Source organism: Xanthomonas sp. DAR 35659, assembly GCF_041242975.1.
Classification (GTDB): domain Bacteria; phylum Pseudomonadota; class Gammaproteobacteria; order Xanthomonadales; family Xanthomonadaceae; genus Xanthomonas_A; species Xanthomonas_A medicagonis.
Window position 1 is genome coordinate 284,592 of sequence record NZ_CP162488.1, and the last position, 56,685, is coordinate 341,276.

The following is a 56,685-nucleotide window of genomic DNA, read 5'->3' on the forward strand; positions in this document are numbered from 1 at the left end:
GGCCTGGCGCGACGACGAACGCGCCACCCTGGTCGAGGTGCAGGCCGCGTGGCGGGCCAAGCCGCCCGCGTGGCCTTGAGTCAGCGGCGCCGGTAGCGCTGCGATGCCGTCGATGGGGGTTCGTCGCGTCTGTCGCGGTTGAAGCCGCTCCTGCAGGGAGCGTGACGTGGGGTGTGGAGCGTCCGCCGCGACGCCGACGTGCCTTGCCGCGCGCGCGTCACCGACGCGGCCCGGCCGCACAGCGCATGCGATGATGCCTGCGTTTCCGCCAGACCCGTTGTATCGATGGCTTTCGACGCGTTCGCCCTGATGCTGGCCATGTTGTTGCTCGGCAAGCTGTTCGCGCAGCTGCGCGCGCTGCCGGCCAACACGCCCGAGGCGCTCAACGGCCTGGTGCTGTACCTGTGCCTGCCGGCCTCGGTGCTGATCTACGTGCCGCGCCTGCAGCTGGACCTCGCCCTGCTCGGGCTGATGCTGACCCCGTGGCTGCTGGCCGGCGCCAGTGTGCTCGCGGCGCTGGCCCTGCGCCGACGGTTGCGCCTGCGCCGCGACCAGTACGCGGCGCTGGTGCTGTGCGTGGCGCTGAGCAATTCCAGCTTCATCGGTTATCCGATGGTGCGCGCGCTGCTCGGCGAGGCGGCGCTGCCGTATGCGGTGGTCTACGACCAGTTCGGCACCTTCCTGCTGCTGTCCAGCGTCGGGCTGTACGTGCTGGCGCGCTACAGCGGCGAAGCCCCGCCGTCGCCGCGTCAGACGCTGCTGCGCATGGCGCGCTTCCCGCCGCTGTGGGCGCTGGTGTTCGCGCTGACGCTGATGCCGGCGCAGCCGCCGGCGTGGATCGCCTCGGGCCTGCAGCGCCTGGCCGATGCGATGCTGCCGCTGGTGATGCTGGCGGTGGGCTTCTCGCTCCAGCTGCGGCTGCCGCGCGACGAGCTCAAGCCGCTCGCCGCCGGCCTGCTGCTGAAGCTGCTGCTGTTGCCGGCGCTGGCCTGGCCGTTGTCGTGGGCGCTGGGCCTGCGCGGCCAGATGCTGCAGGCCAACGTGCTCGAATCGGCGATGCCGACGATGATCACCGCGGCGATGCTGGCGATCTCGCACCGCCTGGCGCCTCGGCTGGCGGCGGCGCTGGTCGGCTACGGCATCGTGCTGTCGCTGGCCACGCTGCCGGTGTGGGCGTGGTTGTTGCGGACGACGCTGGGGTAGCGCGGCGCATCGCCGTGGGCGTGCCGCCGCCGCGCGCCGTCACCGGCGCCGGCAGGCGTTGGAAGCGTTGACGCCGCGGTCGGGCGCGTTCCTCGCTCAGTCCGCCGGCACCGTGCGTTCGCGCGCCCACGCGCGCAGCGCCTGCACCTGTTCGGCCATCATCACCGACAGCGGCCGCGTGTTGCGCACCTCCTGCATCAGCAGCTCGGTGTCCAGCGGGCGGTTCTCGGCGTGCGCGGCGTACAGGCCGGAGACGATGGCCTGCTCGATCTCGGCGCCGGAAAAGCCGTCCGCGGCCGCGGCCAGCGCCGGCAAGGCGAAGTCCTCCTCGCGCAGCTTGCGCCGCGCCAGGTGCAGTCGCAGCAACTCCACCCGGGTGTTGGCGTCGGGCAGGTCGACGAAGAAGATCTCGTCGAAGCGGCCCTTGCGCAGCAGTTCCGCCGGCAGCTCGTGCACCTGGTTGGCGGTGGCGACGATGAACACGCCGCCGGCGCCGGCCTGGGCGCCGCGCTCGGCCATCCAGGTCAGCAGATAGCCGAGCACGCGCCGCGACACGCCGCCGTCCTCGCCACCGCTGGCCAGGCCCTTCTCGATCTCGTCGATCCACAGCACGCAGGGCGCCAGTTGTTCGGCGGCGGCCAGCGCGGTGCGCAGGTTCTTCTCGGTCTCGCCGTGGTACTTGTCGTACAGCGAACCGAAGTCCAGGCGCAGCAGCGGCACGCCGAAGCCGGCGGCGGTGGCCTTGGCCAGCATCGACTTGCCGCAGCCCTGCACGCCCAGCAGCAGCACGCCCTTGGGCGGATCCAGCCCCGGCGGGGCATTGCCGGCGAACACCGCGCGGCGCTGCTCGATCCAGCGCTTGAGCCGGCGAGCGCCAGCCACGTCGGCGAAGCGGGTGGCGTCGTACTCGTAGTGCAGGTGGCCACTGCGGTTGAGCAGTTCGAACTTGAGCCGCGCCAACTGTGGCAGGTCGGCGGCGTTGAGCGCGCCGTCGGCGTAGATCAGCTGGCGGGCGATGCGCCGCGCATCGATCAGGCTCAGGCCCTGCAGGTTGCGCACCACCTGCTTGACCGCCTCGCCCTCCACCTCGACCCGGCGCCCGCCGAACTCGCGCGCGTAACCGGCCGCTTCCTCCTGCACCATCTTCAGCAAGGCGTTGGCGTCGGGCAGGCGCGGGTTGAAGCGGGTGGACAGCGCTTCCAGTTCCGGCGGCAGCTCGACCTTGGCGCCGATCAGCACCAGTACGTGCGGCTGGCAATGGCGGCGCTCGACGATGTCGCGCAGCAGGCGCTGGTGGCTGGCGTAGCCCAGGTAGGGCACCACGTCCAGCAGCAGGTAGATGCCGCGCTGGTCGGCCTGCTTGATCGCCTGCAGCACCGCGCTGGCGTCCGGCGGGCCGGACGGCTCGTCCTCGCGGTCCAGGTCGATGCGGCGTAGGCCCTCGGTGATCGACCAGCGGTGCAGGGCGCGCCAGACCTGCATCAGCGCCTGCCGGAACAGCGCCACGATGCGCGCCTCTTCCTGGGTCTCGATGACGATCAGCGGCGTGTTGGCGCGGATCAGCGCGGTCAGGTCCTGCAGCTCGCTCATGGGCGGTCCGTTGCCGTGGGGCCGCCACGATAGCAAGCGCCGGCCGGCTTGCCACGCCTTGACTACCGGCCAACGGGGGGCCGGTGTACGCTGCGGCCTCTTCCCCGGAAGCGAGGCGCGCATGAAGACGATCCTGGTGGCCGGCTCCAAGGGCGGGGTGGGCAAGACCACCGTCGCCACGCACCTGGCCGCGTACTACGCGCTGGCCGGCAAGCGCACGGTCATCGCCGATGCCGATCCGCAGGGGTCCTCCACGCGCTGGGCCGAACGCCGCGCCGGCCTGGACAGCGCGGTGCTGCCGATCGACGCCAGCCGCAAGCGCACCTGGCGCGCAGCCCTGCCCGACGACGCGCAGCGGGTGATCGTCGATGCCGCCGCCGGCGCCATGGCCGAGGATCTGGCCCCATTCCTGGACGAGGCCGACGCGGTGGTGGTGCCGGTGATGCCCTCGGCGCTGGACATCGAGGCCACCGTCGGCTTCCTCAACACCCTGGCCAAGGTGCCGCGGGTGCACCAGCGCAAGCTGCCTGTCGGGCTGGTGCTGAACCGCACCAAGCCCTGGACCAATGCCACCCAGCAGGCGCTGCAGATGCTGGGCGAATGGCCCTACCCGGTGGTGGCGCAACTGCGCGACAGCCAGGCCTACGTGGTGCTGGTGGGGCTGGGCCGCAGCCTGTTCGACTACCACTCCGCCCAGGTCCGCGATCACCAGCAGGACTGGGAACCTCTGCTCAAGTGGCTCAAGAAGGCCTGACCGATGACGATCGTGTTGCGAGAAGTGATCCTGCTGCGCCATGCCCACGCCGAGCCGGCCGATACCGGCCAGGCCGACTTCGACCGGCCGCTGTCCCCGCACGGCCTGGCCGAGGCCGAGGCGGCCGGGCGCTGGCTGGTGGAGCAGCGGCTGGTGCCCGACCGCGTGCTGTGCTCGCCGGCGCGGCGCGCGCGCGAGACCCTGGAAGCGGTGCTGGGCCTGACCGGCTATGCCGAGCAGCGCCTGGAGCCGCGGGTCTACGAGGCCACCTCCGGGACCTTGGCCGCGCTGCTGGACGAGCATCGCGACGTCGAGCGCCTGCTGCTGGTCGGCCACAACCCCGGTCTGGAGCAACTGGCGGCGCTGATGCACAGCGGCCAGTCCGGCGACTACCGCGGCATGCCCACCGCCAGCGTGGCGGTGCTGACCGTGCCGCAGGAGGCGGCGATCGAACCGGGCGTGGCCCGGCTGACCGCGTTCTGGTGGCCCTGAACGCACCGCGCCGGCGCCCGCGTCCGGCGCTGTGCATGGCGCTGCTGTCGGCATGGCTGCTGCCGCTGTGCGGCAGCGCGCAGGCGCCGCCGCTGGCGCCCGGACAACATCTGTTCGATCCGGCGCAGTCGCGTTTCGGCTTCGAGATCCGCACCCGTTTCGGACAGCGCATCGAAGGCTTCTTCCCGCGCTACGAGGGCACCGTGCAGGTGCTGCCCGACGGCCGCCACCAGGTGCGCCTGCGCCTGTTCACCGCCTACGTGGAAATCCCCGGCAAGCCGCGCTACACCGGCTGGATGCGCGGCGAGGACTTCTTCGACGCGCCGCGCTACCCCACCGTGTCCTTCGACTCGCAGCCGATCGCCCCGCAGGTGATCGACAAGGGTGGCCCGGTGCCCGGCACCCTGACCATTCGCGGCGTCAGCCACCCCGAGGTGCTGACCGTCATGCCGGCCGCATGCAGCCGCCCAGGCTATGATTGCGATGTCATCAGCCGCGGTACGGTATTGCGTGGACGTTACGGAATGGACAAGTGGGATCTGGCCTTGAGCGACCGGGTCACGTTCGTGCTGCGCGCGAGGTTGACGGAAGCGGGCGCTCCGTGACCGTCCTGCTGAGGGTTCTGGTGCTGGCGGCGCTGCTGCTCGGCAGCGGTTGCGCGAGCCTGTCGCAGGCCCAGCACGGCCGCGCCGTGGCGATCGCCGAGGCCGCGCGCGACAGCCGCGTCGACTGCGCCCACGCCGACCATTGCGCGCTGGCCTCGCCGTTGCGCGGGCTGGCCGGCAAGGCCTTCGCCGCGTCCACCGACGCCGACCCGCACCATTACGCGACGATCCTGGACCATGGCGAGGAAGCGCTGGTGGCGCGGATCAACCTGATCCGCAGCGCCAGCCGCAGCATCGACCTGCAGACCTACATCTTCGACAAGGACGACAGCGCGCGGCTGGTGATGGACGAACTGCTGGCCGCGGCGCGGCGCGGGGTCCAGGTGCGGGTGCTGATCGACCAGCTCTCGGCGATCTCCGACCTGCAGATCCTCGGCGCCCTGGCCGGCGCGCACCAGAATTTCTCGCTGCGCATCTACAACCCCACCTTCGGCCTGGCCAAGCCCAACTACCTGCACTACGCCGCCAGCGTGCTGTGCTGCTTCCGCCGCTTCAACCAGCGCATGCACAACAAGTTGCTGGTGATCGACGATGCGATCGGCGTGGTCGGCGGGCGCAACTACCAGGACGACTATTACGACTGGGACGCCGAATACAACTTCCGCGACCGCGACGTGCTGGTTGCCGGCCCGGTGGCGCGGTCGATGGCCGCCAACTTCGACGCCTACTGGGCGGCGCGGCGCAGCGTGCCGGTGGCGCGGCTCAACGACGTCGGCAAGCTGCTGCTGCGCGACGGCGTGCCGGCGATGCCGCCGGCGCAGTTCCTGCGCCCGGAGCGCGTCCAGCGGGTCAGCGAGGAAGCCGCCGACCCGGCCTTCGTCGCCGATGCGTTCGTGCTGCCGGCGCTGCCGGTGCGGCATGTGGACTACGTCGCCGACCTGCCGCAGAAGCATCGCCGCGAGCACGGCCCCAAGGCGATCTCGACCGCGCCCAAGCTGGACAAGCTGATCGCCGGCGCCAAGCAGGAAATCATCCTGCAGACGCCGTACCTGGTGCTGTCGGACCCGGCGCAGGAGATCTTCCGCGACCTGCGCAAGCGCGCGCAGCCGCCCAAGGTGATCGTGGCCACCAACAGCCTGGCCGCCACCGACAACCCGGTGGTGTATGCGCTGTCGTACAAGTACAAGCGCCGCAACCTGCGCGAGCTGGGCTTCGACATCTACGAGTACAAGCCGTTCCCGCTGGACGCGCCGGTGAACTACGCCAACCTGCTGCCGGCACCGCCGCTGCAGGGCGAGGTGCCGGGAGACGGGAGCGAGACCCGCGACGCCGCCGGGGGCGGGCGCAACGGGCTGCTGGGCGGCAGCGCCGCCGGGCGCAGTTCGCTGCTCGGCAGCGGCAGCGGCGGGCCGTCCGGCAACCGCGCCGACGGCAGCGAGGTCGAACGCCGCGTGCTGCGCACCGAGACCCGTCCGTCCTACCTCAGCCGGCGCATCGCCAACCGGCCGCTGCCGGTGACCCGCGACGGCGCGCGCATGGGCCTGCATGCCAAGTCGCTGGTGGTGGACCGCCGCGTCGGCGTGATCGGCACCCACAACTTCGATCCGCGCAGCGAGACCTACAACACCGAAGGTGCGGTGATCGTCGACGATCCGGCGTTCGCGCAGGCGCTGGCGGCCAGCATCGGCCGCGACATCGAGCCGGAGAACTCCTGGGTGGTGGCGCCGCGGGTCAAGCCGCCGGTGCTGTCGGGCCTGAACTACAGCATGGGCAAGGTCTCCGAGGCGCTGCCGGTGCTGGATTTCTGGCCCTGGCGCTACGCCACCGACTACGACTTCCAGCCCGGCCCGGACTGCCCGGCGCCGCTGACCCGGCGCGATCCGGGCTTCCACCGCTGCTACGCCGCGGTCGGCGACTTCCCCGAGGTCAACGTCGGGCCGAAGTGGCTGCTGGTGCGGATGCTGACGGCGTTCGGCTCCGGGTTGGTGCCGATTCTTTGAGGGGCGGGGATTCGGGATTGGGGATTGAGGATTCGTAAAAGCGGATCCCTGCGACCGGAGGCCTCGTCCTGGCGCGATAATGTCGGCGCCGGGGATGCCGCTCTTGCGAATCCCCAATCCCCAATCCCCAATCCCGAATCCCGAATCCCGAATCCCGGCCCTCCAATGTCCTTCCGCGACCCCGTCGATCTCGATGCTCTCAACGCCGCCTCCCGCGACACCCTGATCGCGCATCTGGGCATCGTCTTCACCGAGGCCGGGCCGGACTGGCTGCGCGCGACCATGCCGGTCGATGCGCGCACGCTGCAGCCGTACGGGCTGCTGCACGGCGGCGCCTCGGTGGTGCTGGCCGAGACCCTGGGCAGCAGCGCCGGCAACCTGTGCGCGGAACCGGGCCGGATCTGCGTGGGGCTGGAGATCAACGCCAACCATCTGCGCGCCGCGCGCAGCGGCACGGTCACCGGCACCGCGCGGCCGCTGCACGTGGGTCGCGCCACCCAGGTCTGGGAGATCCGTATCGAGGACGCGGCCGGCAAGCCGGTGTGCGTGTCGCGGCTGACGCTGGCGGTGATCGACCGGACCTAGGGATCGTCCCGATCCACGCACGCCGCGCGCCGCGCCGGCACGCGACCCCGTGGCGAACGCACGCCGCTCGATGAATCGCCGATATGCCCAGGACGGTGCGTTGCCGCGGCCGCGCCGCAAACCGTCTTCATGCTGACACAATAGCCAGCTTCTCCCCCGGCTTCCGGTACCCTTGTCCGAATGAGCGAGTTCTCCCCACCCGCCACGCGCCGACACGGTGGGGCGCTGCGCTGGGTTCGTTACGGCTACCGTGTGCCGCTGCTGGCCTTGCATGTGCTGTTTTCGCTGCCGTTCCTGCTGGTGTGCATGGCGCTGTCGCCCGGCCGCGCCGGCACCGAATCCTTCGGCGACCGCGTGGTCTGCTGGTGGTCGACCTGGCTGTTGCGCATCTTCGGCTTGCGCGTGCGCCGCATCGGCACGCCGCTGCCCAACCCGGTCCTGTTCGTCGCCAATCACGTCAGCTGGATCGACATCGTGATGCTGCACAGCCAGCGCATGATGGGCTTCGTCGCCAAGCGCGAGATCGCCGGCTGGCCGCTGGTCGGCTGGCTGGCCGCGCGCGGGCAGACCATCTTCCACCAGCGCGGCAGCACCGAATCGCTGGGCGGGGTGCTGCAGGCGATGCTGGAACGGCTGCGCTCCGGGCGCTCGGTCGGCGTGTTCCCGGAAGGCCGTACCCGCGGCGGCCACGACGTCGGCCCGTTCCACGCGCGGATCTTCCAGGCCGCGGTGGAGGCCGAGGTGGCGGTGCAGCCGGTGGCGCTGCGCTACGGCGCTGGCGGATCGGCGCAGACCGTCGTCGCGTTCGGCCCGCACGAGAGCTTCTTCGCCAACTTCCTGCGCCTGCTCGGCGAGCCCGGCGCGGTGGCCGAAGTGCATTTCCTGGAGCCGATCCGGCTGCAGGACGTGGAAGGGCGCCGGCGCATCGCCGAGATCTCGCGCGCGCGCATCATCGCGGCGATGGCGCAGCGCTGACCATGCGGCATCGCGGCCCGGACGATTTGACGCATTGCTCCAATCACCTGGCGCAAGCTCGCGAGCGATGATGAACGCCGCCGATTATTCCCCCCCGCGGTGGCTGCGCAACCCGCACCTACAATCGGTGCTGGGTTCCAGCGTGTTGCGCGTGCGCCGCGGCGAACAGCTGCTCGCCGCCAGCGGGGCGACCACCACCTCGCACATCCTCGATGGCGGCGACGGCGTGCGCCTGCAGGGCTGGCTGAGCGTGCCGGCCGGGGCCGAGCCGCGTGGGACCGTGCTGCTGTTGCACGGCTGGGAGGGCAGCGCCGACTCCAGCTACATGCGCCTGACCGCCGCGCAGATGCTGGCGCGCGGTTACCAGGTGTTCCGGCTCAACTTCCGCGACCACGGCGGCACCCACCACCTCAACGTCGACCTGTTCCATTCCGATCGCCTGGACGAGGTGGTCAACGCCGCCGGCGACCTGTGGCGGCGCTTCCCGGCCCCGACCCTGCTGGCCGCCGGTTATTCGCTCGGCGGCAACTTCGCGCTGCGCCTGGCCATGCGCGCGCCGGCCGCCGGCCTGCCGCTGCGCCACGTGGCCGCGGTGTGTCCGTTGCTGGATCCGGCCACCACCATGCAGCGGATCGAGAACGGCCCGCAGTTCTACGACTGGTACTTCCGCCGCAAGTGGCGCGAATCGCTGCTGCGCAAGCGCGAACTGTTCCCCGACCGGCACGGCTACGACGACGCCACCCTGGCTCTGGACATGCGCGAACTGATGGGCTGGCTGGCGCAGCGGCACGCCGGCTTCGCCAGCCTGGAAGCCTACTTCGACAGCTATTCGATCGCCGGCGACCGCCTGCTGGGCCTGACCGTGCCGGCCGACATCCTGATGGCCGAGGACGACCCGGTGATCCCGCTGGACGATTTCCGCAGCTGGCGCCTGCCGCCGCCGGCACGGCTGGAGATCGCGCGCTGGGGCGGGCATTGCGGCTTCATCGAGAACGCGCGCGGCGACGGCTTCGCCGAGCGCTGGGTGGCCGAGCGCCTCACCGAAGGCCTGACGGACTGATCCTGACGGACTGCCGGGCACGCCGGCCAGGCGATGCCCCTGGCCCGGCGCTGGGCCGTGCCCGATTGCGCTGCGCTCCCGCTGGCGCGCCGCGTCCCATACCGGCAGGCCCGGTCGGCGCCGGCCCGGGCGGCGAGAGCGTCCCGCTACAATGCCGGTTTGCCCCGAGCCGGACCCTCCATGCAAGAGCACATTCTCGACGCCCTGCGCCGCCAGGCCAATGCCGATGCCCTGCGCATCGCCCAGGACTGGGTGGCCGACGCCGCCGACGACGCGCAGGCGCACCGGTGGCTGGCGCTGGCGCAGCAGCAGAACGGTGACGCCGCCGCCGCGCTGGCCAGCATCGACCAGGCCATCGCGCTGGCGCCGGAAGACGCCGGCCTGCACCTGCTGCGCGCCGGCATGCTGCTCGGCGCCAACGACCTGGCCCAGGCCGAGGACGCCCTAGCGCGCACCGCCGCGCTGGATCCGAACCAGTTCCTGGCCTACGTGATGCGCGCGCACCTGGCGCTGGGCCGCGGCGATCTGGACGAAGTGGAGCGGCTCAGCCGCACCGCCGCGCGGCTGGATCCGGAGCATCCGCAACTGCTGGGCCTGGACGGCATGCTGGCGCTGCGCCGCGGCGACGCCGATCGCGCGCTGGCGCTGCTGTCGCAGGCCAGCAAGGCGCTGCCCGACGATCCGCGGCTGCTGTACGCGCTGGGCTTCGCCTACCTGGAGAAGCAGCACCTGGCCTTCGCCGAGACCGCGTTCCGCCGCGTCGCCGCGCTGACCTCCGGCACCAGTGCGCTGATGGCGCTGGTCGCGCAGTTGGCGCATCGCCAGGGCCGCCTCGACGACGCGATCGCGGCGCTGGACACGGTGCTGGCCGATCCGGTCAGCGACACCGCCGGCATGCGGCGCCTGGCCGGCGAATACGCGCTGCAGGCCGGGCGCCCGGACGTCGCGCTGGAGCACCTGCGGCGCGCGCTGGGCGTGGCCCCGGCCGACCGCCGCACCCTGCACGCGGCGCTGATCGCCTGGCAGCGGCTGGGCGCGGTCGACGACGCCCGCGCCACCCTGGAGGCGGCGTTGGCCACCACGTCCGACGCGCACGAACTGTGGCTGGCGCGGCTGGCGCTGGAGCCGATCGGCGGCGCCGAGGCGCGCGCGCTGATCGCGCGCTGGCAGGCGGCGATGCCCGAGCACGTGCCGGCGCTGGAGGCGCAGTTGCGGGTACACGACATGGCCGACGAACGCGATCAGGCCGAAACGGTGGCGCGGCGCATCGTGGCGCTGGAGCCGGGTCGCCTCAGCGGCGAGGAACGCATCGTCGAGGCACTGCTGGAGCGCGGCGCGCACGACGCGGCGATCGACCACGTGCGCGGGCTGATGCTGCGCCTGCCCGAGAACGAACAGACCCGCGTGCGGCCCTGGCTGGCGGCGGTGCAGGATGCCGCCGGGCGCCCGCACGAGGCGCTGGCGACCTGGCTGACCTTCCAGCAGGAGCAGTTGCCGCACCTGCTGCCGCTGCCGCCGCTGGGCCAGGCGCCGGCGCAGTGGCCGCCGCTGGGCGAGATCGACCCGCAGGCGCGCGCGCGGCCGCTGTTCGTGTGGGGCGCGCCGGGCAGCGGCGTGGAGCGGCTGATCGCGGTGCTGGGCGCCTCCAGCCAGGTGCTGCGCAGCGACCGCTTCGGCACCCAGCCGCCCACCGACGGCTTCCAGCGCTATCGCACCATCGCGCAGCTGGACGGCGGCGAACTCGACGGCGCGGCGCTGCTCGCCGAGTGGCGCGCGCAATTGCCGGCGCGCGGCATCGACGACGGCAACATCGTCGATTGGCTGCTGTGGTGGGACAACGCGCTGCTGCGCGCGCTGCGCCCGCACCTGCCGGAAGGCCGGTTGCTGATCGCCCTGCGCGACCCGCGCGACATGTTGCTGGACTGGCTCGCCAACGGCGCGCCGGCGCCGCTGGGGCTGGCCTCGCCGGAGGCCGGCGCGCAGTGGCTGGCGGCGCTGCTGGCGCAGGTCGCCGACCTGCACGAGCAGGACCTGTATCCGCACCGGTTGTTGCGCCTGGACGGGATCGAGGCCGACCCGGCGGCGGTGGCCGCGGCGCTGGAGCAGGCGTTCGGGGTTCCGTTCCCGACCGTGCCCACGCTCGGCCCGCCGCGCCTGCCGGCCGGTCACTGGCGCGCCTACGCGGCGCCGCTGGCGGCCGCGTTCGCCCTGCTCACGCCGGTCGCCGTGCGGCTTGGCTACGCTGAAACCTGATCCCCCAAGGAGCATTCCGCATGCGTCTTCGCAGTGACAGCATCCAGCCCGGCAAGCCGATCCCCGCGACCTACGCGATGGGCCAGGCCGACGGCTTCGCCGCCAACCGCAACCCGCACCTGGCTTGGGACGCGGTGCCGGCCGGCACCGCGTCGTTCGTGCTGCTGTGCATCGACCCGGACGTGCCGACCGTGGCCGAGATGGTCGGCCGCGACGACGTGCAGATCCCGGTCGAGCAGCCGCGCACCAATTTCGTGCATTGGGCTGCCGTTGAGATTCCGGCCGACGTGCGCGCCATCGCCGAGGGCAGCGCCAGTGATGGCGTGGTCGCCAAGGGCAAGCGCCAGCCGCCCGGCCTGCCCGGCGCGCGGCAGGGGTTGAACAGCTACACCGACTGGTTCGCCGGCGACGCCCAGATGGGCGGCGACTACTACGGTTACGACGGCCCGTATCCGCCGGCCAACGACCTGCGCCTGCACCGCTACTTCTTCCGCCTGTTCGCGCTGGACGTGGCCACGCTGGACCTGCCGGCCCGCTTCACCGCCGCCGACGCGCTGCGCGCGATGCAGGGCCATGTGCTGGGCGAGGCCAGCCTGTACGGCACGTACAGCCTGAATCCCAAGCTCGCCTAAGCCGGCCTAAGCCCCTCTCCCATCGGGAGAGGGGTTGGGGTGAGGGTAAGGCGCGAAAGCGTCTCGCGGAGTGTGGGCGCACGAGACTGCGCCCGTACCCTCATCCGCCCCTACGGGGCACCTTCTCCCGAAGGGAGAAGGAAGAGCCGCTAGCCCCTCTCCCACCGGGAGAGGGGTTGGGGTGAGGGTCCGGCGCGAAAGCGTCTCGCGGAGTGTGGGCGCACGAGGCTGCGCCCGTACCCTCATCCGCCCCTGCGGGGCACCTTCTCCCGAGGGGAGAAGGAACAGCCGCTAGCCCCTCTCCCACCGGGAGAGGGGTTGGGGTGAGGGTCCGGCGCGAAAGCGACGCGCGGAGTGTGGGCGCACAAGGCTTCGCCCGTCCCCTAATCCGGCGCTGCGCGCCACCTTCTCCCGCTCTGGGAGAAGGTGGCGCCTCACGCCCCCGGCAGCAACAGCAGCAGTGCCACGCCCAGCACGATGCGATACACCGCGAATGCAGTGAAGCGGTGCGACTTGATGTAGCCCAGCAGCCACTTCACCACGACGAAGCCGGTCACCACCGCGGCGGCGAAGGCGATGGCGACATCGCCCCAGTCCTCGCTGCCCAGCGCGCCGTCCTTGTACAGCTCCAGGAACGAGTAGCCGCTGGCCGCGAACATGGTCGGGATGCCGACCATGAACGCGAAGTCGGCCGCCGCCGAGCGCTTGCTCAGGCCCAGCAGCATCGCCAGGAAGATCGTCGCCGCCGAGCGCGAGGTGCCGGGGAACACGCCGGCCACCACCTGCGCCAGGCCCACCGCGATCGCGACCTTCCAGGTCACCGTGTCGCGCTCCGGCAGGCGCGCGGCGAAATGCTCGGCCACCAGCATCCATATGCCGCCGATCACCAGCGCCCAGGCCACCGGATGCACCGTGTCCGGCAACTGCCAGCCGGCCTTGCGCACCACCAGGCCGACCACCGCGGTGACCAGGAACGCGGCGCCCAGCTTCATCACGTAGTCGCGATTGGCGCGGTCGCCCAGGCCGGTGGCCAGCGTCCACAGCCGCTGCCGGAACACCAGGGTGGTGGCCAGGATCGCGCCGGCCTGGATCACGATGTTGAAGAAGTCCGAGCGGCGGCCGAGCCATTGCTCGGCGATCAGCAGGTGGCCGGTGCTGGAAATCGGCAGGAATTCGGTCAGGCCTTCGATGATGCCCAGCAGCAGGGCGGAAAACATGTCGCTCATGGGGGAGGAGGACTCGTGGGGGAGGGAGAGCCGGGAAAGGATAGAGCATTGTTTTGCGCACCATTTAAGTGCGCAGAATCAGAACTGCACCGATGTGGTGCGACGCGGCCGCCCTGTTGGCGTGCGTCCTTCACCAGAATCAAGGACTTGTGAATACATCACAGTTGGCATGCCGATTGCTGTCATGCCAGCCAAGTCATTCACCAACCCGAGGTTGCATCGATGTCTGCGGAAACTATTGAGAAGCTGGTCAAGGACAACAAGGTCGAGTTCGTCGACCTGCGGTTCGTCGATATGCGCGGCGTGCAGCAGCACGTGACCTTCCCGGTCAGCATCATCGAGCCGGCGCTGTTCGAGGAAGGCAAGATGTTCGACGGCAGCTCGATCGCCGGCTGGAAGGGCATCAACGAGTCCGACATGGTCCTGCTGCCCGACGCCGACACCGCCTTCATCGACCCGTTCATGGCCGATCCGACCCTGGTGCTGACCTGCGACATCCTCGACCCGGCCACCATGCAGAGCTACGACCGCGACCCGCGCGGCGTCGCCAAGCGCGCCGAGGCCTACCTCAAGTCCAGCGGCATCGCCGACCAGGCGTTCTTCGGCCCGGAGCCGGAATTCTTCATCTTCGACGGCGTGCGCTTCGGCAACGAGATGGGCCACACCTTCTTCAAGATCGATTCGGAAGAAGCGGCCTGGAGCAGCGGCAGCAAGATCGAAGGCGGCAACAGCGGCTACCGTCCGGCGGTCAAGGGCGGCTACTTCCCGGTGCCGCCGACCGATTCGCTGCAGGACCTGCGCGCGGAGATGTGCAAGACCCTGGAGCAGGTCGGCATCGAGGTCGAAGTGCACCACCACGAGGTGGCCACCGCCGGCCAGTGCGAGATCGGCACCAAGTTCAACTCGCTGGTGAAGAAGGCCGACGAACTGATGATGATGAAGTACATCATCAAGAACGTGGCCTACCGCAACGGCAAGACCGCGACCTTCATGCCCAAGCCGATCGTCGGCGACAACGGCTCGGGCATGCACGTGCACCAGTCGCTGGCCAAGGGCGGCACCAACCTGTTCTCCGGCGACGGCTACGGCGGCCTGTCGCAGCTGGCGCTGTGGTACATCGGCGGCATCTTCAAGCACGCCAAGGCGATCAACGCCTTCACCAACTCCGGCACCAACAGCTACAAGCGCCTGGTCCCGGGCTTCGAGGCGCCGGTGATGCTGGCCTACTCGGCGCGCAACCGCTCGGCCTCGTGCCGCATTCCGTGGGTCTCCAACCCGAAGGCGCGCCGCATCGAGATCCGCTTCCCCGATCCGCTGCAGTCCGGCTACCTGACCTTCGCCGCGCTGATGATGGCCGGCCTGGACGGCATCAAGAACCAGATCGACCCGGGCGCGCCCAGCGACAAGGATCTGTACGACCTGCCGCCGGAAGAGGAGAAGAAGATCCCGCAGGTGTGCTCCAGCCTCGACCAGGCGCTGGAAGCGCTCGACGCCGACCGCGAGTTCCTCAAGGCCGGCGGCGTGTTCAGCGACGACTTCATCGACGGCTACATCGCGCTGAAGATGCAGGAAGTGACCAAGTTCCGCGCCGCAACGCACCCGCTGGAATACCAGCTGTACTACGCGAACTGAGTTCCACGCGCGGCGGTGGCGAAGGTTTCCCCTCCCTCCTTCGTCATCGCCGCCACCTACTCGGCTGGGGAGCCGGGCGGGTGGTTCGCGCCCGAATCGATCGCAACAGTTGGTTGTGTCCAGGGGATGCACCACGAAAGACCGCGCTTGCGTGCCGTGGGCCACGCTCCCTCCCACGTCGCCGTCGCCGACGCACCGCGTGTGCGCCGCGCCACGGCGTGATCCGCGGCACGCACCGCGCAGCAGGACGGCGCCGCCGGGCGGCGCCGACGCCATGCAAACTGCCGGCACGCGTTCGCCAGCCGGTTCCTTCCACCAACGGGGTATGCGCATGAAACTGATCACCGCCATCATCCGGCCGTTCAAGCTCGACGAGGTCCGCGAGGCCTTGTCGCAGGCGGGCGTGTCCGGCATCACCGTCACCGAGGTCAAGGGCTTCGGTCGGCAGAAGGGCCACACCGAGCTGTACCGCGGCGCGGAGTACGTCGTCGATTTCCTGCCCAAGATCAAGATCGAGACCGTGGTGACCGACGAACGCCTGGACGCCGTGGTCGAGGCGATCCAGACCGCGGCCGGGACCGGCAAGATCGGCGACGGCAAGATCTTCGTCACCGCGATCGAGCAGGTCATCCGGATCCGTACCGGCGAAATCGGCGCAGATGCGCTCTAACCCCACTCTGGAGCCCTTCATGAAGACAGGTCTGTTCTCCGGGTGGAAGGCCCGGTTCTACGCGGTGTGCATGCTGATGCTGGTCAGCGCGATGGCGGCGGGCGTGCCGGTCACGGCGTTCGCCCAGGCCGAGGTGACGCCGGCACCGACGCCGGACGTGGTCACCGAACAATTGACCCCGCCGGCGGCGCCGGCCGCCGCCGCCGCGCCCGCCGCCGCCGCGCCGGTGGTGGAGAAGGGCGACGTCGCCTGGATGCTGACCTCCACCGTGCTGGTGCTGCTGATGGTGGTGCCGGGCCTGGCGCTGTTCTACGGCGGCATGGTCCGCGCCAAGAACGTGCTGTCGGTGCTGATCCAGGTCGCGGTGGTGTTCTCGCTGATCGCGGTGCTGTGGGTGGTCTACGGCTACAGCCTGGCCTTCTCCGGCGAAGGCCCGTGGGTGGGCAACCTGGACAAGGCGTTGCTGAAAGGCGTGACGATCGAGAGCCTGGCGGCGACCTTCACCAAGGGCGTGAGCCTGCCCGAGTACGTGTTCGTCGGCTTCCAGCTGACCTTCGCCGGCATCACCGGCGCGCTGATCGTCGGCGCCTTCGCCGAGCGCGTGAAGTTCGGCGCGGTGCTGCTGTTCACGGTGATCTGGTTCACCTTCGGCTACCTGCCGCTGGCGCACATGGTCTGGGCCACTGGCGGCTACCTGTTCGACAAGGGCGCGCTGGACTTCGCCGGTGGCACCGTGGTGCACATCAATGCCGGTATCGCCGGCCTGGTCGGCGCCTACTTCGTCGGCAAGCGCACCGGGTTCGGCCGCGAGGCGATCAAGCCGCACAACGTGACCCTGACCTTCGTCGGCGCCTCGCTGCTGTGGGTGGGCTGGTTCGGCTTCAACGCCGGCTCCAACCTGGAAGCCAACGCCGGCGCGGCGCTGGCCTTCCTCAACACGCTGCTGGCCACCGCCGCCGCGATCCTGGGCTGGTCGCTGACCGAGAAGATCATCAAGGGCAAGTCCTCGGCGCTGGGCGTGGCCTCGGGCATGGTCGCCGGCCTGGTCGGCATCACCCCGGCCTGCGGCACCGTCGGGCCGTTCGGCGCGATCGCCATCGGCTTGGCCGCCGGCGTGCTGTGCGTGTGGGGCGTCACCGGACTCAAGCGCCTGCTCGGGGCCGACGACAGCCTGGACGTGTTCGGCGTGCACGGCCTGGGCGGCATCATCGGCGCGATCCTGACCGGCGTGTTCTCCGCCGCGTCGCTGGGCGGGCAGAAGGGCGGCGACTACAGCATCGGCCACCAGGTGCTGATCCAGGCCGAAGGCGTGCTGATCACCCTGGTGTGGATCGGCGTGGTCTCGGTGGTCGGCTTCCTGGTCGCCAAGCTGGTGTTCGGCCTGCGCGTGCCGGAAGAAGCCGAGCGCGAAGGCCTGGACATCACCTCGCACGGCGAATCGGCCTACGAGTCCTGAGCAAGACCGGCCCGCGACCGCAGGTCGCGGGCCGTTGCGGCAATCCCGCCCGCGACCGGCCGCGCCGATCCTGGCGGCCTGAGGCCATCGCCGGCGCTCCCTGGGGCGGAACGACGGCAGTTTTTCAGCGATCGAGGTATTCCTGCGTGGCCGCCAGCCTCGCCCGACCCCAACTTCTTCCTTGCTCCGTCGTCGGCGCCGCGTGCGCACCGGTGACGATGGCAGCGGTGGCAGCAATCGCCCGCGATGCCGGCCAGTGCCGGCCAGCGCGCGCCACCCCGCTTTGCACTACATTGGTGCAATGCCCATGACCTCACCTTCGCCCTCGCTCCACGCCCTCGGCACCCCGGTGGCCTGGGCCGACGCCGACGGTCGCCTGCTCGGCGTCAATCCGGCCTTCGCGCGCTGGCTCGGGGTCAGCGCGCGGCGCCTGCTCGACCAGCCGCTGGCCTCGCTGGAGGTGCAGGGCGATGCGCTGGCGCGGTTCCTGCGCAACCACGAGCGCGACGTGCTGCGCCTGCACCGCATGGCGCTGGCCGTGCCCGGCGAGCCGCCGCGCTTCGCCGAAGGCTGGCTGGCGCGGATGGACGACGGTGGCTGGCTGCTGGAAGCGCATCCGGTCGACGAGTTTCCCACCCTGGACCCGGCGCAGGCGCTGCCCAACGCGCTGGGCGCGGCGCTCAAGGGCCTGGCCCACGAACTGCGCAATCCGCTGGCCGGACTCAAGGGCGCCGCGCAGTTGTTGGCGCGGCGGGCGCAGCACCGCGACGAGGACGAGCGCGAACTGATCGAGCTGATCGGCGCGGAGATCGAGCGGCTCAACAGCCTGCTCGACCAGTTGCTGTCGCCGGCGCCGGCGCGGCCGCACGCCATGCTCAACATCCACGCGGTGCTGGAGCGGGTGCTGCGCCTGGCCGAGAACGAAGGCGGCTGGTCGGTGCGCCTGCAGCGCGACTACGACCCGAGCATCCCCGAATTCCTCGGCGATGCCGACCGCCTCACCCAGGCGGCATGGAACCTGGTGCGCAACGCGATCCAGGCCGGCGCCGCGCAGATCACCCTGCGCACCCGCGTCGAGCACGGCCAGCGCATCCGCGACCGCGTGCACGCGCGCGGCGTGCGCCTGGAAATCGTCGACGATGGCCGCGGCGTGCCGGAGGAACTGGCCGAGCACCTGTTCCTGCCGCTGGTCAGCGGCCGCGCCGAGGGCAGCGGGCTGGGCCTGGCGCTGGCCCAGCAGGTGGCGCGCGAACATGCCGGTTCGCTGAGCTTCCGCTCCCGCCCCGGGCATACCGTCTTCACCCTGTTGCTGCCGCAGGCCGCAGCGGATCCCGACTAGGAGCATCGCGATGACCCAATCCCCGCACGGAGCGCAACGCATCTGGGTGGTCGACGACGACCGGTCGGTCCGCTTCGTGCTGTCCACCGCGCTGCGCGACGCCGGCTACAGCGTGGATGGCTTCGACAGCGCCGCCGCGGCGCTGCAGGCGCTGGCGCAGCGGCCCTCGCCGGATCTGCTGTTCACCGACGTGCGCATGCCCGGCGACGACGGCCTGGTGCTGCTGGACAAGCTCAAGGCCGCGCATCCGCAGTTGCCGGTGATCGTGATGTCCGCCTACACCGACGTGGCCAGCACCGCCGGCGCGTTCCGCGGCGGCGCGCACGAATTCCTGTCCAAACCGTTCGACCTGGACGATGCGGTGGCGCTGGCCGCGCGCGCGCTGCCCGACGCCGGTGCCGATGCCGGTGCGGAGGCGGCAGCGCCGGCGCCCAGCCAGGGCAGCGCCGAATTGATCGGCGACACCCCGGCGATGCGCGCGCTGTTCCGCGCCATCGGCCGGCTGGCGCAGGCGCCGCTGTCGGTGCTGATCAACGGCGAGACCGGCACCGGCAAGGAACTGGTCGCGCATGCGCTGCACAACGAATCGCCGCGCGCGCGCAAGCCCTTCGTCGCGCTCAACACCGCCGCGATCCCTGCCGAACTGCTGGAGAGCGAATTGTTCGGCCACGAGGCCGGCGCCTTCACCGGCGCCCAGCGCCGCCACATCGGCCGCTTCGAGCAGGCCGACGGCGGCACCCTGTTCCTCGACGAAATCGGCGACATGCCGTTGCCGTTGCAGACCCGGCTGCTGCGCGTGCTGGCCGAGAACGAATTCTTCCGCGTCGGCGGGCGCGAGCTGATCCGGGTCGACGTGCGGGTGATCGCCGCCACCCATCAGGACCTGGAGGCGCTGGTCGAACAGGGCCGCTTCCGCGCCGACCTGCTGCACCGGCTGGACGTGGTGCGCTTGCAGTTGCCGCCGCTGCGCGAGCGCCGCGCCGACGTGCCGCAACTGGCCGAGAACTTCCTGGCGATGGCCGCGCGCAAGCTCGACACCCCGCCCAAGCGGCTGGCGCCGGCGGCGCTGGACGCGCTGCGCGGCTACGCCTGGCCGGGCAACGTGCGCGAACTGGAGAACGTGTGCTGGCGCCTGGCGGCGCTGGCGCCGGCCGAAATCATCGACGCGCACGACGTGGACGCGGCCTTGCTGCGTGGCAGCCGTCGCGAGCGCGTGGGCGAGGGCGGCGAATGGGACGCGCAACTGTCGGCCTGGGCGCAGCAGCGCCTGGCCGAGGGCGCCGAAGGCCTGCACGCCGAAGCCCGCGAGCGCTTCGACAAGGCCCTGCTGGAAGTGGCGCTGCGCTTCACCCAGGGCCGCCGCGCCGAAGCCGCCGCGCGCCTGGGCGTGGGCCGCAACACGGTGACGCGCAAGCTGGGGCCCGGTCGGCGCCGGCGTTGAAGGCCCGCTTGCAGCGGGCCTTGGGAGTCGGGAATCGGGAATGGGGAATCGGAACAGCGGTCCGGCGCAGGTGAGCGATTAGTGCCGCGCACGACCTCACCTGCATTCCGTAACGCGCGCCGCGGATAGCTTTTTGCGATTCCCGATTCCCGATTCCCGATTCCCGACTCCCGGCATTCAAGGCCGCAACGCCAAGAACACCGTGCTCCACAGTTGCGCGGCATTGGATTCGTCCGCGTCGCCGTGGTCCTGGCCGAACGCGCGCACCGCGTAACGGCCGTCGCGGTAGGTCCACGACCATAGCTCCGAGGTGCGCACCTCGCGCGCCGCGTCGATCGCCGTCCACAGCCGCTGACGCGCCGCCAGCAGGCGCGCGCGGGTCGCCGCGGGCAGGTCGCTGCGTCGCAGCTGACGCTCCAGGCCGGCGGCCAGCACCGCCTGCTGCCACGACCACACCACGGTGCCGTGGTACGCATCGGCGCCGAACTGCGCCTGCAGCGCCGGCGCATACGCGGGATTGGCCACCAGCAGCCCGACATCGGTCATCAGCCCGGCCGGGAACGGCCGCAGCTGCGCGTCGACCAACGCATTCAGCGCGTCCGCGGACGGGTCCAGGAACAGCAGCGCGAATCCGCCATCGGAATGCAGCACCGGCAGCGGCTGTCCGGCGGCGTCCAGCGCCAGGGCGGCGAAGCGCAGCGGCGTGCGCGGCAGCGCGGCCAGCGCCGGCGCCGGATCCACGCCGGTCGCGGCCGCGTACGCGGCGACCGCGGCACGCGCCTGTTGCGGCGTGCGCGCGACCGCGAACAGTGCCGGCGCATGCCGCTGCCAGCGTTCGGCGAACCCGGCCGCGCGCTGCAGACGCTGCGCCTGTGCCGGATCCAGATACGGCTGTAGCAGGCCCTGCGCCTGCAGCCGCGCGATCGCCTGCAGCGCCGCCGGCACGAACACCGCATTGACGTCGTAGGCATAGCGGCCGCCGCCCAGCCCGTGCTCGCTGTCGCGCCACTGTCCGGCGCTGTGGCCCGGCTGCAGGGCGATCAGGCGATCCCAGCGCGGCGTCTGCGCGAACGCGGCGCTGCGCTCCACCACCCAGGCCAGGTTGCGCGCCAGCGCGGCGCCGTAGCGCTCGCCGTCGGGGGTGGTGCGGGCCAGGAACGCGGCGGCGCGTGCGCGCCCGTCGGCGCTGTCCAGCAGCCAGGCCGCCATCACCGGCGCGAGCATGAAGTCGTCGTCGACCATGCCGTAGTCGTAGATCGGCGTGGCGTCGTCGCGGCCGTCGCGCCGGCGATGGCGCAGCACCGCGAATTCGCCGATGTCCTCCTCGTGCGCGACTTGGCCGTCGCGGTCCAGCCGCGCCAGCACCGCGCCGAGCCCGGCCTCCACCGCGTCCGGCGCCAGTGCCGGCAGCAGCAGGCGCAGCGACATCAGCGTGTCGCGACCGAAGTAGGTGTCGAAGCGCCAGGAACCGGCCAGCAGCTTCTCGCGGTAGCTGAGGAAGGCCAGCGCCTGGCGGCTGCGCGGATCGCCGCCGGCGGCCGGCGCGAACAGCTGCGCCGTGTCCAGCGGGGTCAGCGGCGGCTCGCCGGTCAGCGCGCTGAAGCGCACCCGCAGCGGCCTGTCCGCAGGCGCGTGCAGCACGATCGGTTGGCCGGCGCGGGCCTCGATGCGGCCGTCGAGCACCTTCAGGTCCAGCGCGTAGCCGGCCGCGCCGTCGAGCCGGTCGCGTGCCCAGCGCAAGCGCTGGCCGTCGCGCACCGGCGCGGCGGCCACCGCGTCCGGGCGCTTGCCCAGCGCTTGGAAGTCGCGCAGCACGCGCACGCTGCCGAGCACCGCCTCGCGCACCGTCAACGTGGCCGCGTCGCTGCTGGCCTCCAGCGCCACGCCGCGCAAGGTGCGTCCGTGCGCGTCGGTACGAACCAACTCGTGCGGTTCGCCCTGGGCCTGCCACTGCACCGGCGCGGCGCTGGCCGCGAACCACAGCCCGGCGCCGCTGTTGCCGGCCGGGAACGCCGCCAGCAGCCGCGGCTGCGTGCCGGAGGTCAGCAGCACGTGCGCGGCGACCGGCCCGTGCCGGTAGAAGTAATTGGCGTTGCGGCCTTCGCGGATCTGGAAGCGCAGGATCTCGCCGCTGCCGCTGTCGGCCTGCGTGGTGGCTGGCGCCTGCGCGGCGAGGGCAGGGCCGCACAGCGCCATCGACAGCGCCAGCGCGACGCCGGCGCTGCGGCGGAAAAGAACGGGCATGGCGGGGGGCCCTCGCTCAGAAGTCGTAGGTCAGGCTCAGCAGCAGGTTGCGGCCCAGGATCGGCCGCGCGTAGAAAGCGCCGGACGCGCCGCTGTTCTCGGCGAAGCCCGAGCGCGGATTGCCTTCGGTCAAGCCCACCTCGTCGGTCAGGTTGTCCAGGTTCGCCTGCAGCTGCCACTTCGGCGTGAGCCGGTACGTCACCCCCGCGCTCCACACGCCGTAGCTGGGCAGCTCCAGGCTGTTGGCGATGTCCGAATACATCTTGTCCAGGTAGTGGTAGGACAGGTAGATCTCGCCGCGTCCGTCGGGCAGCAGCAGGCTCGGGGTCACGGTGACGTTGACCGGCGGCGTGCGCTCGGGCTTGTTGCCGTCGAACAGCCGCGCGAAACCGGTGCCCTGGTCGTCGTTGACCTGGACCTCGGAGCGTTGCACCACGCCGGTGGCCTGCAGCTGGAAGTAGCGCGCCGGCTTCCACAGCACGTCGAACTCCACGCCGTTGGAGACGATGTCCGAGTAGAAGCGCACCTCGGTCGCCGCGCCCGGCGGCAGGCGCGAGAACAGGAAATCCTTGTAGGTGGTGCGGAAGCCGGTCAGCGAGGCGGTCAGCACGCGGCTCTGGTAGCGCAGGCCGACCTCGCCGAAGTCGATCTTGACCGGATCGAAGCGGCCGTTGGCCTGGAAGCCGCGCGCATAGCGCGCATACAGCGCGAAGTTGTCGGTCAGCAGGTAGGTGCCGCCCAGGGTCGCGGCGGTCTCGGTGAAGCCGCCATCGTAGTGCCGGTAGTTGCCGGTGAACGCGCCGCCGCCGAACTGCGCCAGGTAGTTGTTGGCGATGATGGTGTCGACGTCGTTGCCGTTGGCGTCGAACGCGCCGGCGATCGGCTGCATCGGCGTGGAGATGCCTTCGTAGAAATCGATGTCGTAGCGCTCCACGCGCACGCCGCCGTCGATGCGCAGGCGCTCGGTGGCCTGGAACTCGTCGTTGAGGTACAGCGAGAACGAATCGGCGCTGTAATGGTTGTTGCTGTCGCCCCAGTTGCTGTAGTTGAGCAGGCCGTTCTCGGTCAATGAGCCGACCGCGTTGCCGGCGGCGTCGAGCGCGACGATGTCCATGCGGTCGGGCCGGTTGCGCACCTCGCTGACGAAGGTCGAGGCGCCGATGTTGGAATCGCGCACCCGGCTGTGGAAATACAGCAGGCCGGCGGTGAAGCTGTTGCGCTCGTCGTGCCAGGTCAGGCTGGCGTCGTTGACGAATTCTTCCACGTCGCGGCGGTTGTCGCCGGTGATGCTGTGGGTGACCAGGCCGTTGCCGTTGAGCGCGTTCAGCGCATCGGCGCCGGCGATCACCTCGCCGTTGCGGACCCGGCGCAACCCGGCGGTCACCGCGCCCTGCGCGGCGAAGCGGTCCAGCAGCACGCCGATGTCGCCGAAGTTGGCGCGGTCCAGGCGATAGGTCGCCGGCACCAGCGAGGCGTTGTCGGAACTGAACACCGAATTGAAATCGCTCTTGAAGTCGGTGTAGCGGCCCTTGGAGCGGAACGTCAGGCCATCGTTGATGTCGTATTCGACGTGATAGCCGGGCGCCACCGCGGTGACATGCACGCCGTCGCGCAGGTCGTGGCGCTGCCAGCTACGCCCGGAGGCCGGCGCGGTGCGCACGTCCATCACCGCATTGTCGCGGCTGAGCATGGTGCCGGTGCTGGCATCCAGGCCGGGCACGCCGCGCGGATCGCCCGGGTCCTGCAGCGGGATCGGCAACTGGAAGGTGTTGTGGTCGTCGACCAACTTGAGGCTGAAGCCGAATTCGCCGCGCTCGAACATGCGCCCGATCGCGGCGCGGAAGATGCCGCCGTGGTCGCCGGTGAAGCCCGGGTCGCGCACCCCGTCGGCGCGGCGGTAGAAGCCGCCGACGCTGTACTGCCAGTTGGCGTCGATCGGCCCGCCCTGCCACAGGTCGATGCGGCGCGTGCCGAAGTAGGAGGTGGTCAGGCGCAGCGTGCCTTCCGGCTCGGCGCCGGGCTTGCGGGTCAGGAAGTTGACCGTGGCGCCGGCGCCGTTGGCGGTGAGGATGCCGGAGGTGCCGCCGCGCACCGCCTCCATGCGGTCGATGCTCACCTCCTGCTTGAGGATCGTGTCGGCCAGCGCATTGGTGTAGAACACCGGCAGCCCGTCCTCGGACAGCTGCACGAATTGCTGGCTGCCGCCGGGCATGCCGCGCACCGAGAAGTTGTTGGAGATCTCGCCGCCGGAGGCTTCCACGAACATGCCCGGGATCAGCTCCAGCGCCTGCGCGGTGCTGCGCGGCGCCTTGCGTTCCAGCGCCTGCTGGTCGGCCACGGTGATCGCCGAGGACGACTGCAGCACGGTGCGGTGCGCGGCGGTGGTCCCGGTGACGATCACCGCGTCCAGCGTCTGCGCGCCGCCGCTGGCCGGCGCCGCCTCGATCACCAGCACCCCGTTGCCGGCCGCGCGCGCGCTCAGCCCGGTCCCGGCCAGCAGCAGGTCCAGCCCTTCCTGCGCGCCGTAGCTGCCGCTGAGCGCGCTGCTGCGCTTGCCGGCGACCACCGCGCGGTCGTACGCCAGCTGTTGCTGGGAAACGCGGCCGAAGGCGGCCAGCGCGCCGGGCAGGTCCTGCGCGGGAATGTCGAAGGCGATGCGGGCGGCGGTCGGCGCCGGCGGCGATTGCGCCAGCGCCAGCGCCGGGGCGCTCAGCGACAGGGCCAGGCCGAACTGCAGGCAGGCACGCACGGCCTGGGAAAGCGGACGGGGACGCGACGATGGCGACATGACGGGCTCTCTCTCCTCATGGCAGGGACGGCGCCGCCGGCAAGGCGACGCGCTCGCTAGGAAGAACACGCACCAGTGGGGAAAACACACACTTGGGGCTGGGAATCGGGAATGGGGAATCGGAACAGCGGAAGGCGCGCGCGGTCGGCGGCAGCGCGTGCCTGGAATACGCTCTTGCGATTCCCGATTCCCGATTCCCGATTCCCGATTCCCGGCCCTCAACGCGCCTCGAGCACGATCGCCCCGGCGTCGCCGCTGCGTGCGCGCAGCGGCAGCACCGCGGTCACGCCGGAGACGAAGGCGGCGCTGTCCCCGGCCTTGAACATGCCGCTGACCCGCAGCTGCCCGGTGCTGCGGTCGGCCAGTCGCAGCTGCACCGGGCTGTAGCGGTTCACCCGCGCCACCGCGACCGCCAGCGGCTCGTCGTCGAACAGCAGCAGGCCGCTGCGCCAGGCCTGTTCCTGCGCCGGATCCACCCGCACCACGCGCGGCTGCGCGGCTCCCGGCGCGGCCGAGGTCCAGGCCTGGCCGGCGGCCAGCCGCTGCGGCGGCGCGGAGGCTTTGGCCGTGGCTACGCCGCGGTCCTGGTTTTCGATGCGCACGCTGCCTTCGTACAGCACCACCCGCACCTGCTCGCTGACCCGTTCGACGCTGAACGCGGTGCCGGTGGCGACCACGCGGCTGGCGCCGGCGTCGACCACGAATGGCCGCTCGCGCTGCTTGGCCACGCTGAACGCGGCGCGCCCGCGGCGCAGCCGCACTTCGCGCAGGCGGCCGCTGTAGCGCACCTCCACCTGGCTGTCGGCGTCCAGCGTCAGCGCCGAGCCATCGTCCAGCACCACCTGGCGCTGCTGCGCCAGCCCGGTGCGGTACACCGTCGGCGCCAACAGCCACCAGCTGCCGATCGCCGCCAGCGCCAGCGCCGCGGCCGCCGCCCAGGCCAGCGCCGGCCGCCGCGCGCGCTGCAGGTCGGTGCGCGCGGCGCGGCGCAGCGCCTGCACGCGCGGATGCGCGGCGGCGGCGCCGGTCATGTCCCAGGCGCGCTGCGCCCGCGCGAGCAGGCGCGCATGCGCGGGATCCTCCTGCAGCCAGCGCTGCAAGGCCTGCCGCTGCGCCGGCGACAGCTCGCCGCCGGCCAGCAGCAGGCACCAGCGCGCGGCGTCCTCGGCGCCGGCCTGCGCGCGGCTCACGGCGCACGCTCCATCAACTCCGCCAGTTCGGTCATGGCGCGCAACAGATGCTTCTGCACCGCGCTGACCGAGATGCCGTAACGGCTGGCGATCTGCGCCTGGCTCATGTTCTCCAAGCGGAACTGCAGGAAGATCGCGCGGGTGCGCGGCGCCAGCCGCTCCAGCGCATCGGCGACCTCGCCCAGCGCCTGGCGCCCGGCCAGCACCCGCGGCGGATCCAGCGTCTCCACCGCATGCTCGGCCGTCGCGCCTTGCCGCTGCCGATGCAGGCTGCGCACCTTCTCGCGGCGGGCGCGGTCGCGCAGCAGGTTGGTCGCGCTGCGGAACAGGTAGCCGTCGTCGCAGACCGCGCCGGGCGATGCGGCCAGATTGGCGAAGACCTGATGGGTCAGGTCTTCCGCCTCGCTGGGGTCGGCCACGCGATGGCGGAAGAACGACAGCAGCGCCGGCCGGCAGCGCTGGTACAGCGCGCTCAGCGCGCCGCCAGGCCATGCGGTCGTCGCCAGCGCGGGGCGGAGTTTGCGGGTCGCCATCGCGCCGGGACTATAGGTGCGGCGGCGCCGGCAGGCGTGACACAGTGCAGCAAAACGGCGTCCGCCGCGCGCCGGTTAGACTTGCGCGCGGCCGTAGCCTTCATGAGCTTTGAACGGCCATCCTTCTAGTTTCCGCTGCACAAGGAGCCAAAATGCCGATGCGTCACCGCTTGCATGCCATCGTAGGAAGCGCGTTGCTGGTGCTGGCCGGCTGCAGCAGCACGCCGCCGGCACCGCCCGCGCCGCCACCATCGAAGGCGCCGCCGCTGCCGCTCAGCGGCACCGTGCAGCAGGCGCAGGCCGTGCTGGCGCCGGCCTCCGGCAGCCTGGTCAGCGGCAAGCTGTCGCTGGTGGCCGCGCCCGGCGGGGTGCGCATCACCGGCATCCTCGGCGGCCTGCAGCCCAGCCGCGCGTTCGCCTTCCATGTCCACGAGCGCGGCGATTGCAGCGCGGCCGATGCCAGCAGCGCCGGCGGCCACTTCAATCCGCTTGGCGCGCCGCATGGCCGCGCCAACAGCGGCCCGCACCACGCCGGTGACATGGACAACCTCACCGCCACCGCCGACGGCACCGCGCAGGTCGACGTACTGCTGCACGGCGTGGTGCTCGGCGGTGGCGCGGCCAACGACATCGTCGGCCGCGCGCTGGTCGCGCATGCCGATCCCGACGACTACCGCAGCCAGCCGGCCGGCAACGCCGGCGCGCGCGTGGCCTGCGGCGTGATCCGCGCGCTGCGCTGACCGCTCATCCGCCCGGGTCTGCCCGGGCGTCCGTCCGCATTCCGCGGACCCAGCAAGGAGAACCTTCATGCGTACGCTTCCCACCGTGTTGTTCCTGGCCACCACGCTCGCGCTCGGTGCCTGCAAGCGCGAAGAACCCGCCGCGGACGCCTCCACCGCTGCCCCGGCGCCCGCCGCCGAGCCGGCTCCGGCGGCCGAACCGGCACCTGCGCCGGCCGCCTCCACCGCCGCCAGCGCCGCATTGAGCCCGACCCAGGGCAATCAGGTCGCCGGCGAGGTCAAGTTCAACGTGGTCGGCGGCGCGGTGCACGTCACCGGCACCATCACCGGGCTCAAGCCCAACAGCGAGCACGGCTTCCACATCCACGAATTCGGCGATTGCAGCGCGCCCGACGGCAGCAGCGCCGGCGGCCACTTCAACCCGGCCAAGACCGACCACGGCCAGGTCGGCGCCGATCCGCACCATGGCGGCGACATGCCCAACCTCAAGGCCGACGCCGAGGGCAAGGCCACGATCGACGCGCCGGTGTCCAACAACGTCAACATCGGCAAGGGCGATGGTTTCGACATCCTCAACCACGCGGTGATCGTCCATGCCGACCCGGACGACTACAAGACCCAGCCCACCGGCAACGCCGGCGGCCGCCTGGCCTGCGGCGTGATCAAGGGCGACGCGGCGGCAGCGCCGGCACAGTAAGACGGCGCGATCCCAGCGCCGAATCGCGATCGCGCAATGCAAACCGGCGCCCGGTCTCCGGGCGCCGGCCTCCCCGCCAGGCGCGGCACCGATACCGATGCGCACGCTGCAGCCAAGAAGTCGGCGAAGTGCCGCTGCAGCGGAGCGGTCGCACGCTGCGACCGCTCGCCAGTCTCAGGTGGTTCCTGATTTGGCCAGGTGCTGGCGGACGTGCATCAGTGCGAAGCCCAAGAGGTTGTCGCCCTGCCATTGCGCGGGGTCGGCTGCCCGCGGGTCGTCCGCCGCCAATTCAATCCCCCAAATCCGGTCGACCGGGCTGGCCTCGACCAAGACCCGTTCCTGAGTCGCGAGCAGGAACGTTCTCAGCACATCGTGCTGGCCGAATTTGCCGAGGTTTCCCTCGACGACCAACTGCATGCGTGCTCTGCGCCAGGTCTGCTCGTCGAAACCGCGGATCTGGCGACCAATCGCTTTCGCTTCGCCGGGATGAGATGCCGCAAGAATGCGTGCACAGGCGTCGTGATCGCCGAACAGGCGCGCCTTGCCGGCCATCATGTAGTGCTCGGCGGTCGGATAGGAGACCGCATCGAGCACGAAGGGCGCTTCGAACCATTGGCTGAAGCAGCTTCGGTCGATTTCGCCCGGCCGCTTTGGCGTGTGTCCCCAGAAGTACACGAATTTGAGGTGTTCGCCAGCGAGCAGGCGGGCACGCAACGCCGACACCGTCAAAAGATCGCGCATCTCAGCGTCGCTCAGGCGGCTGCCAGCGCCTGTTTGGCGTCCTGCCCGCTCTCACAGTGCACGTACAGCACCGGCAGGCCGTGCGCTTCCAGCACCGCGGCCAGTTGCCGCTGGCGGGCCAGGTACTGCTCGTAGACCCGCTGCAGGCGGTCGCAGTCCTGGCGGTCGTGCGCGTAGTGCGCGCACCAACTGGCCGGATCGAACAGCGCCATGCGCACCTCGCCGCCGCGGTAGCGCAGCAGCGGCTCGGGCGCGGTGGCCAGCCACTCCTCCTGCTCCGGCGCCAGCAGGGCGGTCTCGATCAGCGGCCATAGCGCCGCCAGGCCCTGGTTGTCGTACTGCATCGACATCATCGCGGCCAGGTCGTTGCCGGTCAGGTAGCGCGCGTGTTCGATCTGGGCGCCGAAGGCCTGCTGCGCCAGCAAGGCGGTGTCCGGCTGCGCCATGCCCTGCGCCAGCAGCACGTCCTCCAGCGCGTCGGCCACCGGCTGCAGCAGGTCCGCCGGCCCGCTGAGCAGGAACGGCACCACCCGCAGCGCGCCGCCGAGCAGGCCGGTATCGGCCTGGAACGGCAACGGCACGGTGCCGTCGGCGTCGCTGCCGAAAGCCAGCAGCCGCGGGCCGTCGGCGCGTCCGGGGGCGCGGACGCCGAGTTCCTCCAGGCGCCGGTGGATCGGCCAGCCCGGACGCAGCACCTCGGCCGGGTCGAAATGCGCGCCGGCCAGGCTCAGCTCCAGCTCGCGCACCGCCGGCACCAGCTGCGCCAGATCGCGGCCGACCTTCTCGGCCAGCTCGGCGGCCTGCGCGTGCGGCAGCGCGGCGTGGGCCGGGGCGCGCCCGGCGGACAGTTCCAGGGCGATCACCCCGCGGGCGTGGCTGTTGGCGACGGCTTGGTTCATGGAGATTGGCGGTTGGCCCGTGGCGGGCGCGTAGCTACACTCGCTTCATTATGCCTGCGCTAACGTGCAGGCCATGTCCCCGACTCCCCTCGCGCGAGGTAATCCCATGCCAGCAGCCCGTCCCGTCGCCATCCTCGGCGGCGTCCGCATTCCGTTTTGCCGGCAGAACACGGCGTACGCGGATGTCGGGAACCTCGGCATGTCGGTGCGCACGCTGGGCGCGCTGGTCGAGCGCTATGGCCTGCACGGCCAGCAGCTGGGCGAGGTGGCGATGGGCGCGGTGATCAAGCACTCCAGCGACTGGAACCTGGGCCGCGAGGCCGCGCTGTCCTCCGGGCTGTCGCCGCTGACCCCCGGCATCACCCTGCAGCGCGCCTGCGGCACCAGCCTGGACAGCATCATCACCGTGGCCAACAAGATCGCGCTGGGGCAGATCGACTCGGGCATCGGCGGCGGTTCGGACACCACCTCCGAGGTGCCGATCGTCTACGGCAAGAAGCTGCGCGCGCGGCTGCTGGCCGCCAACCGCGCCAAGAGCACCGGCGACAAGCTGCGCGCGCTGACCCGCGGCTTCAAGTTCGCCGAGCTCAAGCCCGAGTTCCCCGGCGTGGCCGAGCCGCGCACCGGCAAGAGCATGGGCGACCACTGCGAGGACATGGCCAAGCAGTGGAACATCGGCCGTGATTCGCAGGACGCCTGGGCGGTGTCCTCGCACCACAAGCTGGCCGCCGCCTACGAGCGCGGCTTCTTCGCCGACCTGATCGCGCCGTTCCGCGGCGTGGAGCGCGACAACATCCTGCGCGCGGACACCTCGCTGGAGAAGCTGGCCACGCTGAAGCCGGCGTTCGACAAGACCAGCGGCCGCGGCACCCTGACCGCGGCCAACTCCACCCCGCTGACCGATGGCGCCGCGGCGGTGTTGCTGGCCTCGGAGGAGTGGGCGCAGGCGCACGGCCACGCGCCGATGGCCTACCTGCGCGATGCGCAGGTGGCGGCGGTGGACTTCGTGCACGGCGAAGGCCTGCTGATGGCGCCGACCATCGCCGTGCCGGAGATGCTCAAGCGCCACGGCCTGCGCCTGCAGGACTTCGATATCTACGAGATCCACGAGGCCTTCGCCGCGCAGGTGCTGTGCACCCTGCGCGCCTGGGAGAGCGAGGACTACTGCCGCACCCGATTGGGCCTGGACACGCCGCTGGGCCAGATCGATCCGGCCAAGATCAATCCGCTGGGCTCGTCGCTGGCCACCGGCCATCCGTTCGCCGCCACCGGCGCGCGCATCGTCGCCACCGTCGCCAAGCAGCTGCAGGAGCGCGGCGGCGGCCGCGCGCTGATCTCGATCTGCACCGCCGGCGGCATGGGCGTGGTGGCGATCGTCGAGCGCTGAGCGCGGCGTTGCCGGTGCGCCGGAAGTCGGCACGCTGCGCCTGCCCGATCAGGTGAGTGATCCGCGCGGCGCCGACATGCCCGCGTAGCGTTGCGCTGCCTTGGTAGCTGCGCAAACAGGCCGCGCTCACGGGGGTAGGCTCTCGCCGGACATGGTGCTTGTCGCGGCATCGCCCTCGTCGAGGTGCGAGTGTACTCGGCCGTGTCGTTGCGGCCGGGGGGTGAAAAGGCCGCCCGCGCTTAGCGTTTCGCCGCCGCCGCGCTACCATGCGCGCCGGCTCTCCCGCATGACGCGGGCGGGGATCGCGCAGGGGGCGCATGCCATGCAACAGGACGCTTTCAACCCGTATCAGGCACCGGACACGGCCATCGAGGCCGCCGATATGCCGCCATTGCCCGGCCAGACGTTGTGGCGCGACGGCGAGGAATTGCTGTGTCTGCGCGACACGCCGTTCCCGCCGCATTGCGTGAAGTGCGGGGCGGCAGTGCGCAGCGATGAAATGAAGTCGCGCACCTTCTACTGGCATGCGCCGGGGTGGTATGCGCTGATCCTGGTGAGCATCCTGGTCTACGCGATCGCCGCGTTGATCGCGCGCAAGCGCAGCAGCCACCTGCTCGGGTTGTGCGAAACGCACCGGCGCCGGCGCACAGGCTTCATCCTGCTCACGCTCGGCGGATTCCTTGCCGGCCCGTTGCTGGGCATCGCGATCGGCGACGACCTCGGCTGGATCGTGGGGACGCTGGTGTTTCTGGTGATGCTGATCTGGGGCATGTTCGGCGCGCGCATCCTGGTGCCGCGGCGCATGGACGAGCGCTACGCGCGCTACAAGGGCGTGGCGCCGGCGTTCCTGGCGCGCCTGCCGGTGCTGCCGCGCGGCATGCGGCCCTGAGCCGACCGCCGCGGCGCCGCGCCTGAGCCACGATCGGCGCGCGCCGCCGCGGAACACACACCAGCTCGCGCGGGTTCCGAAGCCGCCGTGCGAGGTGGCGATCTGATCTCGCCTGCGCCCGACCTGCATGGTCGGACGCGGTGTGTCATGGCTACACCGGCGAGGCAGCACCGACCGCCGCCAGCGCGTGTCTGGGCCGTGTGGCGTGCCAGTGCCGCGCCGCCGCCTCGTCAATCCTGCAGGCGCGGGAACCCGTGCTCGTCGCGATGCTCAGCCAGGCCCGGCTCCGGTTCCGGCGCGAGCGGAACCACCGTGGACGCACTCGCGGGCAACGACTGCGCGGGCTCGCCGCGCTGCACGCGCAAGGCATTGGCGTAGCAGCGCTGCGCCATGGCGGTGTCGCCGGCGTCGGCATAGCCATCGCCGAACGCCTCCCAGGCCTCGGCGCCGGCGTCCAGCGCCAGCGCGCGGTGCAGGAACTCCTCGGCCTGCGGCCACTGCTGTTGCTGGCGCGCCAGTCGCGCCAGGGTCAGCAGCAGCCCGGGGCTGTCCGGATGGCTCTGCAGCCAGCGCTGCGCGCTGGCGCGGCGCGAATCGTACTTCTCCACCGGCAGGCGTCCGTACAGCGCGGCCAGGCCTTCGTCCCAGCGCGTCTCCAGCGCCTGTTCGACGCTGCGCAACGCGGCATCGTCCCAGTGCAGCGCGGCGGCGCGGGTCGCGTAGGCGGCGACCACCGGCGGTTCGCTGCGTAGCGACTTGGGCAGGCTTTCCCAGCGCGCGGCCAGTTCGTTGGCGTCGGCCGCTTCCTGCAGCGAGGCCGCGGCCAGGCGCGTTTCCAGCGGGCCGATCGCCTCCAGCGGCAGCGCCTGCTGCTGGCGGATCGCGCCGAGCTGCCCATAGGCCTCGCCGGCACGGCCGATGCTGGCCAGCGCTTCGGTGCGCAGCAGCAGCCCGCGTGGCGGCAGGGGTTGCGCCGCCGCCACGTCCAGCGCGTTGATCGCATCGACCGGACGCTGCTGGGCCAGGTGGCGCTCGGCCTGCAGCAGCGCGTGCGCGCCCGCGTCGCGTTCGGCCAGCCGCTGCAGGTAGGCGGTGGCCGCCTGCGCGTCGGCGCGCGCATCGGCCGCGCGCACCGCCGCGACCAGGGCGATGGCGCTGACTTCCGGATCTTCGGCGGCGGCATTCAATTGCTTGTCGGCGCGCGTCCACTGGCCGTTGTGCAGCGCGGTCAGGCCTTCGATCAGGCGCGCGCGCGACTGCTTGCGACGATGCCGGCCCCAGGCGCGGAACGGAAAACTGAGCAGCTTCCACAGCAGCAGCAGCGCCAGGAACGCGATCACCAGCAACAGCAGCGCCTGCGGCAGCGGCGAGATGTAGTCGTTGCCGCCGGCGCGCACGATGACCTCGCCGAGGTCGCCCAGCCGGTCCTGCGCCAGCCATTGCGCACCGATCACGCCTAGCGCGATCACCACCAGCAACACGATCAGGGAACGTAGCGATTTCATGGTTGGCTCCTTGCGTCACGCATGCTGCGCAACTGCTGCAGGGTGGTGCCCAGTTCGGGAATGGTCGGGCGCAGGGCGGCGTCGCGCAGGGTCTGCAGGGTCGCGCGGCGTTGCCGCAACGGCGCCGAATCGGGCCACAGGCGTTGCAGCCAGGTGCCGGCACGGGCCAGAGCGCTGCGGTAGCCGCGCGCATCGCCGCGTTCCAGTGCCGCACGTGCCAGGCTCAGATCCAGCTGCAGCGCGTCGCGTGCGGCGATCCGGTCCGATTGCGCGGCCAGCACGCCGCCCTGCGCGGGACGGATCTTGACCAGCGGCGACAGCAGCCGCTGCCACAGCGGCGCCTGCGCCGGCTCGGGCAACTGCGTCGGCAGCGCGTCGAGGCTGTCAGCGAAGGCGTCCAGTTGCGCCGCCAGCCGTGCCTGCGGGCCATCGCCGAGCGCGTCCAGCGCGGTGCGCTCCTGCAGCAGCACCTGGCGCAGGTTGAGATAGCGCGGATCGTCCACGCCTTCCAGCACGCCGCTGGCCAGCGCGTAGGCACGGCGCGCGCCCTGGGTGTCGCCGGCCACCTGCAGGCGCTGCTGGCCCTGGCTCAGCAGCAACTCCACTTCGTCCAGGCGCAGCGCCTGCGCGCCATGGCGATTGGAGTCGGCGAGCTTGGCCACGTTGTCCTCGAGCAGGGCGCTGCGCTGGCTCAGGCCGAGCATCTCGTCACGCAGCACGCGGTTGGTGCTGGCCGCGTCCTGCACCCGCTGCACCGTGGCGCGCTGGTCGCGGCGCAGCGTTTCCAGGTTGTCCTGCAGTGCCTGCAGTTGCAGCTGGACCTCCGATTGCTCGGCCAGCGCGCGCGCGTTGCGCGCCTGCCACCACGTCCAGCCGCGCCAGCCGGCCACCGCCAGCGCGGCCAGCATGGCCAGCACCAGCAGCAGCCAGATCCAGCGCGTGGAGCGGCGGGGCGTGGACGGGATGTCGGTCATCGTCAGCGATCCTTGTCGGTCTGCGTCCCGTCGCGATATGGGCGACGGCCGGACGCGCGGCACCGCGGGAGCATGGCGTGAGCGGCACTGCGCCCGCAAGCCATGCGCCGGCCCGCGTTCAGCGAGGTCGCGAGCGCGTTACGGCCGCTGCGGCGGCCGCGGCCAACTGCTGTGCCAGTGGGCCCTGTGCGCTGCTGATTTTGGCGAAGCCCAGTTCCGCCGCCAGCGCGGCCAGCCGCGCGCTGGCGGCGACCAGCGGCCGCGCGCGCCACGCCGCGACCACGTCGTCGGGAAGCTGCGGCACCACCAGCCGCAAGGCTTCGCCGCTGCTCAGCGCCAACACGCCGGGCGGCGCACGGCGCACCCGCGCGATGCAGGCGGCGGACAGCGGCACCGGCAGCCGGCGGTAGACGTCGGCGCGCTGCAGCGGGGTGCCGCGCGCCTGCAGTTGCGCGGCGATCAGGCCACGGCCGCCGGGCGCGGTGACCAGGCCCACGGGGTCGTCGCTGGCGGCCAGTTGCGGCAGCGCGAGCAGGCCGTCGCTGTCCATCCGCGCCGGCGTGGCGACCTCGGCGATGCCGTGGCGGTGGAGCGCGCGCGCCGTACCGACGCCCACCGCCAGCCAGCACTGCCCTGGCGCCGCCTGCAGCGGTTGCAGCGCGGCGGCGGCGCGCACCGCGGCGGGACTGCTGAAGATCACCCGCGGCGCGGCCAGCGCCAGCGCCAGCGCGCTGCGCGCGGCGTCGTCGGTGCAGGCCTGCAGGCGCCACGGCGAGACCGCCAGCAGGCGCGCGCCGACCCGCGCCGCGGCGCGCCGCAACGGCGCGTGTTCGCCCTGCGGGCGCAGCGAGATCAGGGTCCAGGCGTCGGTTGCATCTGCGCTCATGCCAGGCATTATGCGAGCCCCCACTGGCAGTACCAATGGCACCATGGCCGCCGATTCCTCCTTCGACGCGTTCCTGCAGCAGCTGCAGCGCCAGTTCGACGCGATGCCGCCGGTGGCGGCGCTGCAGGTCGCGCTGCACGGCTATGCCGCGCAGCGGCTGCACCTGACCGCGCCGCTGGCGGCCAACATCAACGACAAGGGCAACGCCTTCGGCGGCAGCCTCGGCTCGGTGATGACCCTGGCCGGCTGGGCGCTGGTCAACTGCGAACTGCAGCGCGCCGGCTTGCAGGCCGACGTCTACGTCGCCGACAGCCAGGTGCGTTACCTGGCGCCGCTGTACGCCGACCTGCACGCGCAGGCCAGCGCCGCCGCGGACGCCGACTGGGACGCGTTCGTGCAGACCTTCCGGCAACGTGGACGCGCCCGCATCGGCATCCAGGCGCAGGTCGGCCCGGCCGACGGTACCGCCGCGGCGACCCTCAGCGGGCGCTTCGTCGCCATCGCGAAAGGGTAGGATGCGCGCACCGCTCGCGCCGCCCCGGGGATCCGCCATGCACTCCAAGTTCCGCGCCTTGGCGCTGCTGCTGACGCTGGGCCTGGCCGGCACCGCCGTGGCCGGCAGCCGCGGCCAGCAGAACAAGCTCGACGATCTGCAGACCGCCTACGGCGCGGCGATCCGCTGGAGCGAATTCGACTCGGCGTGGGAGGTGGTGGACCCCGCCTACAGGCAGGCGCACCCGCTGACCGACCTGGAGCGGGAGCGCTACCGCCAGGTGCAGGTGTCCTCCTACAAGATCGGCCGGGTCGGCGTGCTGGACGGCGACGTGGTGCGCGACATCGAACTGGGCGTGATCAACCGCAATACCCAGGCCGAGCGCATCGTCCGCTACCGCGAGCGCTGGCGCTGGGACGCGCAGGCCAAGACCTGGTGGCTGCTGGACGGCCTGCCGGACCTGTGGAACGGCCAGTAGCGCCGCCGGCCAGCTGTGCGACAATCGGCGCCCGCTTCCAGCCCCCGATTCCCGTGAACTTCGAAGAACTGCTGGCCTTCGCCGGCCGCAACCCGATGCTGGCCCTGGCCCTGGTGGGCCTCACCATCGCCCTGATCGTCACCGAGGTGGCGCGCCTGTTCCGCGGCTACAAGAGCCTGCGGCCGGCCGAACTGACCCGCCTGATCAACGCCGGCAACGCGGTGCTGGTCGACCTGTCGGCCACCGCCGATTTCGAGAAGGGCCATATCGCCGGCAGCCGCAACGCCACCGCCAGCCAGTTCGGCCCCGAGCACAAGCTGGTCGCCAATGCCAAGGCGCAGCCGGTGGTGCTGGTGTGCCGCAGCGGCACCACCGCCGACGGCGCCGCCAAGCAACTGAAGAAGGCCGGCTTCGAGCAGGTCTACGTGCTGGAGGGCGGCATCGCCGCCTGGCAGCAGGCCGAGCTGCCGCTGGTCAAGGGCCGCTGAGCCATCCCGCCCGGCCGGCCGCCGAGTGCCGCGGCCGGCGTGTGATAATCCCGCTTCTTTCTGTTACCTGAATCCACCGGAGTCAAGAAATGTCCGACGTCACCAACAACGGCGCCGCGGCGCCGGCCGAAGCCGCGGCTGGCCCCGCTTTCACCATCGAGAAGATCTACGTCAAGGACGTGTCCTTCGAGTCGCCCAACGCGCCGGCGGTGTTCAACGACAACGTGCAGCCGGAGCTGCAGCTCAACCTCAACCAGCGCGTGCAGCGCCTGAACGAGCAGGCCTTCGAAGTGGTGCTCGCGGTCACCCTGACCTGCGCCGCCGCCGGCAAGACCGCCTACGTGGCCGAAGTGCAGCAGGCCGGCGTGTTCGGCCTGGTCGGCCTCGACCCGCAGGCGGTGGACGTGCTGCTCGGCACGCAGTGCCCGAACATCCTGTTCCCGTACGTGCGCGCGCTGGTCAGCGACCTGATCCAGGCCGGCGGCTTCCCGCCGTTCTTCCTGCAGCCGATCAACTTCGAAGCGCTGTACGCCGAAACCCTACGCCAGCGTGCGCAGCAGGACGAGACCCAGTCGCTGGCCGACTCGGAGCCGGCCGGCAACGCCTGAGCGCGTTCGCCGTTGCGCATGGGCGATAACGCCGCCAAGAAGATCGCCGTCCTCGGTGCCGGTTCCTGGGGCACCGCGCTGGCCGCGCTCGTCGCCCGGCACGGTTTCCCGACCGTGCTGTGGGGGCGCGACGCCGCCGTCGCCGAGGCGATCCAGCAACGCCACGAGAACCCGCGCTACCTGCCGCAGATCCCGCTGCCGGCGGCGCTGCAGGCCACCACCGACCTGGCGGCGGCCGTCGACGGTGCCGACTGGATCCTGGTGGTGGTGCCGTCGCACGCGTTCACCGAGACCTTGCGCCAATTGGCGCCGCTGCGTCCGGCGCAGGCCGGCGTGGCCTGGGCGACCAAGGGCTTCGAGCCCGGGTCCGGACGCTTCCTGCACGAAGTAGCGCAGGAGATCCTGGGCGAGGGCGTGCCGCTGGCGGTGGTCACCGGGCCCTCGTTCGCCAAGGAAGTCGCGCTGGACCTGCCGACCGCGGTGACCGTGCACGGCGATGCCGCGTTCGCGCAGCAGGTCGCCGACGCGATGCACGGCCCGACCTTCCGCGCCTACACCGGCGACGACATGGTCGGCGCCGAGCTGGGCGGGGCGATGAAGAACGTGCTGGCGGTGGCCACCGGCGTGGCCGACGGCATGGAGCTGGGCCTGAATGCCCGCGCCGGCCTGATCACCCGCGGCCTCAACGAGATGCTGCGGCTGGCCGCGGCGATCGGCGCCAAGCCGGAAACCCTGATGGGCCTGGCCGGCCTCGGCGACCTGGTGCTGACCTGCACCGGCGACCTGTCGCGCAACCGCCGTCTGGGCCTGGCACTGGGCCGCGGGCAACCGCTGCAGGACGCGGTGCGCGCGATCGGCCAGGTGGTCGAGTCGGTGCAGACCGCCGACGAGGTGATGCGCCAGGCCGAGCGCCACGGCATCGACCTGCCGATCTCCAACGCGGTGCGCGCGGTGCTGCATGGCGAACTGACCCCGGCGGTGGGCCTGCAGCAGTTGCTGGCGCGCGAGCGCAAGCCGGAGTATCCGACCACGCTGTTCAGTTGAGCGGCGGCGGTCGCAGCGGAAAAGAAAGAGCCCGGCTTCGGCCGGGCTTTTTCGTGCCGCCGTGGTGCGCGATGACGGCGCAAAAAAGAAGCCCGGTCCTGGGACCGGGCTTCGAACCGCGCGCGGCGGGAGAGAGAGACGCCGCGCGCAGCGTGACGCTGTACCGCTTACCAGCTGAAACGCGGGCCGACGAACCATTCCTTGTCGCCGTGGCGGTCCATCTTCAGGTCGGCGCTGAGGCCCCAGTTCTGGTTCAGCTTGGCCTGCGCGCCGAGACGGCCGTAGAACTGGCCTTCCGGGTTGACGCCGTCCTTCTTCAGGTAGTCCTCGTAACCACCCAGCGCATAGACTTCCAGGTACGGATTGAACGCGGTGCGGATACCCGCTTCGGCGTTCCAGCCGTTGAACTTGGTGCCGGATTCCGGGGCGAGGCGGTTGTAGGACACGCGGGTCACCAGGTCGGTGCTGGTGGCGATCTCATGGTTATAGCCGGCGCCGATGCGCCACTGGTCGACGCGCACGTCGCCGAAGTCGGTCTTCTGGCGGTTGAAGTCGCCGAACACGCTGAAGTTCGGGTGGAGCGCATAGGAACCCTTGACAGCCCAGCCATCCGCATCGCCACCGTCGGCATCGGTCTTCACGTAACCGCCTTCGACGTAGTTGTAGGACAGGCCTTCGGCCGCGGAGGCAGCGAACGGCAGGGTGGCCAGGAGGCCAAGAGCGAGCAGAGAGGTCTTCATGATCGGGATACCCTTGTTATTGGTTTAGTCGGCGCTGAGGCGTGGGGCCGTTCGCTGCCGATATGTAAATTATCCGTTAGCGACCCGAACTTGCCCTGAATTTCAAACTGACCAGTACATGAATTAAACGTGGGGTTCAGGAACTTTGCGCATCCGCTGCTGCATGCAGTGATCACGAATTGGCGCTGCAGCGAACCATGGCGCAGCGAGTTGTTCTATCGCGTTGCCAGGTGCCTCTTTGCTGCCCACGCGCAGCAAGAGAGACGAACCGCGGTTCGCTTGATGAGGACACCAATGGCGCTGGATGCTGGCATCTAGAAGGACTCCAGCGCCGCATGGCCTTCAGCCATCCACTATTCCACGATCACAATCATCTCGGATGCAGGCGAGCATAGGCACCAGTTCGTAGCTCAGAAGACGTACGCGTGTGGGTGCAGTGCCTTGGATATTGACGATCGCATATAAGGGCTCTTTGCTGTCTCGTGGTCAAGGTGTCGTTAGCGACGCCGTTGGACACGTCCTGAGAAATTGACAACGGTTTAGCGAGCTATGTAAAGTAAACGAAGCATGAGCGCAACGCTCATGCCATGGGGAACCGCTGCTGATCAGCGGGTCGATAGCACACCAAACATGTTAACGACGTCATGGATGACGCGTGCGCGAATCCATGCGAGGTAATGCAAATGGATTCGGCTTGCCGCTTAACGCTCAGCCTTCTGTTCTCTCGCCAGCGCTTGGGCTCCAGCCAACGGACCGCCTGTGAAAGTTCTCGCCATGTGCGGGTCACGCTGTTGGCTGCTCTGGTCTGCCTGTCAGTTGTCGATGCTGATGCAAGAATTATCCAGAATCAGCCCAGTACAGGAGGAGCTACGGGCCTGAGCTCCAGTGGCATTACGGATCTTCCCGGAACGACAACGGTTGCATATAGGATTTCGCCAGGGCGACTAGAGGGCTTCATGGCCCTATGGGGTATTCCTTCGAATCTCTTTCCACGCCCTAATCAATGGGACGACTTTGTCGAGACGAGCAAGGGAGAGCCGGATGAGAAAGGAAAGGATTCCTCCGACGAATGCCCCAAGAGTGGCAATCCTGTAGTTGTTCGCACTGGAACGAAGATCGAAACCGAAGTGGATTTTACCGGGGGCGGCGAAATGCCGTTGACACTGGAGCGTACCTTCAACTCCGCTGCCATGGAGCGCTTCAACATCTTCGACAGCTGGTACAGCAATCTGGATCGGCAACTGATCGTCTACACCGATTCGAACCAGGCGCGGATGCGTCGACCGGATGGACGATATCTGGTGTTCAAGCGGGGAGGCGACGGGGTCTACAGGGAGGATGGCGCACAACAGGGTGGATATCTGTCGTCGGCTGCCGGAGGAAAATGGATCTATGTCAGTCCGGACCTAACTACCGAAACATACGCCGACAGCAAGATGGTGGAGATTCGCAATGCCAATGGCGTGCGCTGGACACTAAGCTATGGAGGCCCAGAAGAGAGCCAGTTGCAGCGCGTCACCCACAGCAACGGGCGCTACATCGAGTTCACCTGGACTCAGAAAAACACACAGACCGGGGTTGGTCCGCGCATCATCCGTGTGCGTGATCCACAGGGAAATGTCATCGAGTACGGGTATACCCAAGACGCATACGGATTCCTCGAGTCTGTCACCTATGCCGGCAGTCCGGCGACTACCGTCAAGTATCACTATCTTTACAAGGAGCTCGGGCAGAGTAATGGAATTCCGCTGCTGACAGGCAAGTCGATCAATGGCAGCCGTTATTCGATGTTCACTTATGATCAGCAGCAACGAGCAACTTCCACAGCACACTCGGGCGGGGTTGAACGCTTCGGCTTCGCCTATGAGCAAGGCTCCAATGGTGAAAGCGTCACTGTGGAGACCAATCCGCTTGGAAAGGTTGCTCGCTACCGCTTCAAGGACCGGCGACTGATCGCGATTGAAGGACTTCCTTCGGCAAATTGCGCTGCTGGATATAGTGAGACGCACTATGATGAAAATGGAAACAAGTCTCTCACCTTGGACTTTGAAGGGAATCTGACTCGCTATCAATACGATGGCCATGGACATTTGCTGCTTCGAGAGGAGGCAAGTGGAACACCCGTTGCACGGACAACGACGTTCGAATGGGACGAGCAGAACAACCGGCTCGCCGCCGAGACCCTGCAAGGTGTCCTGGAAACCCGCTACAGCTACGACTCCAACAATCGTCTGACGACACGCTCGCAGAAGAGCTTGGTGTCCGGAAATGCGCAGGGTGAGGTGCAAACCACGACGTTTAGCTATCAACTGCATTCCAATGGCCTGGTCAGCAGAATGGTCGAGGACGGGCCTGCCGCGGGCAATGGCGATGCGGTGACCTTTACCTATTCGGACATGGGCGACCTGACGCGGATAGAGAACAGCATGGGTCATGCCATCGTTATGGGAGACTACACAAATTATGGATACCCGGGCTATTCGATCGATGTCAATGGTGTGCGGACCAATTTCGTTTACGATTCGCGTGGACGTCCGTCGGAGGTCCGGTTGGTGCTTCCCAATGGCACTCGTACAACCCAATACGAGTATGACGCCTTTGGGAAGTTGGCATCAGTGACCGGGCCGGATGGTGTTCGTATCTCCAATCTCTACGATGTAGCTGGGCGGTTGATATCCACCTCAATTCCGGAGCCGGGCGGGAGCTTTGCCGAAACGCGATACACATACAACGCGTTGTCGCTGCCCACCAGCGAAACGATACAGCGCGTGTACGCCGATCCGGGTCGGGGGACGCAGCCATGAACGCATTCGTTCGATTCGCCCTCCTCTCAATACTGTTCTTGGCGGTGATCGGCCATGCGTCTGCCGAAGGCTGGATTCGCCTTGATGGGCCTCCCAGCAACAGCTACCAGGCACCTGCCGCATTTGATCTGAAAGTCAACTGGGGGGCCACTACTACCGGCCCAAAGGCGGAGTACATCGATGGACTTCGGCTGCTGCGCAACGGGACAGTCGTCACCATTCAAGCGGGTGGTGTGTACAGGGAGGTGGGCCTTAGCCCAGGCACCTACTACTATGAATTGCGTGCGGACGCAGTGCGTAACCTTCCTGATGGTGATCAGGCGCGTCGTTCACTGGTTTCCGCGGTGGGACCAATCACGGTCAGCGCTCCTCCAGCACCGTTTGATGGTGCGGAGTTCACGGGCGTGCAGATTCCCGGGCCGCTGCAGCATCGGACACCCTATACGTTCTCCGCGACGGTGCGTAATACGGGTAACACCACTTGGCCGGCGGGCTATGAGTATCAGTTGGGAGGAGCTCACGACAGCTATGCTGGGACATGGTCCTTCGCCAACGTCCCAGTCCCCCATCCGGTGAGCCCTGGTGGATCGGTCACATTCAATATCAACGTGACCGCGCCCCCGCCAGGTGAATATGGCTTCCAGTTGCAGATGATCAGAAATGGCGTCGGGCGCTTCGGTGCTGCGTCGGGCTTAGCAACGCTGTGGGTAAACGGGCCGATTAACAAGGCGCAGTTCGTAGACCAGAATGTGCCTTCTCAGATGGAAGCAGGAAAGTTCTACAACGTGTCGCTACGGATGAACAACGCCGGCAACACGACGTGGAGTTCAGCTGCGCGCTATGCACTAGGGGCAGTGAATGACAACACCATCTGGGGTACCGGTCGTCTTTCACTGCCTGGCGATGTCGGTCCCGGAGCCACCGCGGTGATTAACGCCCGGGTCCGGGCGCCGACGACGCCTGGGGCGTACAACTTCCAGTGGCAAATGGTGCAGGACGGAGTGGAGTGGTTTGGGGTCCCCACTGCAAATGTAGCTGTAACTGTCGTTGCACCCCCTTCCGTGGTGACCGGAAATATCGATGGGCTTTCGGACGATGAAAACGCGCTAGTGGGCTGGGCGTGCAGCACGAATCGAAACGACTCCATCGACGTCCATCTTTACGCGCGCGGTGCAGCTGGGCAAGGGGTGTTTGTCGCCAGTACGCGCGCAGATCAATCCAGTGAGCCCGCTGTCGCTTCCGCCTGCGGGGCTTCCGGAGCAAACTACCGGTTCAAGCTGCCGCTGAGCTACACGGCGCGCCGTGAACATGTCGGTCAGCCGCTCTACGTTCACGGCATTTCGCCTGTAGGTGGTGCTAACAATCTTATCGGTGGGTCCGGTACGTTTCGCATGCCTTCGGTGCCGGTCGGCAGCATCGTGGTCAACCCCAATCCGTGCACGATCGCATGGGGGCAGTCCACCTGCTCCTCGACGGTCCAATGGCTGGTGTCCAAGGGAACTGCTCAGCTTCTGGGTGTAACGGGAGCGGGCGCTGCGACGCAATTGGCGCAGGGGCCGGGCGGCAGTGTGGCGCTGGACAGCATCCCCGCAGAGGGAATGCTGTTGCGGGTCGTAAGCCAAGGGGAAACGATTGCAGAGGTGCGTGCCTCGGCAGTGGCAGGCGTGCGGCCGGGCGAGGTGCTGTCGAGGTCGGAGATCACCTACGACGAACTGGGGCGCGTCATTGCCCGAACAGACGCAGCGGGGAACACGAGCCGCAGCCGCTACGACGGCAATGGTCGGGTGATTGAGCGCAGCAGTGCAGGCAATGAAAAGACGCTACTGAGCTACGATGCCCTGGGGCGCGCGATTTCTTCCGCGGACGCGGCTGGAGCGGTCACAAAGATCCGCTACGACGCCATGGATCGCGTGATTTCGGTGGTCGATCCACGCGGATTGGAGACCTCCTACGAACGCGATGGGTTTGGTCGTTCGTGGCGTACCGTGAGTCCCGATGCGGGTAGCAGCACATATCACTATCAGGCCCCGAGTCGTGTAGTGCGGAGCATCCGATCCGATGGTATCGAAACGGTCATCCAATACGACGAGCTTGGGCGGATTATCTCGAGTTCGGCTGCTGGTGATGATCGGCTGTGGACCTATGATAGCTGTACAAATGGCATTGGCAGGATATGTTCGGCCGTCAATCACGCTTCCACTGTAGCAATGTCCTATGCTCCGGATGGGCAGTTGGCTGAGCGTTCGGAAGACTTTGCGCTGCCCGGCGTTGCAAAAACGGCTATGCAGATCGGATATGACTCTGCAGGTAGGCTGTCGAGCATCACCTATCCCGATGGGACCGTTGCGGGCTATGGGTACAGCGGTGCCTGGCTGTCCGCGATGAGCATGAAGGTAGCCGGGGTCGTACAGGGCGTTGTTTCCAATGCTCAGTACAACGCGGAAGGGCGGTTGGCTCGGTTGACGATTTTCAACGGACTGGTCTACAGCAATTCGTTCGATACAGCGGGTCGGCTGTCGCGTCGCGTCGCATATCGCACGACGGATGGAGCGGCGCTACAGGACATCGGCTATCACTATGATGCGGTCGGAAGAATAGCCTCCATCGATGACATGCTCGATGCGCAGATGACGCAGTCCATTGCTTACGACAGTGCCGGTCGCCTTGCTTCACTTGCGCGTGCGGGAATTACCCACACGATGCAGTACGACGCCAATGGCAACTGGTTGACATACACGGATGGGCAGTCCTTGCGGCAGTACGCAATTGACGCAGGCAGTAATCGGCTGTCTGGCTATCAGACGAACCGTCCCGGCGATGCTGATCGCGCATATGGCTATGATGCTACGGGTAGCCGCATCAGTGAGGACGCTCCGGGTGATCGGCGCACCTACACCTACGATGGCTTCAATCGCCTATCAGGTGCTGTGGTGAATGGGGTGGAGACCCGGTACTTCGTCAATGCCCTCGGTCAGCGGACGTCCAAGACGGTGTCGGGCGCAGGGGCGACGACGCTGGCTTTTCTCGGGCAGAACCTCCTGCTTGCAGATCATGATGCATCCGGCTGGTCCAACTATCTATGGTTCAACGGGGATTTGGTTGGCGTCGCGCGTAACGGGCAGATCTACGCAGTGCGTACAGACCACTTGGGCAGGCCAGAGTTTGCGACAGATGGTTCGGCACAGGTTGTATGGAAGGCCTACAACTATGCCTACGGGCGCACGGTCATCCAAGACCAGATGGGGGGCATCAGACTGGGCCTGCCTGGGCAGTACTTCGACTCCGAGACGGGACTCTGGTACAACGGCTATCGAGACTACGATCCAGTCATTGGCCGATATCTGCAGAGTGACCCCCTGGGTCTAACAGGGGGAGTGAATACATACAGCTATGCTAATTTTAATCCTATCTCGCGCATTGATCCGCTTGGTTTGAAGGATTACGACGCATGCGAAACTCGAGCCGAGCTGGACAAAGTCGTCATGCAGCTAAACAAGGTACCACAAGTGCCACTCAATTCGTGGCGTCTAGGCACAGTAGCGTGGAATCATTCCGCAGGTGGAAAATTCGACTACAAAATTCGACAGCCAACGGACACATTCATGATTTCCGGAGTGCGTTACTCAGCTCCGGCCTTTGGAAATTACGCGGCAGGATATATGGCAGCTTGGTTCGATACCCAAGGATTTGGCTATGAGTCGGTTCGAAAGGCGGGCGTCTTCTACGATTACATCGACGGCAGGAGTGATGGCGATCTAGACAGTATTGAGGATATTAATGCAGGCTATGAAATGGGTAATAGGGAGCGCGCTAGCGGACAAAGAAACACTTGTGGATGTGGGAAATAATAGATGATTATCTATGTATCAATGGCAATGCTGGCATTCGCTGTCATTGCATGTATACGGAAAATAACTTCAACTTATAGAATTTACTTTGCTCTTGGAGCTTTGGGGTGGGGGACATTTTTGCTCACATTCTATATGAATGCTCTGATAAGAGTGGCTGCTAGAAAAAATGAATTGCCAAAGTCAACGGATGCTTTTAATGCTGGAATTCTGGCGTACAACGACGTCCTGGGTGAGTGTAGAATCTCGTTAGGTGTGCTGCTCTTGGCCCTCGCTATCCTTGTTTTCTTTCCGGCGCGCTCAGAAAATTCCTAAAGCGGGCCAAGGGGTGCAAGAAGTGAAGATGGCGCTGCCGGTTATCTTGGGGACTTGATGACTACGGGGTGTACCGCTTTTGGCGGCGACATGGGTCATTGGGTGTCCGGATCGGCGCCGGTGTATGGGCTAGCAGATAAAGATAAATCGAACGAGCTTCGCCAGCTTGGAATGATCTCCACTGAGAGCGAGAAGAAGTCGCCCACACGGAATGTTCATGATGACTTCTCTACTACCATGATAGTTGTTGCTGGCCCGAAGCCGAAACTCTATTGCTTCGTTGCCAAATGTGGCAATGGTCGCAGTTTTCGCTCGAAAGACGTTACCATCAGTAGTCGATGCTCGTACAGCGGGAGGTCGATTTGGGAGCGCTTGCCGAGGAGCCGTAGGTGGGCTGCGTCCCACGAGATGAAGCAGCGAAGCCCCGCGGTGCGGGGCTTTTTCTTAATTTTCTGCTTGGCGTCGTCCTCGAGCGTCAACCGTTCGATCGGATGGCGGACAATGAAACGCTCTTCCTCGACAATCTATGAGGAACTGGGCCGCAGATAATTTGTCTTTGGATGATTGTTATTGCTGCAGCTTTCTTATGAGCAGAAGTTGGATTTGTACGATACGATCGTGAATGAATTACTGCATCGTACGTTAGGGCGAAAATCTGGTAAGGGGGACAAGGATTCTGGTCCGCATTCAGAGGTATGGAAAGAAGCTAAAAGGCGGACTGCCATTCAAAATTCATCTATTAAGGACGGAAACTGTGGATGCGAGTAGCGCAGTTGGGTTCGTCTCGGTAGCACTGGCACTCCTTGTTGCTTCGTGCGCGACAACTAAACAGACAAATTTTGCTGTAAAGAATGTATCGACGGATGCGCATAACTGCTTAGATGTCGATAGTGGGCAGCTACAATTTGCTTGCCATCGGTTCCATCCAGGTCAGATGACCGTAATTGCTATTCGGGAGTTCACGCCATCAGGAAAGATGGACGGAAGCAGCTTCTCGAAAATTACGGTTGTACTGCCAAAATACGTGAGTGCAGGCGACGTCTTTAGCGTTCAAGGAGGTGCAGCGAGCGTGTTCTACAGTCGTGGATCGAGTGCGTTTGCTGGCAAGAAAGGTTGTTACGGTGCCGCTAGCTCTGGGAAAGTTGAGATCCTATCAGTAGGGACGGATGCCATAGATGCCTCGATAGATGTGGCAGTCGATATGCGAAGCCCTTTGAGTTGGCCGGGGGAGTGCAAGCGTGTGCTGTTGCAGAAAACTTTTCGGGCCACTTGGGCGGAGTATGAATCTCTCGGTGCGTGGGAAGGAAAGCCAAAAGTCGACGATACGCCTTTTGAAGAAGCGAATCCGATTAGTAATTGACATCTGCAACATTCGCGATAGCCAGTGCCTGAAAAATTGCTATTTTGGGTTGATCGGGTGATATACATGAAAAAATAACGATGAGCTTGAAAAATTTTATGCTGGATAAGTAGAATCCTACGTGATTCGCTCAGTTCTTGGAGGTGGATCCCATGGCTTGGAATGATTCATTGCCGGATTATTCGATTAAAAGGTTCGACCACCAGTAGGCACGATATCCTGTGCCATTCGAGTGCTGACTGCGCTCGGTGCCGCGGCGCTGACCAACCAGACTCACGTTCGCCTTCTCCTTCGGCGAGTTGCACTCTAGGAACTCGGTTTTACAGCGCAGCGAGTTGCACGATCGCATCGCGCACGCGCTTCCTGCTCATGCGCACCACCGAACGATGGATCGTCGCGCCTTCGATGAAGGCGTCGATGGCGCTGGCCGCGGCGGCGGAGAAGTGGGTCTCCAATGCGGCTCTACTTCTGGCCATCCACTGCTGCATGATCGCGGTCATCTCCGGATGACGGCGGGCGAAGGCATACAGTTCGTAGCTCAGCAGCAGCACCCGTGGCGAGGCCGTGCCTTCGGCGAAGATGATGTTGACCACCGCGTCGCAAGCCTGTTCACGGTTCTTCGCGGCGCGGATCTCGGCGGCGAAGTCTGTGGAGACTTCCTGGGAAAAGCGGGTGAACGCGGCGATCAGCAATTCGTGCATCGAGCCGAAGTAATACGTGGTGGCGCTGAGCGGAACGCCCGCTTCCTCGGCGACCTTGCGGAAGGTCGTCCCCGCGACGCCGTGATCCAGGATCACGCGCAACGCCGCCTGCTCGATGGCCTCCTTCCTGTTTGGATCCTGGCGCCAGGTCCTGCCGCTCATGCCTGTCCACGCGATTTCGACGGAGGCCGATGATCGCAGTTCGCGATTGACAACTCAATTGGTACGGATGTACAAATTCGCCGCTGAGGTGCACGACGGCCATCGACGATGGCGTCCAGATGGCAACGACCTAAGGAGTGGAGCGATGGCGAATTCTGGGAAGCAGGATGTGGATGTCGGCCGCAGGGCGACCCTGGGCGGCCTGGCCGCGGGCGGCGTAGTGCTGGCCACCGGCGGCGCGCGCGCGGCGGCGCCTTCCGCCTGGGAGGCGGGCACCTGGCTCAATGCGCCCAAGGTCCATCGCGTATTGGCCGGCGACGTGCTTGAAGTGGTCACCGACAAGGGCACCGATTTCTGGCGCGAGACCCACTATGGCTTCACCCGCGACAGCGGCCACTTTCTCGGCATCGCCGCGCCGGCGGGTTTCACTTGCCAACTCCGCGTTCGCGGAAAGTTCGAGCAGCTCTACGATCAGGCCGGGATCATGGTGCGGGTCGACGAGCGCCGCTGGGTCAAGGCCGGCATCGAACTGAGCGACGGGCGGGCCATGCTCAGCAGCGTGCTGACCGATGGCCGCTCCGACTGGGCCACCGGTCCGTACGAGACGGACGCGTCGGATTTCTGGATGCGCGCCACGGTGGACAACGGCGTGCTGCGCCTGCAGGTCTCGCGCGACGGCAAATACTGGCCGCTGGTTCGTCTGTGTCCATTCCCGATGGCCTCGAAGTACCTGGTCGGCCCGATGACCTGTACGCCGGAACGCGAAGGGCTGAAGGTGCGGTTCTCCGACTGGAAGCTTGGGCCGGTGCTGGGCAAGGACCTGCACGACCTGTCCTGACCCCGCGCGCGATGCGTCAGCGATGCAGCGACAGGCCCTTTGTGGCCTTTTCGATGGCCTTTCGCGGCCCGCGCAGGCCCAGCCCCACCAGGTTCGGGGCGGCAGGATCTTCGGCCGCGAATGCCTGGCGATTGGCGTCGTCGTGGCCGGTCGAGAACATGGCGAACACGTACGGCAGCACGGTGATCTCGCGGGTGAGCCCCAACCGGTGCGCGGCCTGGAGGCCGCCGAGATCGGCTTCGAAGATCAGCATCGGCTGGCCGAGCATGGCGCCGTAGCGATGGCCGTTGGCATCGACATAGGGATCGCCGATCGCCTCGGGGGCGGCCACGGCGATGCCCGTGGCCAGGAAGGCGACCACGTTCAGGCGTTGCCAGATCGCCAGGTCGTTGCGGACGATCAGGGCCACTTTGGTGTCGAACACGGGAAGCTCCGCGGTGGGGATGTGCGGCCATGGTCCGCACCGCTACCGCTGCGTTCTAGAACGCCTGTGCAGCTGGATCGGCGCACTGTCGCCGGTACGCGGCCGGCGTGAGCCGATAGGCGCGCTTGAACCAGCGGCCGAGATGGCTCTGGTCGGCGAACCCGACCTGGGTGGCCACGTCCGCCGGCTCCTGGCCATTGGCCAGCAGGGCGCGGGCCACGCGCAGCCGCAGCCGGATAAGATAGGCGTGCGGCGAGAGGCCGAACGCGCGCTGGAACTGCCGGGTGAGGCGAAACCGGTCCAGCCCGGCGTGGCTGGCCAGCTCGTCGAGGCCGACGTCGCGCTCCATGTACGCGTGCAGGAACTCCCGCGCCCGCGCCATCCGCTGCGCCGACTCGGAGGGACTGCGCGTTTCGGCGGACAGATGCGGGGACAGCAGGTCCATCATCCGGTCCAGGCTCTGGTCGCGCGCCAGGCGGCCTTCATGCTGATGGATCGCCAGAAACGCCTGGCGGATCGCCGCGCTAAGCATCGCGTCGTTGGTCAAGGTGCTGCGGAATGCCGGCTGGATCGCGGAAATGTCGTGCTGGCCGAGCCGTTGCAGCATGCCGGCCACCCAGGGTTGCGGGAGATAGAGCATCGCGTAGGTGAAGCCCTCCGCCGCGGGCGCGTGCCCGTCGTGAACCGCGCCGGGTTCGATGAGGATGGCGCGTCCGGGCGTGCTGGTGTGCAGCGACCGATGGCAATGGAAGCGCTGCACGCCCTGCAGGGTCACCCCGACCAGCACTTCGTCGTGATCGTGCGGGTCGTAGGCATGCCCCTGGAAATGCGAATGCACGCTTTCGATGCCGGTTTCCTGGTCGCGGCGGATCCTGACCCAGTCGTCGGCGGTCTTCGGTGGGGACGATGCCATTCGCGGAAACCTTGCCGTAGCGCTACGGAAGTGTCGAAGCAGCCGGAGATGCGCCGCGCTCCAGTGTAGGAACGAAGCGTCGCCGGCTTCAACCGCGCGGCGGACGCGGCGCGTGCATGGCGATGCCGTCGTCGCGTGGTCGGACCGGGGCGTTCGCGGCGCCGATCGCAGGCGCGTCCTGCGCTCAGTCGGCGCCAGGAAAGCCCAGTTGCCGCCACGCCTCGAACACCACCACCGCCACCGCGTTGGACAGGTTGAGGCTGCGGTTGTGCGGGCGCATCGGCAGGCGCAGTCGCTGCGCCGGCGGCACCTGCTCCAGGACCTCGGCGGGCAGGCCGCGGGTCTCCGGGCCGAACAGGAAGGCATCGCCGTCGGCGAAGGTCGGCGCGTCGTAGCGGGTGGTGCTGCGGGTACTGAGCGCGAACAGGCGGCGCGGGGCGATGGACTGCAGCGCGGCGTCCAGCGAGGCGTGTACCTGCAGGCGTGCGTACTCGTGGTAGTCCAGGCCGGCGCGTTTGAGCTGCTTGTCGCCGAGGTCGAAGCCGAGCGGCTCGATCAGGTGCAGCTGCGCGCCGGTATTGGCGCAAAGGCGGATGGCATTGCCCGTGTTGGGCGGTATTTCGGGTTGGAACAGCAGGACGTGCAGCGTGGGCGTGGCGATCATCGGCGCAGTGTACGCGCCGGCCGCCGGGTCGGTTTAGCGGCCCAGGCCGCTGGCCAGGTCCTGGCTCAGGTTCTGCAGGCCCGGCTGCAGCTGCAGCATCGCGCTGTCCAGGGCGCCGCTGACCACACTGCCGATCGCGAAGGGGGCCTGGGTGTCGGCATCCGGGCGCACCTGCAGCGTCGCCAGGGTGACCACGCGCCGGCTCGCTGCCTGCTCGGCCTCGCGCGCGGCGATCTGCTCGGCCGAGGGGCGCACCTGCACCGAGGCCAGCGTGGCGATCTGGCTGGACAGTTCCGCATCGCGCTGCGCCAGCTGTTCGGCGGAGGGGCGGACCTGCACCGCGGCCAGGGTGGGGATGCCGCTGTCGCGCTCGAACGCGCGCTGGGCGATCTGCTCGGCCGACGGGCGCACCTGCACGCTGTCGAGGGTGACGACGCGGGTGTTGGCCAGGGCCGGGGCGGACAGCAGGGCGGCGATGGCGAAGGTCAGGGCGAAGGACGTGGTTTTCATGGCGGGCCTCGTTGGTGTTGTTGAGCAGTGGTGTTGTAGTAAGGTAGTACACCTAATCAGGCAGTGCAAGGCCTTTCTGTCAAATAGTCTTTTCATTAAGCATTTGTTCATTAAATGACGGGTTTGGACTTGCTGCCTAGCTGGACAGCAGGTCCTGTGCCAATCGCAAGTGATTGTTCTTAAAGGCGAAGGCGCCACCGCGCAGTGTCCGGCGGCGGACATTCGGTCATGTGCGTACGTCCGCTCCCGGCGCGTGTGCGCTGCCTTGGCCCTGATTTGGGCGCGGTGTTCAGGGTCCGGGCGTGGCCGGGTGCGGAGTGGGCCGATCGGCATACGCGAGCATGGCCGTGGGCCGTTACGATTCAGGTTCCGTTGCCGTTTGCACCCATCGTCAAAAAGGAACTTGCATGACCGTGTCGATCCGCCCAAGAGGGGCCTTGCTGGCCATTGCGTTGTCCACCGCGCTCGGCGCGCTGAGTTACGCGCCGCCGTCCGAGGCGGCGAAGCGACCGGCCGCCGCGAAGGTGGATATCGCCTACGAGCAATTCACCTTGCCCAACGGCCTGCGGGTGATCGTGCACACCGATCGCAAGGCGCCGATCGTGGCGGTCAATCTCTGGTACCACGTCGGCGCCAAGGACGAGCCGGCCGGACGCACCGGCTTCGCGCACCTGTTCGAGCACCTGATGTTCCAGGCCAGCGAGAACCACCGCGGCGAATTCTTCGAGCCGTTCAAGCAGGTGGGCGCCACCGACCAGAACGGCACCACCAACAGCGACCGCACCAATTACTTCGAGAACGTGCCGACCACCGCGTTGGACACCGCGCTGTGGATGGAATCCGACCGCATGGGCCACTTGCTCGGCGCCATCGACCAGGCCGCGCTCGACGAGCAGCGCGGCGTGGTCCAGAACGAGAAGCGGCAGGGCGAGAACCAGCCCTACGGCCAGGCCTGGACCAAGCTGGGCCGCGCGCTGTATCCGCCGGGCCATCCGTACCACCACACCGTGATCGGGTCGATGAACGACCTCAACGCGGCCTCGCTGGCCGACGTGAAGCAATGGTTCCGCACCTGGTACGGGCCGAACAACGCGGTGCTGGTGCTGGCCGGCGACATCGACCTGGCCACCGCCAAGGAGAAGGTGGCGCGCTACTTCGGCGACATCCCGGCCGGCCCGACCATGGCCCAGCCCAAGGTCGATGTGGCCCAGCGCACGCAATCCACCCGCGAGACGATGACCGACAAGGTGCCGCAGGCGCGCATCTACCGGGTCTGGAACGTGGCCCAGACCGGCACCGCGGATATCGACCGCCTGCAGCTGCTGGCGCAGGTATTGGGCGGGGCCAAGTCGTCGCGGCTGGACCGGCGTCTGGTGCACGAGGACAAGCTGGTCGACCAGATCAGCGCCAGCGTGTGGCCGTCGCAGCTGGGATCCGGGTTCGGCATCATCGCCACGGTCAAGCAGGGCGTGGACCCGGCCAGGGTCGAGGCGGCGATCGACGAGGAAGTGCGCCGGCTGCTCGACAAGGGGCCGGACAAGGACGAACTGGCGCGCGCCAAGACCGCGTACCGGGCCAGTTTCATCCGCGGCATCGAGCGCATCGGCGGCTTCGGCGGCAAGGCCGACGCGCTGGCCGAATGCGCGGTGTTCACCGGCGACCCCGGCTGCTTCCGCACCTCGCTGGCCACCATCGAGTCGACCAGCGCGCGCGAGCTGAAGGCGGTGGGCCGCACCTGGCTGAGCAAGGGCGAGCACACCCTGCTGGTGGAGCCGGGCGAGCGCGTGGCGCTGGTCGAGGACCCGGCGGTGGAGCCGACGCCGCTGAATCCGCCGCCGGCCGATCCGAAGTACCGAACCCTGCCCAGCGTGGTGGACCGCAGCGCCGGCCCGCCGAAGACCCTGCAGTTCCCGGAACTGAAGTTCCCGGCGTTGCAGCGCGCCACCTTGAAGAACGGCACGCGGGTGATCCTGGCCGAGCGCCATGACATCCCCGTGGTGCAGTTCAGCTACGAGTTCCCGGGCGGCTACAGCGCCGACCAGGGGCGCAAGTCGGGCACCGCCAACTTCACCATGAGCATGCTCGACGAGGGCGCCGGCGAGCGCGACGCGCTGGGCTTCGCCGACGCCGCCGACGCGCTGGGCGCCACCCTGGTCGCCGGCGCCTCGCTGGACGGCAGCAACGCCTACCTGTCGGCACTGAAGGAGAACCTGGCGCCGTCGCTGGCGCTGTACGCGGACATGCTGCGGCGGCCGCGCTTTGAACAGAAGGAGATCGAGCGGATCAAGGCGAGCTGGATCGCCGGCATCCGCCAGGAGAAGGCGCAGCCGGGCGCGGTGGCGATGCGCGTGCTGCCGCCGCTGCTGTACGGCGCCGGCCATCCGTACGCGATCCCGTTCAGCGGCAAGGGCACCGAGGCGGGGATCGCGGCGCTGGAGCGCGCCGACCTGGTCGACTTCCAGCGTGACTGGATCCGCCCCGAGCAGGCCACGCTGATCGTGGTCGGCGACACCACGCTGGCCGAGGTGGTGCCGCTGCTGGATGCGCAGTTCGGCGACTGGAAGGGCGAGGGCGCCGCGCCGTCGCTGCCGGCGCCGGCCACGGTCGCGCGGCCGGCCAAGTCGCGGGTGTACCTGATCGACCAGCCGGGTGCGGTGCAGGCCAATCTGTTCGCGGCGCAATTGATCCCGCCGACCACCGACCCGGCCTCTGTGCGCTTCGATGCCGCCAACGGCGTGCTCGGCGGCGACTTCACCTCGCGGCTGAACATGAATCTGCGCGAGAACAAGCATTGGTCCTACGGTGCGCGCAGTTCCGCCTCCGGTGCCCTGGGCCAGCGCCCGTGGGCGGCCAGCGCGCCGGTGCAGATCGACAAGACCGCGCCGGCGCTGCAGGAGATGCAGAAGGAGATCAGCGCCTTCGCCAGCGGCAAGGCGCCGCCGACCGCGGTGGAGGTGGAGCGCATCCGCAACATCCAGACGCTGAGCCTGCCCGGCGCCTACGAGACCGCCAGCGCAGTGCTCGGCGTCATCGGCGGCATCGTGCGCTACGGGCGTCCCGACGACTATGTGTTCAAGCGCAAGGCCGAGCTGGAGGCGCTGACCCCGGCGCAGGTGCGCGAGGCGGCGGCGACCCTGGACCCGAACGCGCTGACCTGGGTGGTGGTGGGCGACCTGAAGCAGATCGAGCGCCCGGTGCGCGGGCTGAAGCTGGGCGAGGTGACGGTGATCGACGCCGACGGCCAGCCGCAGGGCGCGGCCGTGCCGGCCGCGCCCAAGCGCTGAGGCGGGCCTGCGTGGCCGGATGAAGGGGCGGGCGGCGCCTTGGGCGCCGACCGTGCGAGACGCTTCGCGCCGGACCCTCACCCCAACCCCTTTCCCGGTGGGAGAGGGGCTAGCGGCTGTTCCCTTCTCCCATCGGGAGAAGGTGCCCCGCAGGGGCGGATGAGGGTACGGGCGCAGCCTCGTGCACCCAACTCCGCGAGACGCTTTCGCGCCGGACCCTCACCCCAACCCCTCTCCCGACGGGAGAGGGGCTAGCGGCTGTTCCTTCTCCCCTCGGGAGAAGGTGCCCCGCAGGGGCGGATGAGGGTACGGGCACAGCCTCGTGCACCCAACTCCGCGAGACGCTTTTGCGCCGGACCCTCACCCCAACCCCTCTCCCGATGGGAGAGGGGCTAGCCGCTGTCCCTTCTCTCTCGGGACCATAGCCTCCTTTTCGGGGGAGGTGCCCCGCAGGGGCGGATGAGCGTGCGGGCGGCGCAGCCTCGCGCCGCGAGTCGCCCATGGCTGGCTGCGTTGCGATTGGCCCCCGGCCCCGCCAGCGTCATTGCCAATTCAGCAATCTGCGGCACAATCCGGGTTCTCTCCGTCTGCGGTCCCTCTCCATGCGCCTCCCGATCGCGTTGCTCCTGCTCGCCAGTCTCGCCGCCTGTACCTGGGTGCCGATGGCGCCGGAAGGCAAGACCGTGCGCGTGCTGCCGCCGGGGCAGGCGCCGGGCGGCTGCGAGAAGCGCGGCGAGGTGGTGGTCTCGGTCAAGAGCAATGTCGGCTTCTACCAGCGCAACCCGCTGCGGGTGCGCGAGGAACTGGAGACCCTGGCCCGCAACGAGGCCCCGGGCGTGGGCGCCAACACGGTGCAGGCAATGGGCGAACCGACCGACGGCGATCAGCGCTTTGCCGCCTACCAGTGCAGTGTTCGCTGAATAGGTTCATCCATACGCTGCGTTCCAATTTGTTAAAGATGCGGTAAAACCGGGCAGCCGCTAGAATTGGCGCCCCTTCGCCTGATACCGGCGTACATCTCGATGCTCTTCAACAATGTCTCCATCGCGGGACTGGCGCATATCGATGCGCCGCACACGCTGACCTCCAAGCAGATCAACGACCGCCTGCAGCCGACCTATGACCGTCTGGGCATCCGCACCGACGTGCTCGGCGACATCGCCGGCATCCATGCGCGGCGCATGTGGGACGCGGAGATGCAGGCGTCCGATGCCGCCACCCTGGCGGCGCGCAAGGCGATGGCAGACGCGGGCATCGAGGCCGGCCAGGTCGGGTTGCTGGTCAATACCTCGGTCAGCCGCGACTACCTCGAGCCGTCCACCGCCAGCATCGTCTCCGGCAACCTGGGCGTGGGCGAGCAGTGCATGACCTTCGACGTCGCCAATGCCTGCCTGGCCTTCATCAACGGCATGGACATCGCCGCGCGGATGATCGAGCGCGGCGAGATCGACTACGCGCTGGTGGTGGATGGCGAGACCGCCAACCTGGTGTACGAGAAGACCCTGGAGCGGATGACCTCGCCGGACGTGACCGCGCAGGAGTTCCGCGACGAACTGGCGGCGCTGACCCTGGGCTGCGGCGCCGCGGCGATGGTGATGGCGCGCGCCGAACTGGTGCCGGACGCC

The 56,685-nt window shown here is 68.5% G+C and carries 49 protein-coding genes (2 of these 49 running past the window's edge); 32 read left to right on the forward strand and 17 right to left on the reverse strand.

All coding sequences use genetic code 11. The annotated features are described in order from the left end of the window. Together AB3X07_RS01270 and AB3X07_RS01275 are read left to right on the forward strand one after the other, a co-directional pair. Positions 1-79 carry the 3' end of a tetratricopeptide repeat protein gene (locus AB3X07_RS01270; RefSeq protein ID WP_369944610.1) on the forward strand. The gene continues 518 nt to the left of window position 1, outside the view, so 79 of the gene's 597 nt are visible here — the last part of the coding sequence; its start codon lies off the left edge, out of view; it ends in the stop codon at positions 77-79. Positions 80-285: 206 nt separating this feature from the next. Continuing rightward, entirely contained in the window at positions 286-1,203 is a 918-nt protein-coding gene (locus tag AB3X07_RS01275) for an AEC family transporter (RefSeq protein WP_369942045.1), read from the forward strand. Between the two features lie 96 nt (positions 1,204-1,299). Here the strand turns inward: AB3X07_RS01275 and AB3X07_RS01280 are convergent, their stop codons facing one another. Beyond that, complete coding sequence (locus AB3X07_RS01280) at positions 1,300-2,793, reverse strand: AAA family ATPase (protein WP_369942047.1); 1,494 nt, start codon at positions 2,791-2,793, stop codon at positions 1,300-1,302. A gap of 121 nt (positions 2,794-2,914) precedes the next feature. On the opposite strand from AB3X07_RS01280, the gene AB3X07_RS01285 reads away from it, so the two are divergent. The 9 genes from AB3X07_RS01285 (at position 2,915) to AB3X07_RS01325 (ending at position 12,149) form a co-directional block, all read left to right on the forward strand. Further along, a complete protein-coding gene (locus AB3X07_RS01285; protein WP_369942049.1) occupies positions 2,915-3,547 on the forward strand; it encodes an AAA family ATPase in 633 nt (210 codons plus the stop codon). 15 nt (positions 3,548-3,562) lie between these two features. Next, on the forward strand, positions 3,563-4,039 hold the full coding sequence (locus AB3X07_RS01290) for a SixA phosphatase family protein (protein ID WP_369944611.1): 477 nt from the start codon (positions 3,563-3,565) through the stop codon (positions 4,037-4,039). A 35-nt stretch (positions 4,040-4,074) separates the two neighbouring features. Continuing rightward, positions 4,075-4,644 carry a YceI family protein gene (locus AB3X07_RS01295; protein WP_369944612.1) on the forward strand — a complete coding sequence of 190 codons (570 nt, stop codon included), beginning with the start codon at positions 4,075-4,077 and terminating at the stop codon, positions 4,642-4,644. Then, on the forward strand, positions 4,641-6,644 hold the full coding sequence (locus AB3X07_RS01300; RefSeq protein WP_369942051.1) for a phospholipase D family protein: 2,004 nt from the start codon (positions 4,641-4,643) through the stop codon (positions 6,642-6,644). The genes AB3X07_RS01295 and AB3X07_RS01300 overlap by 4 nt, the downstream gene beginning before the upstream one ends. A 165-nt stretch (positions 6,645-6,809) precedes the next feature. After that, complete coding sequence (locus AB3X07_RS01305) at positions 6,810-7,229, forward strand: hotdog fold thioesterase (RefSeq protein ID WP_369942053.1); 420 nt, start codon at positions 6,810-6,812, stop codon at positions 7,227-7,229. A 180-nt stretch (positions 7,230-7,409) separates the two neighbouring features. After that, a complete protein-coding gene (locus AB3X07_RS01310; protein WP_369942055.1) occupies positions 7,410-8,204 on the forward strand; it encodes a lysophospholipid acyltransferase family protein in 795 nt (264 codons plus the stop codon). Positions 8,205-8,274: 70 nt separating this feature from the next. Further along, positions 8,275-9,264, forward strand: a complete 990-nt coding sequence (locus tag AB3X07_RS01315; RefSeq protein ID WP_369942057.1) for a YheT family hydrolase — start codon at positions 8,275-8,277, stop codon at positions 9,262-9,264. A gap of 180 nt (positions 9,265-9,444) precedes the next feature. After that, entirely contained in the window at positions 9,445-11,517 is a 2,073-nt protein-coding gene (locus AB3X07_RS01320; RefSeq protein ID WP_369942059.1) for a tetratricopeptide repeat protein, read from the forward strand. Positions 11,518-11,537: 20 nt separating this feature from the next. After that, positions 11,538-12,149 carry a YbhB/YbcL family Raf kinase inhibitor-like protein gene (locus AB3X07_RS01325; protein ID WP_369942060.1) on the forward strand — a complete coding sequence of 204 codons (612 nt, stop codon included), beginning with the start codon at positions 11,538-11,540 and terminating at the stop codon, positions 12,147-12,149. Positions 12,150-12,583: 434 nt separating this feature from the next. Here AB3X07_RS01325 and AB3X07_RS01330 read toward each other — a convergent pair whose 3' ends face one another. Then, entirely contained in the window at positions 12,584-13,375 is a 792-nt protein-coding gene (locus tag AB3X07_RS01330) for an undecaprenyl-diphosphate phosphatase (RefSeq protein ID WP_369942062.1), read from the reverse strand. A 222-nt stretch (positions 13,376-13,597) separates the two neighbouring features. Here AB3X07_RS01330 and glnA point away from each other — a divergent pair, with 222 nt between their 5' ends. The 5 genes from glnA to ntrC all read left to right on the forward strand — a co-directional run bounded on the left by glnA (position 13,598) and on the right by ntrC (position 19,913). After that, entirely contained in the window at positions 13,598-15,007 is a 1,410-nt protein-coding gene (gene glnA / locus AB3X07_RS01335) for a type I glutamate--ammonia ligase (RefSeq protein WP_369942064.1), read from the forward strand. 331 nt (positions 15,008-15,338) lie between these two features. After that, complete coding sequence (locus AB3X07_RS01340) at positions 15,339-15,677, forward strand: P-II family nitrogen regulator (RefSeq protein ID WP_003470522.1); 339 nt, start codon at positions 15,339-15,341, stop codon at positions 15,675-15,677. Positions 15,678-15,696: 19 nt separating this feature from the next. Then, positions 15,697-17,133 carry an ammonium transporter gene (locus tag AB3X07_RS01345; RefSeq protein WP_369942066.1) on the forward strand — a complete coding sequence of 479 codons (1,437 nt, stop codon included), beginning with the start codon at positions 15,697-15,699 and terminating at the stop codon, positions 17,131-17,133. Between the two features lie 301 nt (positions 17,134-17,434). Beyond that, on the forward strand, positions 17,435-18,472 hold the full coding sequence (locus AB3X07_RS01350; RefSeq protein ID WP_369942068.1) for a two-component system sensor histidine kinase NtrB: 1,038 nt from the start codon (positions 17,435-17,437) through the stop codon (positions 18,470-18,472). Positions 18,473-18,482: 10 nt separating this feature from the next. After that, on the forward strand, positions 18,483-19,913 hold the full coding sequence (gene ntrC / locus AB3X07_RS01355; protein ID WP_369942070.1) for a nitrogen regulation protein NR(I): 1,431 nt from the start codon (positions 18,483-18,485) through the stop codon (positions 19,911-19,913). A 177-nt stretch (positions 19,914-20,090) separates the two neighbouring features. Here the strand turns inward: ntrC and AB3X07_RS01360 are convergent, their stop codons facing one another. The 4 genes from AB3X07_RS01360 to AB3X07_RS01375 form a co-directional block, all read right to left on the reverse strand. Beyond that, positions 20,091-22,157 (reverse strand): hypothetical protein, encoded by a 2,067-nt coding sequence (locus AB3X07_RS01360; protein ID WP_369942072.1) that lies wholly within the window; start codon positions 22,155-22,157, stop codon positions 20,091-20,093. Between the two features lie 16 nt (positions 22,158-22,173). Next, the gene (locus AB3X07_RS01365) at positions 22,174-24,945 is read right to left on the reverse strand and encodes a TonB-dependent siderophore receptor (RefSeq protein WP_369942074.1); all 2,772 of its coding nucleotides are present in this window, start codon (positions 24,943-24,945) and stop codon (positions 22,174-22,176) included. A 218-nt stretch (positions 24,946-25,163) separates the two neighbouring features. Beyond that, on the reverse strand, positions 25,164-26,135 hold the full coding sequence (locus AB3X07_RS01370) for a FecR family protein (protein WP_369942076.1): 972 nt from the start codon (positions 26,133-26,135) through the stop codon (positions 25,164-25,166). Continuing rightward, a complete protein-coding gene (locus AB3X07_RS01375; protein ID WP_369942077.1) occupies positions 26,132-26,668 on the reverse strand; it encodes an RNA polymerase sigma factor in 537 nt (178 codons plus the stop codon). The genes AB3X07_RS01370 and AB3X07_RS01375 overlap by 4 nt, the downstream gene beginning before the upstream one ends. 158 nt (positions 26,669-26,826) lie before the next feature. Here AB3X07_RS01375 and AB3X07_RS01380 point away from each other — a divergent pair, with 158 nt between their 5' ends. After that, a complete protein-coding gene (locus AB3X07_RS01380) occupies positions 26,827-27,408 on the forward strand; it encodes a superoxide dismutase family protein (protein WP_369944614.1) in 582 nt (193 codons plus the stop codon). Between the two features lie 67 nt (positions 27,409-27,475). Further along, positions 27,476-28,105, forward strand: a complete 630-nt coding sequence (locus tag AB3X07_RS01385) for a superoxide dismutase family protein (protein WP_369942079.1) — start codon at positions 27,476-27,478, stop codon at positions 28,103-28,105. 174 nt (positions 28,106-28,279) lie between these two features. Here AB3X07_RS01385 and AB3X07_RS01390 read toward each other — a convergent pair whose 3' ends face one another. Further along, positions 28,280-28,846, reverse strand: coding sequence for an NADAR family protein (locus AB3X07_RS01390; RefSeq protein ID WP_369942081.1), 567 nt, complete (start codon positions 28,844-28,846; stop codon positions 28,280-28,282). An 11-nt stretch (positions 28,847-28,857) separates the two neighbouring features. Next, positions 28,858-29,745, reverse strand: a complete 888-nt coding sequence (locus tag AB3X07_RS01395) for a hypothetical protein (protein ID WP_369942083.1) — start codon at positions 29,743-29,745, stop codon at positions 28,858-28,860. 106 nt (positions 29,746-29,851) lie between these two features. Here AB3X07_RS01395 and AB3X07_RS01400 point away from each other — a divergent pair, with 106 nt between their 5' ends. Both AB3X07_RS01400 and AB3X07_RS01405 read left to right on the forward strand, forming a co-directional pair. Continuing rightward, positions 29,852-31,132 (forward strand): acetyl-CoA C-acetyltransferase, encoded by a 1,281-nt coding sequence (locus AB3X07_RS01400; RefSeq protein ID WP_369942085.1) that lies wholly within the window; start codon positions 29,852-29,854, stop codon positions 31,130-31,132. Between the two features lie 322 nt (positions 31,133-31,454). Continuing rightward, positions 31,455-32,021 carry a hypothetical protein gene (locus AB3X07_RS01405; protein WP_369942087.1) on the forward strand — a complete coding sequence of 189 codons (567 nt, stop codon included), beginning with the start codon at positions 31,455-31,457 and terminating at the stop codon, positions 32,019-32,021. Positions 32,022-32,251: 230 nt separating this feature from the next. Here the strand turns inward: AB3X07_RS01405 and AB3X07_RS01410 are convergent, their stop codons facing one another. The 3 genes from AB3X07_RS01410 to AB3X07_RS01420 all read right to left on the reverse strand — a co-directional run bounded on the left by AB3X07_RS01410 (position 32,252) and on the right by AB3X07_RS01420 (position 35,386). After that, positions 32,252-33,526 (reverse strand): heme biosynthesis protein HemY, encoded by a 1,275-nt coding sequence (locus AB3X07_RS01410; RefSeq protein WP_369942088.1) that lies wholly within the window; start codon positions 33,524-33,526, stop codon positions 32,252-32,254. Then, complete coding sequence (locus tag AB3X07_RS01415; protein WP_369942090.1) at positions 33,523-34,500, reverse strand: uroporphyrinogen-III C-methyltransferase; 978 nt, start codon at positions 34,498-34,500, stop codon at positions 33,523-33,525. The genes AB3X07_RS01410 and AB3X07_RS01415 overlap by 4 nt, the downstream gene beginning before the upstream one ends. A 118-nt stretch (positions 34,501-34,618) precedes the next feature. Further along, the gene (locus tag AB3X07_RS01420) at positions 34,619-35,386 is read right to left on the reverse strand and encodes a uroporphyrinogen-III synthase (protein WP_369942091.1); all 768 of its coding nucleotides are present in this window, start codon (positions 35,384-35,386) and stop codon (positions 34,619-34,621) included. Positions 35,387-35,429: 43 nt separating this feature from the next. Here AB3X07_RS01420 and AB3X07_RS01425 point away from each other — a divergent pair, with 43 nt between their 5' ends. The 5 genes from AB3X07_RS01425 to AB3X07_RS01445 all read left to right on the forward strand — a co-directional run bounded on the left by AB3X07_RS01425 (position 35,430) and on the right by AB3X07_RS01445 (position 38,497). Continuing rightward, positions 35,430-35,900 (forward strand): YiiD C-terminal domain-containing protein, encoded by a 471-nt coding sequence (locus tag AB3X07_RS01425; protein WP_369942093.1) that lies wholly within the window; start codon positions 35,430-35,432, stop codon positions 35,898-35,900. Between the two features lie 37 nt (positions 35,901-35,937). After that, positions 35,938-36,357, forward strand: coding sequence for a hypothetical protein (locus AB3X07_RS01430; protein WP_369942094.1), 420 nt, complete (start codon positions 35,938-35,940; stop codon positions 36,355-36,357). A 53-nt stretch (positions 36,358-36,410) separates the two neighbouring features. Then, positions 36,411-36,845 (forward strand): rhodanese-like domain-containing protein, encoded by a 435-nt coding sequence (locus AB3X07_RS01435; RefSeq protein ID WP_369942096.1) that lies wholly within the window; start codon positions 36,411-36,413, stop codon positions 36,843-36,845. An 89-nt stretch (positions 36,846-36,934) separates the two neighbouring features. Beyond that, positions 36,935-37,453 (forward strand): protein-export chaperone SecB, encoded by a 519-nt coding sequence (gene secB, locus AB3X07_RS01440; protein ID WP_369942098.1) that lies wholly within the window; start codon positions 36,935-36,937, stop codon positions 37,451-37,453. 18 nt (positions 37,454-37,471) lie between these two features. Next, a complete protein-coding gene (locus tag AB3X07_RS01445; protein WP_369942100.1) occupies positions 37,472-38,497 on the forward strand; it encodes an NAD(P)H-dependent glycerol-3-phosphate dehydrogenase in 1,026 nt (341 codons plus the stop codon). 167 nt (positions 38,498-38,664) lie between these two features. On the opposite strand, the gene AB3X07_RS01450 is transcribed toward AB3X07_RS01445, so the two are convergent. Beyond that, positions 38,665-39,237 carry an Ax21 family protein gene (locus AB3X07_RS01450; RefSeq protein WP_369942101.1) on the reverse strand — a complete coding sequence of 191 codons (573 nt, stop codon included), beginning with the start codon at positions 39,235-39,237 and terminating at the stop codon, positions 38,665-38,667. A 956-nt stretch (positions 39,238-40,193) separates the two neighbouring features. Here AB3X07_RS01450 and AB3X07_RS01455 point away from each other — a divergent pair. The 3 genes from AB3X07_RS01455 (at position 40,194) to AB3X07_RS01465 (ending at position 47,564) form a co-directional block, all read left to right on the forward strand. Continuing rightward, the gene (locus AB3X07_RS01455; protein WP_369942102.1) at positions 40,194-42,041 is read left to right on the forward strand and encodes a DUF6531 domain-containing protein; all 1,848 of its coding nucleotides are present in this window, start codon (positions 40,194-40,196) and stop codon (positions 42,039-42,041) included. Further along, complete coding sequence (locus AB3X07_RS01460) at positions 42,038-45,889, forward strand: RHS repeat domain-containing protein (protein WP_369942103.1); 3,852 nt, start codon at positions 42,038-42,040, stop codon at positions 45,887-45,889. The genes AB3X07_RS01455 and AB3X07_RS01460 overlap by 4 nt, the downstream gene beginning before the upstream one ends. A 1,249-nt stretch (positions 45,890-47,138) precedes the next feature. Beyond that, entirely contained in the window at positions 47,139-47,564 is a 426-nt protein-coding gene (locus AB3X07_RS01465) for a hypothetical protein (protein WP_369942105.1), read from the forward strand. Between the two features lie 320 nt (positions 47,565-47,884). On the opposite strand, the gene AB3X07_RS01470 is transcribed toward AB3X07_RS01465, so the two are convergent. Next, the gene (locus AB3X07_RS01470) at positions 47,885-48,427 is read right to left on the reverse strand and encodes a TetR/AcrR family transcriptional regulator (protein WP_369942107.1); all 543 of its coding nucleotides are present in this window, start codon (positions 48,425-48,427) and stop codon (positions 47,885-47,887) included. Positions 48,428-48,572: 145 nt separating this feature from the next. On the opposite strand from AB3X07_RS01470, the gene AB3X07_RS01475 reads away from it, so the two are divergent. Beyond that, positions 48,573-49,265: a DUF1349 domain-containing protein gene (locus AB3X07_RS01475; RefSeq protein WP_369942109.1), complete on the forward strand. Its 693-nt coding sequence runs from the start codon at positions 48,573-48,575 to the stop codon at positions 49,263-49,265. A gap of 16 nt (positions 49,266-49,281) precedes the next feature. On the opposite strand, the gene AB3X07_RS01480 is transcribed toward AB3X07_RS01475, so the two are convergent. The 4 genes from AB3X07_RS01480 to AB3X07_RS01495 all read right to left on the reverse strand — a co-directional run bounded on the left by AB3X07_RS01480 (position 49,282) and on the right by AB3X07_RS01495 (position 51,776). Next, the gene (locus AB3X07_RS01480) at positions 49,282-49,674 is read right to left on the reverse strand and encodes a DUF2000 family protein (RefSeq protein WP_369942110.1); all 393 of its coding nucleotides are present in this window, start codon (positions 49,672-49,674) and stop codon (positions 49,282-49,284) included. Between the two features lie 70 nt (positions 49,675-49,744). After that, positions 49,745-50,602, reverse strand: coding sequence for an AraC family transcriptional regulator (locus AB3X07_RS01485; RefSeq protein ID WP_369942112.1), 858 nt, complete (start codon positions 50,600-50,602; stop codon positions 49,745-49,747). A 184-nt stretch (positions 50,603-50,786) separates the two neighbouring features. After that, complete coding sequence (locus AB3X07_RS01490) at positions 50,787-51,266, reverse strand: tRNA (cytidine(34)-2'-O)-methyltransferase (protein ID WP_369942114.1); 480 nt, start codon at positions 51,264-51,266, stop codon at positions 50,787-50,789. Positions 51,267-51,299: 33 nt separating this feature from the next. Then, positions 51,300-51,776 (reverse strand): hypothetical protein, encoded by a 477-nt coding sequence (locus AB3X07_RS01495; protein WP_369942116.1) that lies wholly within the window; start codon positions 51,774-51,776, stop codon positions 51,300-51,302. A 407-nt stretch (positions 51,777-52,183) separates the two neighbouring features. Here AB3X07_RS01495 and AB3X07_RS01500 point away from each other — a divergent pair, with 407 nt between their 5' ends. The 3 genes from AB3X07_RS01500 to AB3X07_RS01510 all read left to right on the forward strand — a co-directional run. Beyond that, the gene (locus tag AB3X07_RS01500) at positions 52,184-55,060 is read left to right on the forward strand and encodes a M16 family metallopeptidase (RefSeq protein ID WP_369942118.1); all 2,877 of its coding nucleotides are present in this window, start codon (positions 52,184-52,186) and stop codon (positions 55,058-55,060) included. A 602-nt stretch (positions 55,061-55,662) separates the two neighbouring features. Continuing rightward, positions 55,663-55,980, forward strand: a complete 318-nt coding sequence (locus AB3X07_RS01505; protein WP_369942120.1) for a DUF4156 domain-containing protein — start codon at positions 55,663-55,665, stop codon at positions 55,978-55,980. 102 nt (positions 55,981-56,082) lie between these two features. Further along, positions 56,083-56,685, forward strand: partial view of a 3-oxoacyl-ACP synthase III gene (locus AB3X07_RS01510; RefSeq protein ID WP_369942122.1) — the 5' portion only. It continues 414 nt past the right edge of the window; only the first 603 of its 1,017 coding nucleotides appear in the window; its start codon is at positions 56,083-56,085; the stop codon falls past the right edge of the window.

Bases quoted from the DNA above. Each gene is read 5' to 3' on its own strand.
- AB3X07_RS01420 (WP_369942091.1), bottom strand. From the start codon at position 35,386: ATGAGCGCAGATGCAACCGACGCCTGGACCCTGATCTCGCTGCGCCCG.
- glnA (WP_369942064.1), top strand. From the start codon at position 13,598: ATGTCTGCGGAAACTATTGAGAAGCTGGTCAAGGACAACAAGGTCGAG.
- AB3X07_RS01465 (WP_369942105.1), top strand. From the start codon at position 47,139: ATGACCGTAATTGCTATTCGGGAGTTCACGCCATCAGGAAAGATGGAC.
- AB3X07_RS01505 (WP_369942120.1), top strand. From the start codon at position 55,663: ATGCGCCTCCCGATCGCGTTGCTCCTGCTCGCCAGTCTCGCCGCCTGT.
- AB3X07_RS01445 (WP_369942100.1), top strand. From the start codon at position 37,472: ATGGGCGATAACGCCGCCAAGAAGATCGCCGTCCTCGGTGCCGGTTCC.
- AB3X07_RS01410 (WP_369942088.1), bottom strand. From the start codon at position 33,526: ATGAAATCGCTACGTTCCCTGATCGTGTTGCTGGTGGTGATCGCGCTA.
- AB3X07_RS01390 (WP_369942081.1), bottom strand. From the start codon at position 28,846: ATGCGCGATCTTTTGACGGTGTCGGCGTTGCGTGCCCGCCTGCTCGCT.
- AB3X07_RS01315 (WP_369942057.1), top strand. From the start codon at position 8,275: ATGAACGCCGCCGATTATTCCCCCCCGCGGTGGCTGCGCAACCCGCAC.
- AB3X07_RS01340 (WP_003470522.1), top strand. From the start codon at position 15,339: ATGAAACTGATCACCGCCATCATCCGGCCGTTCAAGCTCGACGAGGTC.
- AB3X07_RS01280 (WP_369942047.1), bottom strand. From the start codon at position 2,793: ATGAGCGAGCTGCAGGACCTGACCGCGCTGATCCGCGCCAACACGCCG.
- AB3X07_RS01485 (WP_369942112.1), bottom strand. From the start codon at position 50,602: ATGGCATCGTCCCCACCGAAGACCGCCGACGACTGGGTCAGGATCCGC.
- AB3X07_RS01360 (WP_369942072.1), bottom strand. From the start codon at position 22,157: ATGCCCGTTCTTTTCCGCCGCAGCGCCGGCGTCGCGCTGGCGCTGTCG.
- AB3X07_RS01350 (WP_369942068.1), top strand. From the start codon at position 17,435: ATGCCCATGACCTCACCTTCGCCCTCGCTCCACGCCCTCGGCACCCCG.
- AB3X07_RS01375 (WP_369942077.1), bottom strand. From the start codon at position 26,668: ATGGCGACCCGCAAACTCCGCCCCGCGCTGGCGACGACCGCATGGCCT.
- AB3X07_RS01330 (WP_369942062.1), bottom strand. From the start codon at position 13,375: ATGAGCGACATGTTTTCCGCCCTGCTGCTGGGCATCATCGAAGGCCTG.
- AB3X07_RS01325 (WP_369942060.1), top strand. From the start codon at position 11,538: ATGCGTCTTCGCAGTGACAGCATCCAGCCCGGCAAGCCGATCCCCGCG.
- AB3X07_RS01305 (WP_369942053.1), top strand. From the start codon at position 6,810: ATGTCCTTCCGCGACCCCGTCGATCTCGATGCTCTCAACGCCGCCTCC.
- ntrC (WP_369942070.1), top strand. From the start codon at position 18,483: ATGACCCAATCCCCGCACGGAGCGCAACGCATCTGGGTGGTCGACGAC.
- AB3X07_RS01470 (WP_369942107.1), bottom strand. From the start codon at position 48,427: ATGAGCGGCAGGACCTGGCGCCAGGATCCAAACAGGAAGGAGGCCATC.
- AB3X07_RS01395 (WP_369942083.1), bottom strand. From the start codon at position 29,745: ATGAACCAAGCCGTCGCCAACAGCCACGCCCGCGGGGTGATCGCCCTG.
- AB3X07_RS01320 (WP_369942059.1), top strand. From the start codon at position 9,445: ATGCAAGAGCACATTCTCGACGCCCTGCGCCGCCAGGCCAATGCCGAT.
- AB3X07_RS01455 (WP_369942102.1), top strand. From the start codon at position 40,194: ATGGCCCTATGGGGTATTCCTTCGAATCTCTTTCCACGCCCTAATCAA.
- AB3X07_RS01345 (WP_369942066.1), top strand. From the start codon at position 15,697: ATGAAGACAGGTCTGTTCTCCGGGTGGAAGGCCCGGTTCTACGCGGTG.
- AB3X07_RS01425 (WP_369942093.1), top strand. From the start codon at position 35,430: ATGGCCGCCGATTCCTCCTTCGACGCGTTCCTGCAGCAGCTGCAGCGC.
- AB3X07_RS01310 (WP_369942055.1), top strand. From the start codon at position 7,410: ATGAGCGAGTTCTCCCCACCCGCCACGCGCCGACACGGTGGGGCGCTG.
- AB3X07_RS01365 (WP_369942074.1), bottom strand. From the start codon at position 24,945: ATGTCGCCATCGTCGCGTCCCCGTCCGCTTTCCCAGGCCGTGCGTGCC.
- AB3X07_RS01275 (WP_369942045.1), top strand. From the start codon at position 286: ATGGCTTTCGACGCGTTCGCCCTGATGCTGGCCATGTTGTTGCTCGGC.
- AB3X07_RS01400 (WP_369942085.1), top strand. From the start codon at position 29,852: ATGCCAGCAGCCCGTCCCGTCGCCATCCTCGGCGGCGTCCGCATTCCG.
- AB3X07_RS01405 (WP_369942087.1), top strand. From the start codon at position 31,455: ATGCAACAGGACGCTTTCAACCCGTATCAGGCACCGGACACGGCCATC.
- AB3X07_RS01460 (WP_369942103.1), top strand. From the start codon at position 42,038: ATGAACGCATTCGTTCGATTCGCCCTCCTCTCAATACTGTTCTTGGCG.
- secB (WP_369942098.1), top strand. From the start codon at position 36,935: ATGTCCGACGTCACCAACAACGGCGCCGCGGCGCCGGCCGAAGCCGCG.
- AB3X07_RS01500 (WP_369942118.1), top strand. From the start codon at position 52,184: ATGACCGTGTCGATCCGCCCAAGAGGGGCCTTGCTGGCCATTGCGTTG.
- AB3X07_RS01415 (WP_369942090.1), bottom strand. From the start codon at position 34,500: ATGACCGACATCCCGTCCACGCCCCGCCGCTCCACGCGCTGGATCTGG.
- AB3X07_RS01450 (WP_369942101.1), bottom strand. From the start codon at position 39,237: ATGAAGACCTCTCTGCTCGCTCTTGGCCTCCTGGCCACCCTGCCGTTC.
- AB3X07_RS01385 (WP_369942079.1), top strand. From the start codon at position 27,476: ATGCGTACGCTTCCCACCGTGTTGTTCCTGGCCACCACGCTCGCGCTC.
- AB3X07_RS01490 (WP_369942114.1), bottom strand. From the start codon at position 51,266: ATGATCGCCACGCCCACGCTGCACGTCCTGCTGTTCCAACCCGAAATA.
- AB3X07_RS01285 (WP_369942049.1), top strand. From the start codon at position 2,915: ATGAAGACGATCCTGGTGGCCGGCTCCAAGGGCGGGGTGGGCAAGACC.
- AB3X07_RS01295 (WP_369944612.1), top strand. From the start codon at position 4,075: ATGGCGCTGCTGTCGGCATGGCTGCTGCCGCTGTGCGGCAGCGCGCAG.
- AB3X07_RS01380 (WP_369944614.1), top strand. From the start codon at position 26,827: ATGCGTCACCGCTTGCATGCCATCGTAGGAAGCGCGTTGCTGGTGCTG.
- AB3X07_RS01430 (WP_369942094.1), top strand. From the start codon at position 35,938: ATGCACTCCAAGTTCCGCGCCTTGGCGCTGCTGCTGACGCTGGGCCTG.
- AB3X07_RS01475 (WP_369942109.1), top strand. From the start codon at position 48,573: ATGGCGAATTCTGGGAAGCAGGATGTGGATGTCGGCCGCAGGGCGACC.
- AB3X07_RS01495 (WP_369942116.1), bottom strand. From the start codon at position 51,776: ATGAAAACCACGTCCTTCGCCCTGACCTTCGCCATCGCCGCCCTGCTG.